56 protein-coding genes (1 of these 56 cut by a window edge) are annotated in these 55,678 nt (G+C 72.2%); 33 read left to right on the top strand and 23 right to left on the bottom strand.

Annotated elements, in window-relative coordinates; all coding sequences use genetic code 11:
* Nucleotides 1–305, top strand: partial view of a helix-turn-helix transcriptional regulator gene (locus SRB5_RS30695; protein ID WP_153456733.1) — the end only. The gene continues 652 nt to the left of window position 1, outside the view; 305 of the gene's 957 nt are visible here — the last part of the coding sequence; its start codon lies beyond the left edge, outside the window; the stop codon is at nt 303–305.
* 8 nt (nt 306–313) lie between these two features.
* Here the strand turns inward: SRB5_RS30695 and SRB5_RS30690 are convergent, their stop codons facing one another.
* From SRB5_RS30690 to SRB5_RS30680, 3 genes are all read right to left on the bottom strand, one after another.
* Nucleotides 314–925: a DUF6058 family natural product biosynthesis protein gene (locus SRB5_RS30690; RefSeq protein ID WP_153456732.1), complete on the bottom strand. Its 612-nt coding sequence runs from the start codon at nt 923–925 to the stop codon at nt 314–316.
* Between the two features lie 93 nt (nt 926–1,018).
* Complete coding sequence (locus SRB5_RS30685; protein WP_153456731.1) at nt 1,019–1,756, bottom strand: hypothetical protein; 738 nt, start codon at nt 1,754–1,756, stop codon at nt 1,019–1,021.
* 39 nt (nt 1,757–1,795) lie between these two features.
* Nucleotides 1,796–3,019 (bottom strand): MFS transporter, encoded by a 1,224-nt coding sequence (locus SRB5_RS30680; protein ID WP_153456730.1) that lies wholly within the window; start codon nt 3,017–3,019, stop codon nt 1,796–1,798.
* 70 nt (nt 3,020–3,089) lie between these two features.
* On the opposite strand from SRB5_RS30680, the gene SRB5_RS30675 reads away from it, so the two are divergent.
* On the top strand, nt 3,090–3,584 hold the full coding sequence (locus SRB5_RS30675) for a MarR family winged helix-turn-helix transcriptional regulator (RefSeq protein ID WP_153456729.1): 495 nt from the start codon (nt 3,090–3,092) through the stop codon (nt 3,582–3,584).
* A 4-nt stretch (nt 3,585–3,588) separates the two neighbouring features.
* On the opposite strand, the gene SRB5_RS30670 is transcribed toward SRB5_RS30675, so the two are convergent.
* Entirely contained in the window at nt 3,589–4,521 is a 933-nt protein-coding gene (locus tag SRB5_RS30670; RefSeq protein WP_153456728.1) for an SMP-30/gluconolactonase/LRE family protein, read from the bottom strand.
* 92 nt (nt 4,522–4,613) lie between these two features.
* On the opposite strand from SRB5_RS30670, the gene SRB5_RS30665 reads away from it, so the two are divergent.
* Together SRB5_RS30665 and SRB5_RS30660 are read left to right on the top strand one after the other, a co-directional pair.
* Nucleotides 4,614–5,057: an Lrp/AsnC family transcriptional regulator gene (locus SRB5_RS30665; RefSeq protein WP_153456727.1), complete on the top strand. Its 444-nt coding sequence runs from the start codon at nt 4,614–4,616 to the stop codon at nt 5,055–5,057.
* Between the two features lie 123 nt (nt 5,058–5,180).
* Nucleotides 5,181–6,104, top strand: a complete 924-nt coding sequence (locus SRB5_RS30660) for a transglutaminase-like domain-containing protein (RefSeq protein WP_153456726.1) — start codon at nt 5,181–5,183, stop codon at nt 6,102–6,104.
* A 1-nt stretch (nt 6,105) separates the two neighbouring features.
* Here SRB5_RS30660 and SRB5_RS30655 read toward each other — a convergent pair whose 3' ends face one another.
* The 6 genes from SRB5_RS30655 to SRB5_RS30630 all read right to left on the bottom strand — a co-directional run bounded on the left by SRB5_RS30655 (nt 6,106) and on the right by SRB5_RS30630 (nt 10,126).
* Nucleotides 6,106–6,870 carry a TetR/AcrR family transcriptional regulator gene (locus SRB5_RS30655; protein WP_153456725.1) on the bottom strand — a complete coding sequence of 255 codons (765 nt, stop codon included), beginning with the start codon at nt 6,868–6,870 and terminating at the stop codon, nt 6,106–6,108.
* Between the two features lie 11 nt (nt 6,871–6,881).
* Nucleotides 6,882–7,391: a thiol-disulfide oxidoreductase DCC family protein gene (locus SRB5_RS30650; protein ID WP_153456747.1), complete on the bottom strand. Its 510-nt coding sequence runs from the start codon at nt 7,389–7,391 to the stop codon at nt 6,882–6,884.
* On the bottom strand, nt 7,388–7,798 hold the full coding sequence (locus SRB5_RS30645) for a hypothetical protein (protein WP_153456724.1): 411 nt from the start codon (nt 7,796–7,798) through the stop codon (nt 7,388–7,390). Before SRB5_RS30645 ends, SRB5_RS30650 begins: the two co-directional genes overlap by 4 nt.
* A gap of 116 nt (nt 7,799–7,914) precedes the next feature.
* A complete protein-coding gene (locus SRB5_RS30640) occupies nt 7,915–8,616 on the bottom strand; it encodes a hypothetical protein (protein WP_153456723.1) in 702 nt (233 codons plus the stop codon).
* Nucleotides 8,616–9,533, bottom strand: coding sequence for a hypothetical protein (locus SRB5_RS30635; protein WP_153456722.1), 918 nt, complete (start codon nt 9,531–9,533; stop codon nt 8,616–8,618). Before SRB5_RS30635 ends, SRB5_RS30640 begins: the two co-directional genes overlap by 1 nt.
* Entirely contained in the window at nt 9,533–10,126 is a 594-nt protein-coding gene (locus SRB5_RS30630; RefSeq protein ID WP_407704004.1) for an RNA polymerase sigma factor, read from the bottom strand. Before SRB5_RS30630 ends, SRB5_RS30635 begins: the two co-directional genes overlap by 1 nt.
* A 472-nt stretch (nt 10,127–10,598) precedes the next feature.
* Between SRB5_RS30630 and SRB5_RS30625 the strand changes: the two genes are divergently transcribed.
* Nucleotides 10,599–13,271 (top strand): FG-GAP-like repeat-containing protein, encoded by a 2,673-nt coding sequence (locus SRB5_RS30625; protein WP_323378754.1) that lies wholly within the window; start codon nt 10,599–10,601, stop codon nt 13,269–13,271.
* 63 nt (nt 13,272–13,334) lie between these two features.
* On the opposite strand, the gene SRB5_RS30620 is transcribed toward SRB5_RS30625, so the two are convergent.
* Entirely contained in the window at nt 13,335–14,939 is a 1,605-nt protein-coding gene (locus SRB5_RS30620; protein ID WP_153456721.1) for a beta-N-acetylhexosaminidase, read from the bottom strand.
* A gap of 274 nt (nt 14,940–15,213) precedes the next feature.
* Between SRB5_RS30620 and SRB5_RS30615 the strand changes: the two genes are divergently transcribed.
* The 5 genes from SRB5_RS30615 to SRB5_RS30595 all read left to right on the top strand — a co-directional run bounded on the left by SRB5_RS30615 (nt 15,214) and on the right by SRB5_RS30595 (nt 19,248).
* The gene (locus SRB5_RS30615) at nt 15,214–15,636 is read left to right on the top strand and encodes a 2-oxo-4-hydroxy-4-carboxy-5-ureidoimidazoline decarboxylase (RefSeq protein ID WP_267132624.1); all 423 of its coding nucleotides are present in this window, start codon (nt 15,214–15,216) and stop codon (nt 15,634–15,636) included.
* 216 nt (nt 15,637–15,852) lie between these two features.
* Nucleotides 15,853–16,233 (top strand): succinate dehydrogenase, cytochrome b556 subunit, encoded by a 381-nt coding sequence (sdhC, locus tag SRB5_RS30610; RefSeq protein ID WP_323378752.1) that lies wholly within the window; start codon nt 15,853–15,855, stop codon nt 16,231–16,233.
* Nucleotides 16,234–16,241: 8 nt separating this feature from the next.
* Complete coding sequence (locus SRB5_RS30605) at nt 16,242–16,709, top strand: succinate dehydrogenase hydrophobic membrane anchor subunit (protein ID WP_153456719.1); 468 nt, start codon at nt 16,242–16,244, stop codon at nt 16,707–16,709.
* A gap of 20 nt (nt 16,710–16,729) precedes the next feature.
* A complete protein-coding gene (sdhA, locus tag SRB5_RS30600) occupies nt 16,730–18,490 on the top strand; it encodes a succinate dehydrogenase flavoprotein subunit (RefSeq protein WP_153456718.1) in 1,761 nt (586 codons plus the stop codon).
* Entirely contained in the window at nt 18,490–19,248 is a 759-nt protein-coding gene (locus SRB5_RS30595) for a succinate dehydrogenase iron-sulfur subunit (protein ID WP_153456717.1), read from the top strand. Before sdhA ends, SRB5_RS30595 begins: the two co-directional genes overlap by 1 nt.
* Nucleotides 19,249–19,374: 126 nt before the next feature.
* Here SRB5_RS30595 and SRB5_RS30590 read toward each other — a convergent pair whose 3' ends face one another.
* The 3 genes from SRB5_RS30590 to SRB5_RS30580 all read right to left on the bottom strand — a co-directional run bounded on the left by SRB5_RS30590 (nt 19,375) and on the right by SRB5_RS30580 (nt 21,828).
* Nucleotides 19,375–19,845 (bottom strand): hypothetical protein, encoded by a 471-nt coding sequence (locus SRB5_RS30590; RefSeq protein WP_323378751.1) that lies wholly within the window; start codon nt 19,843–19,845, stop codon nt 19,375–19,377.
* The gene (locus SRB5_RS36020) at nt 19,842–20,156 is read right to left on the bottom strand and encodes a type II toxin-antitoxin system HicB family antitoxin (protein ID WP_194293076.1); all 315 of its coding nucleotides are present in this window, start codon (nt 20,154–20,156) and stop codon (nt 19,842–19,844) included. The genes SRB5_RS30590 and SRB5_RS36020 overlap by 4 nt, the downstream gene beginning before the upstream one ends.
* Before the next feature lie 85 nt (nt 20,157–20,241).
* Nucleotides 20,242–21,828, bottom strand: coding sequence for an acyl-CoA mutase large subunit family protein (locus tag SRB5_RS30580; protein ID WP_153456716.1), 1,587 nt, complete (start codon nt 21,826–21,828; stop codon nt 20,242–20,244).
* A 424-nt stretch (nt 21,829–22,252) separates the two neighbouring features.
* Between SRB5_RS30580 and SRB5_RS30575 the strand changes: the two genes are divergently transcribed.
* Complete coding sequence (locus SRB5_RS30575) at nt 22,253–22,912, top strand: L,D-transpeptidase family protein (protein WP_323378750.1); 660 nt, start codon at nt 22,253–22,255, stop codon at nt 22,910–22,912.
* A 201-nt stretch (nt 22,913–23,113) separates the two neighbouring features.
* Here SRB5_RS30575 and SRB5_RS30570 read toward each other — a convergent pair whose 3' ends face one another.
* Nucleotides 23,114–23,716, bottom strand: coding sequence for a Uma2 family endonuclease (locus SRB5_RS30570; RefSeq protein ID WP_153456742.1), 603 nt, complete (start codon nt 23,714–23,716; stop codon nt 23,114–23,116).
* Between the two features lie 141 nt (nt 23,717–23,857).
* Complete coding sequence (locus SRB5_RS30565) at nt 23,858–25,114, bottom strand: hypothetical protein (protein WP_153456714.1); 1,257 nt, start codon at nt 25,112–25,114, stop codon at nt 23,858–23,860.
* A gap of 186 nt (nt 25,115–25,300) precedes the next feature.
* Between SRB5_RS30565 and SRB5_RS30560 the strand changes: the two genes are divergently transcribed.
* From SRB5_RS30560 to SRB5_RS30500, 13 genes are all read left to right on the top strand, one after another.
* Complete coding sequence (locus SRB5_RS30560; protein ID WP_323378749.1) at nt 25,301–26,578, top strand: DUF6716 putative glycosyltransferase; 1,278 nt, start codon at nt 25,301–25,303, stop codon at nt 26,576–26,578.
* A 26-nt stretch (nt 26,579–26,604) separates the two neighbouring features.
* Complete coding sequence (locus SRB5_RS30555; protein WP_323378748.1) at nt 26,605–27,852, top strand: acylneuraminate cytidylyltransferase; 1,248 nt, start codon at nt 26,605–26,607, stop codon at nt 27,850–27,852.
* Between the two features lie 36 nt (nt 27,853–27,888).
* A complete protein-coding gene (locus tag SRB5_RS30550; RefSeq protein ID WP_153456713.1) occupies nt 27,889–28,821 on the top strand; it encodes an N-acetylneuraminate synthase family protein in 933 nt (310 codons plus the stop codon).
* Nucleotides 28,818–29,876 (top strand): hypothetical protein, encoded by a 1,059-nt coding sequence (locus tag SRB5_RS30545; protein WP_153456712.1) that lies wholly within the window; start codon nt 28,818–28,820, stop codon nt 29,874–29,876. Before SRB5_RS30550 ends, SRB5_RS30545 begins: the two co-directional genes overlap by 4 nt.
* A 130-nt stretch (nt 29,877–30,006) precedes the next feature.
* Entirely contained in the window at nt 30,007–31,263 is a 1,257-nt protein-coding gene (locus SRB5_RS30540; RefSeq protein ID WP_153456711.1) for an amidohydrolase, read from the top strand.
* A gap of 135 nt (nt 31,264–31,398) precedes the next feature.
* The gene (locus SRB5_RS30535) at nt 31,399–32,469 is read left to right on the top strand and encodes a BMP family lipoprotein (protein WP_323378747.1); all 1,071 of its coding nucleotides are present in this window, start codon (nt 31,399–31,401) and stop codon (nt 32,467–32,469) included.
* A 219-nt stretch (nt 32,470–32,688) separates the two neighbouring features.
* Nucleotides 32,689–33,738, top strand: coding sequence for a BMP family lipoprotein (locus SRB5_RS30530; RefSeq protein WP_153456709.1), 1,050 nt, complete (start codon nt 32,689–32,691; stop codon nt 33,736–33,738).
* A 201-nt stretch (nt 33,739–33,939) separates the two neighbouring features.
* Nucleotides 33,940–35,562 carry an ABC transporter ATP-binding protein gene (locus SRB5_RS30525; RefSeq protein WP_153456708.1) on the top strand — a complete coding sequence of 541 codons (1,623 nt, stop codon included), beginning with the start codon at nt 33,940–33,942 and terminating at the stop codon, nt 35,560–35,562.
* Nucleotides 35,559–36,683, top strand: coding sequence for an ABC transporter permease (locus SRB5_RS30520; protein ID WP_153456707.1), 1,125 nt, complete (start codon nt 35,559–35,561; stop codon nt 36,681–36,683). Before SRB5_RS30525 ends, SRB5_RS30520 begins: the two co-directional genes overlap by 4 nt.
* On the top strand, nt 36,683–37,939 hold the full coding sequence (locus tag SRB5_RS30515) for an ABC transporter permease (protein ID WP_153456706.1): 1,257 nt from the start codon (nt 36,683–36,685) through the stop codon (nt 37,937–37,939). The genes SRB5_RS30520 and SRB5_RS30515 overlap by 1 nt, the downstream gene beginning before the upstream one ends.
* Entirely contained in the window at nt 37,939–38,334 is a 396-nt protein-coding gene (locus SRB5_RS30510) for a cytidine deaminase (protein ID WP_153456705.1), read from the top strand. Before SRB5_RS30515 ends, SRB5_RS30510 begins: the two co-directional genes overlap by 1 nt.
* A gap of 33 nt (nt 38,335–38,367) precedes the next feature.
* Nucleotides 38,368–39,645 (top strand): thymidine phosphorylase, encoded by a 1,278-nt coding sequence (locus SRB5_RS30505; protein ID WP_153456704.1) that lies wholly within the window; start codon nt 38,368–38,370, stop codon nt 39,643–39,645.
* 207 nt (nt 39,646–39,852) lie between these two features.
* Nucleotides 39,853–40,632, top strand: a complete 780-nt coding sequence (locus SRB5_RS30500; protein WP_153456703.1) for a hypothetical protein — start codon at nt 39,853–39,855, stop codon at nt 40,630–40,632.
* Nucleotides 40,633–40,640: 8 nt separating this feature from the next.
* On the opposite strand, the gene SRB5_RS30495 is transcribed toward SRB5_RS30500, so the two are convergent.
* Nucleotides 40,641–41,918: an MFS transporter gene (locus tag SRB5_RS30495; protein WP_153456702.1), complete on the bottom strand. Its 1,278-nt coding sequence runs from the start codon at nt 41,916–41,918 to the stop codon at nt 40,641–40,643.
* A 63-nt stretch (nt 41,919–41,981) separates the two neighbouring features.
* Between SRB5_RS30495 and SRB5_RS30490 the strand changes: the two genes are divergently transcribed.
* Nucleotides 41,982–42,974, top strand: coding sequence for a LysR family transcriptional regulator (locus SRB5_RS30490; RefSeq protein ID WP_153456701.1), 993 nt, complete (start codon nt 41,982–41,984; stop codon nt 42,972–42,974).
* Here SRB5_RS30490 and SRB5_RS30485 read toward each other — a convergent pair.
* Genes SRB5_RS30485 through afsQ1 form a run of 3 tightly spaced genes read right to left on the bottom strand, consistent with a single transcriptional unit; the run spans nt 42,964 to nt 45,697 of the window.
* Nucleotides 42,964–43,551, bottom strand: coding sequence for a hypothetical protein (locus tag SRB5_RS30485; RefSeq protein ID WP_153456700.1), 588 nt, complete (start codon nt 43,549–43,551; stop codon nt 42,964–42,966). The genes SRB5_RS30490 and SRB5_RS30485 overlap by 11 nt on opposite strands.
* Nucleotides 43,548–45,122 carry an ATP-binding protein gene (locus tag SRB5_RS30480; protein ID WP_407704006.1) on the bottom strand — a complete coding sequence of 525 codons (1,575 nt, stop codon included), beginning with the start codon at nt 45,120–45,122 and terminating at the stop codon, nt 43,548–43,550. Before SRB5_RS30480 ends, SRB5_RS30485 begins: the two co-directional genes overlap by 4 nt.
* Nucleotides 45,020–45,697 (bottom strand): two-component system response regulator AfsQ1, encoded by a 678-nt coding sequence (gene afsQ1 / locus SRB5_RS30475; RefSeq protein ID WP_323378745.1) that lies wholly within the window; start codon nt 45,695–45,697, stop codon nt 45,020–45,022. The genes SRB5_RS30480 and afsQ1 overlap by 103 nt, the downstream gene beginning before the upstream one ends.
* A 164-nt stretch (nt 45,698–45,861) precedes the next feature.
* Between afsQ1 and SRB5_RS30470 the strand changes: the two genes are divergently transcribed.
* The gene (locus SRB5_RS30470; RefSeq protein ID WP_153456698.1) at nt 45,862–46,641 is read left to right on the top strand and encodes a SigE family RNA polymerase sigma factor; all 780 of its coding nucleotides are present in this window, start codon (nt 45,862–45,864) and stop codon (nt 46,639–46,641) included.
* Between the two features lie 175 nt (nt 46,642–46,816).
* On the opposite strand, the gene SRB5_RS30465 is transcribed toward SRB5_RS30470, so the two are convergent.
* On the bottom strand, nt 46,817–47,479 hold the full coding sequence (locus SRB5_RS30465; protein WP_153456697.1) for a PH domain-containing protein: 663 nt from the start codon (nt 47,477–47,479) through the stop codon (nt 46,817–46,819).
* Nucleotides 47,480–47,585: 106 nt separating this feature from the next.
* Between SRB5_RS30465 and deoC the strand changes: the two genes are divergently transcribed.
* The 6 genes from deoC (at nt 47,586) to SRB5_RS30435 (ending at nt 52,501) form a co-directional block, all read left to right on the top strand.
* Nucleotides 47,586–48,542, top strand: a complete 957-nt coding sequence (deoC, locus tag SRB5_RS30460) for a deoxyribose-phosphate aldolase (RefSeq protein ID WP_228390568.1) — start codon at nt 47,586–47,588, stop codon at nt 48,540–48,542.
* A gap of 5 nt (nt 48,543–48,547) precedes the next feature.
* Nucleotides 48,548–50,017 (top strand): aldehyde dehydrogenase family protein, encoded by a 1,470-nt coding sequence (locus SRB5_RS30455; RefSeq protein ID WP_153456695.1) that lies wholly within the window; start codon nt 48,548–48,550, stop codon nt 50,015–50,017.
* 1 nt (nt 50,018) lies between these two features.
* On the top strand, nt 50,019–50,918 hold the full coding sequence (locus SRB5_RS30450) for an aldehyde dehydrogenase family protein (protein ID WP_153456694.1): 900 nt from the start codon (nt 50,019–50,021) through the stop codon (nt 50,916–50,918).
* Between the two features lie 50 nt (nt 50,919–50,968).
* The gene (locus SRB5_RS30445; RefSeq protein ID WP_153456693.1) at nt 50,969–51,571 is read left to right on the top strand and encodes a hypothetical protein; all 603 of its coding nucleotides are present in this window, start codon (nt 50,969–50,971) and stop codon (nt 51,569–51,571) included.
* Between the two features lie 96 nt (nt 51,572–51,667).
* On the top strand, nt 51,668–52,207 hold the full coding sequence (locus SRB5_RS30440; protein ID WP_323378744.1) for a VanZ family protein: 540 nt from the start codon (nt 51,668–51,670) through the stop codon (nt 52,205–52,207).
* An 84-nt stretch (nt 52,208–52,291) separates the two neighbouring features.
* The gene (locus SRB5_RS30435) at nt 52,292–52,501 is read left to right on the top strand and encodes a PspC domain-containing protein (protein WP_153456692.1); all 210 of its coding nucleotides are present in this window, start codon (nt 52,292–52,294) and stop codon (nt 52,499–52,501) included.
* Between the two features lie 74 nt (nt 52,502–52,575).
* Here the strand turns inward: SRB5_RS30435 and SRB5_RS30430 are convergent, their stop codons facing one another.
* Both SRB5_RS30430 and SRB5_RS30425 read right to left on the bottom strand, forming a co-directional pair.
* Entirely contained in the window at nt 52,576–52,908 is a 333-nt protein-coding gene (locus SRB5_RS30430; protein ID WP_153456691.1) for an ATP-binding protein, read from the bottom strand.
* A gap of 127 nt (nt 52,909–53,035) precedes the next feature.
* Nucleotides 53,036–54,190 carry an adenosine deaminase gene (locus SRB5_RS30425; RefSeq protein WP_153456690.1) on the bottom strand — a complete coding sequence of 385 codons (1,155 nt, stop codon included), beginning with the start codon at nt 54,188–54,190 and terminating at the stop codon, nt 53,036–53,038.
* A 121-nt stretch (nt 54,191–54,311) separates the two neighbouring features.
* On the opposite strand from SRB5_RS30425, the gene SRB5_RS30420 reads away from it, so the two are divergent.
* Nucleotides 54,312–55,061: an alpha/beta hydrolase gene (locus SRB5_RS30420; protein ID WP_228390567.1), complete on the top strand. Its 750-nt coding sequence runs from the start codon at nt 54,312–54,314 to the stop codon at nt 55,059–55,061.
* The last annotated feature ends 617 nt before the right edge of the window (nt 55,062–55,678 follow it).

Below are 55,678 nucleotides of genomic sequence, written 5' to 3'. Positions count from 1 at the left end.
AGCTCCCGGCGGCGAGCCCCGCGGAGTTCATCGGCGAGCGGATGACGCGGGACCGGCCCGTGTACCGGGTGGAGGCCACGCTGCACGCCCCGTACAAGGAGCTGGCGCCGCGGATGGGGGACGCGGCGAGGCAGCTGGAGGTCGTGGACGAGCACCGCTGCCGGCTGCGGCTGGAGACGGAGGCGCTGGACTGGGCGGCGCTGCGACTGGCGGGGCTGGGCTGCGACTTCGAGGTGCACGAGCCGGCGGAGCTCACGGCGTATCTGCGCGAACTCGGCGAGCGGGTGACCCGCGCGGTGGGCTGAACCAGAACTCAGGCCGCCACGCGCCGCCGCGGATACCGCTCCCGCACGGCCGTTATGCACCGGTCCCGCGACGTCGGCCCACCGAAGCGGAGCCGGTCGTACGCCGTGAACGCCGGCTCCAGCACATGCAGCTCGTCCACCAGCCCGTGCAGCTGCCGCAGCCACTCCGTGGAGTGCGGCGACGGCGCCCGCAGCGCCGCGTCTATCGCCGCGACGAGATGGTCCTTGCGCCGGATCGTCGTCGGCGTGACGGACACCAGGCACACGTACCGCCCGCTGAGATACGCGGCCCACTCGGCCTCCCCCTCGGCGGCGTCCTCCCAGTGCGCGGTGAACCAGCCGTGCAGCCGCTCCACCCCGCCGGCCCGGTCGGTCAGCGCGAACAGGTCGACCGGCACCATCTCCGCGCCGTCCGAGCGCAGATACCCGGGCAGCGGCAGCAGTCCGACGAGCATCTGCCCGCGCACCTCGTCGGGGTCCTGGCCCCGGGTGGCGCACAGCTCCTCGAGCACCGTGAACTGCCCGCTCACATAGGTGTCGTCGGCCGGGGTCATCGGATGGTCCCCGTTGACCTCACGGAAGCGGGCCGCCAGAGCCGTCCTGCGGTCGATCGGCATCATGTCCCCCTCGGGTCGCCGGTGCGATGGATGTCAGCCCCCGACTCTAGGACACGCCACCGACAACTCCGCCCGCGCGTCCCCCCACCAGGGCCTTCAGCCCTCATCCCCGGCCAGTGACTCGGCCAGGTCCGCGGCCAGCTCCCCGTACAGTTCCTCCGGCGTCATCCGCGCCAGCTCGGCCATCTCCTCGTCCCACTCGCCCGCCATTTCCGCCAGCCCCGTCTCGATCCCGCCCCGGATCCGCCGCCGGAAGACCCGCGCCGCGACCGCCACCGGCACCCGGAACACCCCCCGCCCGCGCGGCGCCAGCTCCAGCGTGATCCGCCACCGCTCCGTCCCGTCCGCGGCCGGCGTGACCCGGAACGCGACGGCCCCCACCCGATGGGTGACCCGCCCGGTGAGCGGCGCCCCCCGCCGCCGGTCGGCGGCCTTCCGCAGCGGTCCCGCCGCCGCCCACCACCGCTCCAGATCCAGCTCCAGGGCGAAGTCCACCCGCCCCCACCCGCGGAACCACCGCAGCCCGGTGAACATCACCCCGCCCGACACCCGCAGCACCCGGGGCCGCCCGACACTGCTGAGCGACGCCGAGCCCTCCGCGACGAAGTCCAATCCGTCGTCGAACTCCAGCCGCGCCGCATGCTCCACGTCCGGATCCCAGGCGGTGACCCGCACCAGCGTCAGCTCGTCCGGGCTCAGATACTCCACCCCCGGCCCCGGCTTCTCCCGCCCCGCGTCCGGCAGCCCCTCCTCGAGCACCCGCACCCCGATCCGTACGGCCTGCTCGAACCGGTCGCGGGGAAGCCCCAGGACCGACACCCGAAAGCGATTCATACGCCCAGGGTGCCGGACCCCCGGCAGAACCAACCACCCTCACTTCACCGCGAGTTCCACCGACCGCCGCCCGAAGTCCCGCACTCCCGGCACCGCCGCCGTCCCCGCGCAGGCCACGGCCACCAGCACCGCCGCCGCCACCAGCGGCACCCCCGGCCCCCACGCGCCGGCCGCCAGCGGGCCCAGCACGTAGCCGACCGGCATCGCGGCGAGCGACAGCAGCCAGTCGTACGACACCACCCGCGCCAGCACCGGCCCCGGGATGGCGTCCTGCACGGCCGTCTCCCACACGGGGTTGAGGAAGCCCAGCGCCGCCTGCGCCACCCCGTACGCCCCGACGATCACCCACAGCGGCGCGGGCACCGCCAGCAGGGCGAGCGGCGCGGCGTAGACCGTCAGCCCCAGGTTCCCCGTCAGCACCGGATTGCGCGGCCGCGCACGGTCGGCGACGAGCGAGCCCACCAGCAGCCCCGCCCCGCCGGCCGTGGTCAGCGCCACCCACGCGCCCTCCCCGCCCAGCTCCTCCAGCGCGACGGCCGGCCCCAGCGTGGCCAGCACCGCCGCCGCGCCGTTCCACACGGAGTGCGCGACGAGCGACGTCCAGTACCAGTCCCGCGACCGCACCTCCGCCCACCCCTGCCGCAGATCCGCGAAGAACGGCCGCCGCTTTGGCGCCACATGCCTGACCCGCACCAGCGCCAGCAGCCCCGCGCTCACCAGATAGCCCACGCCCACCACGACGAACGCCCAGCCCGCCTCCGCGAGCAGCAGCACCCCCGCCAGCGGCGGCCCGGCGAGCCGGCTGGCGGAGGTCGCGGCGCCGATCGCCGCGTTCGCCCGCTGCCGCGCGGCCGGCTCCGTGACGGTGCCGATGACCAGCGGCGAGAACGCCGGCTGCCCGAACGCCGTCGCCACACCCCCGCACGCCTCGGCGACCGCGAGCTGCCACAGCTCCGGCGCCCCGCCGAGCAACTGCACGCCCACGAAGACCTGCGCCACGGCCCGGACGAGCGCGGTGGCCATCCCGATCGTCCGGGCGTCGAACCGGTCCCCGGCCACCCCGCCGACCGGCAGCAACAGCAGCCGCGGCACCATCGCGCAGCCCAGCAGCAGCGCCAGGTCACTCGTCGAACCGGTGACCTGCAGTACGGCCAGGGCCAGCGCGACGGGCGTCACGGCGTCCCCGAGCAGGGCCAACGCCCGGCTGGTGAACAGGAGTCGGAAACGTCTCGTCCGCAGCGGATGCGGGGCAGCGGTCAGCATGGCCGCGACAGTACTTCGACGCCGAATTATTCGTCAACGAAATATATGGAGCCGGAGCTACGATGCCGCCATGCCCGCCCCCCGCGACTGGACCGACACCCACCTCGACGACTGGCTCGCCGTGCTGCCCCACCTCGACCGGGACATCGAGGGGATCGTCACCCGCGCCAAGCGGCTCACGGACCATCTGCGCCGGGTGAAGGAGCGCTCCCTGACCGAGACCGGCCTGGAGCGCCACGAGTACGAGACCCTCCACAAGCTCTCCGGCCGCGGCGGCCGCGCCACCCCCTCCGAACTCGCCGCCGACCTGGACCTCGCCCCCGCCTCCGTCACCGGCCGGCTCGACGGTCTGGAGCACCGCGGGTTCCTCGTCCGCACGCCGTCCGCCACCGACCGCCGCCGCGTCGACGTGGCGATCACCGAGGCCGGTACGACGGCGTGGCGGGCGGCGCTGGACCGGCTCGGCGACGAGGAGGACCGGGTGCTGGGCGTGCTCTCCGCGCCCGAACGCGCCCGGCTCTCCGCCCTCCTGCGCCGGGTGATGGCCGAGGTCGAGCGGTCCTGACGGCTCACCGCCAGGGCTGCCGCCCCGGCCCCGTCGGGTGCACCCCCGTCACCCCGCTGACCAGCGAGTACAGCGAGGTCGTCGCCGTGAGGAAGAGCCGGTTGCGCTTGGCCCCGCCCCACGAGATGTTCGACACCGCCTCCGGTACGTTGATCCGCCCGATGAGCGTCCCGTCCGGGTCGTAGCAGTGCACGCCGTCGTTCATCGCCGCCGCCCACAGCCTGCCGCCGTCGTCGAAGCGGAGGTTGTCGAACCGGGCCTCGGGGCGGGCGGACGCCTCGGCGAAGATCCGCCCCTCGGACAGCGAGCCGTCCTCGCGGACGTCGAAGACCCGGATGTACCCGGCGCGGGTGTCCGAGACGTACAGCTGCCGCTCGTCCGCCGAGAAGACCAGCCCGTTCGGCGCCGCGAAGCCGTCCGCCGCCAGCCGCACCTCGCCCGTCGCCGGGTCGGTCCGGTAGACGTTGTTCGCGCCGATCTCGCTGTCCGCGCGATAGCCCTCGTAGTCGCTGGTGATGCCGAAGTCCGGGTCGGAGAAGTACACCGTCCCGTCGGACCGCACCGCCGCGTCGTTCGGGCTGTTCAGCCGCTTGCCCTGCCAGCGGTCGGCCAGCACCGTCACCGTCCCGTTGTGCTCGGTGCGCGTCACCCGGCGGTTGCCCTGCTCGCAGGTGACGATCCGGCCCTGTCCGTCGAGGGTGTTGCCGTTGGTGTGCCCGGCCGCGCGGCGGAAGACCGAGACGGCGCCCGTCTCCTCGTCCCAGCGCAGCATCCGGTCGTTGGGGATGTCGCTCCAGACCAGCTGCCGCCACGCCGGCAGATACAGCGGCCCCTCCGCCCAGCGGCACCCGGTGTACAGCACGTCGAGCGTGTCGTCGCCGTTCATACAGCGGCCGGTGCGGAACCGGTCGTCCAGGCACTCGTACAGCGTATCCATGGAACACCCCACCTATCCGAATGAATTCCTGCCGTAAGCGAGTATTGCAGGATGGGATATTGTCGCGGCAAGCACATTCCGAACGGAGACCCATGGACGCCATCGACCGGGCCCTGCTGACCCGCCTCCAGCAGGACGCCACCGAGTCCTACGCCGCCCTCGGCGCCGCCGTCGGACTCTCCGCGGGCGCCGCCCACGAGCGCGTGCGCAAGCTCCGCGAGCGCGGCGTCATCCGCCGCACCACGGTCGACGTCGACCCGGCGGCCGTCGGCGGGGGAGTGCTGGCGTACGTGATGGTCGAGTCGACGTCCTGGATGGGGGAGTCGGCGGACCTCTTCGCCGCCCTGCCGGAGATCCAGGAGGCGCACGTCATCGCAGGTCAGGCGTCGGTGCTGGTGAAGGTCCGCACCGCGACGACCGAGCAGCTGCAGGACGTCCTGCGCCGGCTGTACGCGATCGGGGGCGTGAGCGGCACCCGGGCGACGGTGGTCCTGGAGACGTTCTTCGAACGCCCGGTGCCGGTCCGCGGGGAGTGACCGAGGGCAGACCTGCTGACAGACCGTACAGCATGGTCAAGAGGCCCGACGGCTCCTTGCGTTCGCGGCGAAAAACCTGTCAGCCTGATCGCGTAGCAACCGCTCGCGCTTGGGAGTCCGCCGATGCTCACCGACGACGAACGGGCCTTCTACCTGCGTCCGAGCCGCGCGTCCGACCTCGGGGCCGGGGGCCCGCCCGATGAACTGCCCGCCGATCCGGGCGAGTTGGCGCTGCTGGTCCGTGGCCTGATGATGCACCCCGTCGAGACCGAGTGGCGCTTCGCCGAGGAGATCCCGGCCGGCCGGCTCGCCTCCGACCCCGACACCCGCTACGCCGCCGACATCCTCCGCCTCGTCCTCGCCCGCGACCCCGCCCCCCTCACCCGGCCGCGCCGTCTCGCCGACCGGTTCGTCGGGACGTGCCGCGACTTCGCCCTGCTGCACAGCGCGCTGTTGCGGCACACGGGCACGCCCGCGCGGATCCGCTGCGGCTACGCGACGTACCTGGTCCGGGACTTCCACGAGGACCACTGGGTCACCGAGTACTGGGACGAGACCCGCGGCTGGACCCTCGCCGACGCGCAGGTGCTCGGCGATCCGGTCGCGGCCCTCGCCGAGAAGGAGCGGTACGAGATCCCCTTCGACCCGCTGCGCGTCCCCCGCGACCGCTTCCTCGTCGCCGGCGACGCCTGGCGCGCCTGCCGTACGGGCCGCCGCGACCCGCTGACCTTCGGCGTCAGCGTCCTGCAGGCGCTGCGCGGGCTGCCGGAGGTCCAGGGCAACCTGGTGAAGGACGTCGCCGCCCTGAACCGCGTCGAGGTGCTGCCCTGGGACGGCTGGGGCCTCGCGGAGGCCGTGCCGGAGCTACTGGGGGGCGCCGACTACGCGGTGCTGGACGCCGCCGCCGAGGCGTCCTCGTCGGCCGGGTTCGACCGGCTGCGGGAGCTCTACCGTACGTACGAGGGCCTGCGCGCGCCCCGCATGATCGTCTCCCACTCGGCGTACGCGGGCGAGCACCAGGTCCTGCTGCCCGCCGAGGCCGCCTGACCTACGTGCCCCTGGCCTCGGCCCCGGCCCGGACCTTGGGGATCACGAACTCCTCCATCAGCCCCACCGCCTCGCGCACCAGCGGCCGGAACGCCCGGTAGCGGGTGAGGCGGACGACCTTCGACACCATGGGGGTCAGCCGGTGCACGAAGGCGCGGGTGCGCTCGGTGTCCTCCGTACGGTCGAAGACCCAGTACAGGACGACGCCCATCAGATGCAGCCACAGCAGGTCCGGCAGCAGCTGGCGCAGCTCGGCGTCGATCTTCGGCCCGAGCTGCGAGCCGTCCAGCACGTCCCGGAAGATGGCCACCGCCTCCGCCCGCGCCGGATGCGAGTCGTCGGAGAACGGGCTCAGCGGGCTCTCCGGATCGGCGGCCGTGGAGAAGAACTGGGCGGCGAACTCGTGGTACGGCGCCGCGCAGTCCACCCAGGCCATGACGGCGATGTCCATCCGCTCGCCGAAGTCCGTGACCCCGGCCATCCGCTCCCGGGCCACCAGCGCGTGCTCGCGGGACATCCGGTCGTAGAAGCCGGTGATCAGGGCGGCCTTGGAGTCGAAGTAGTAGTAGGCGTTGCCGACCGAGACCCCGGCCTCGGCGGCGATCGCCCGCATCGTCGTCTTGTGGTACCCGCGTTCCTGGAAGAGCCGCATCGCCGTCTCGAGGATCAGCGTGCGGGTCTCCTCGCCCTTGGTCTTCGCGGGCGCGGACGGGCCGGCCCCCGTGGACTGCTCGGGGGCCGGTTCGGTGGCGGGTTCGGGCTTCATGTCGTCGAAGACTATCCGGGCGGGGCGGCGCATCCGTCGTCGGTGCAATTCCGGCTCCAGCCCTGGGCCGGGTGGTAGCGCCAGCCGTCCCGGGCCGGGTAGGCCCCACCGCCCCAGGAGCTTGCCGAACGCGCCCCCCGGTACTTGGCCGCCGCCAGCACCGCCGCCCGGGCCAGACCCATCCCCGCCCCCGACGACAGCCGGTGCGCGGTGGCCCGGTGCGCGTGCAGCGCCCACAGCACCACGATCCACGCCCGCGCCCCCCGGTAGACCTGCCCCGCGTCGCCGACGACGGTGATCTCCTCGCGGGTGGCCGGATGGTCGAGCCCGGGGAAGCGGCGCCGCGCCTCGGCCGAGCCGCAGGGGACCAGATCCAGCGGTACGAGCTGACGCTGGCGGGTGAGCCAGTTCCGCAGGAAGACGCAGAGCGAGCAGCCGGCGTCGTACAGCACCGTCAGCCGGCGCAGCGGCGGCCGGGCGGCGGTGCGCGCCGCGTTCTGGGTGAGCCGCACGGTACTCAGGCCCCGGCCGGCGCGGCGTCGGCCCAGGCGTCGGGCTCGACGGGGGGCTGCTGCTCGCGCTCCAGCAGGCTGCGGCGGCGGTAGCGGCCGAGGACGAAGACGTTGGTCAGATGCATGCCGCCGAGGACGAGCAGCACGATGCCGAGCTTGCCGGCCAGGGTCTCGACGACCTCCTGCTGGCTGTCGACGTCGGTGCCGGTCTTCAGGAACAGGGCCACGAAGCCCAGGTTGACCAGGTAGAAGCCGACGACGAGCAGATGGTTCACGGCGTCCGCGAGCTGTTCGTTGCCGCGCATCGCGTCGGCCAGGAAGACCTTGCCGTTGCGGCTCAGCGTACGGGCCACCCAGACGGTGAGGCCGATGCTGACGGCGATGTAGAGCACGTACGTGAGCACGGTGAGATCCATGGTTCCGCCTTCCTTGAACGTGTTCAATTCTCCTTACGGACAGGAAGGTAGCGGGAATCTTGAACGTGTTCAACTGATGGGTACGAAGAGACCCGTATGCCGTGCGTCACACGGGGTTACGCGGTGAGAGGGGCGGGCAGGTCCGGCTCCGACGCTGTGAAACGCTCGCCTGTCGCCACGTCCTCGACGGTGAGGCGCAGCGACGGGTAGTCCTCGATCTGGTTGCTGCCGGACGGGTGGCCCGCCGACAGATCGGGGAAGTCGAGCCCCGGACAGAGGGCCTCGCGCGGCAGCACGATGGTGAGGACCGTGTAGTCGTCGGGGACCGGGGGCGCGTCGGCGCCCATCCGCTTGGCCGCCGCCCGGTCGTAGATCTCCGGGGACAGGTCCTTCGCCCGGGCCAGCAGCCCGAGTCCGTGCGGGCCCCAGAACTCCACGTCGGCGCGGTAGCCGCGGGTGCCTTCGCCGGCCGTGCGTGTGCGCTCGACGCCCAGGTCGATGGTGAACTCCAGCTTGCCGATCAGGCCGTCGCTGTCGGTCGGCGGCCGGTGCGGCCCTCCTACGCTGCTCGACCCGTAGGAGTGCAGCACGAGCCCCTTGCTCTCCAGCGCCCCCGGTTCGCCCTTCCCGCAGTCCGCGAGCCGCGCGGTGCCCCCGCCCGGCAGCGCCACGGGGGTCTTCGGCGGGGGCGGGGGAGGGAAGAGGCGGTCCGTCACGGGGCCGCCCCACCGGTCGTACAGCAGCGCCACGAGCAGGACCGTGACCGGCAGCGCCAGCCACAGACGGCTGCGCCGGCCGACGGACCAGGCGTCCGCCATCAGTCCGTCGCGGCCGTGGGAGCGGTGGTCTCACCGGTGCCGGCCGCGGGCTCGGCGTCCTGCGGGGCGCTGTCCACCGCCTTGTCCGGCGAGGTCGGTGAGCCGGCGTCCGGCACCGGCCCGTCGTTCGGGTCGGACAGCGTGGAGTCGGGGCTCGCGGTGGCCGGGCCGTCCGGCGACTCGTCCGCGGTGGAGCCGCCCGGGGAGCCGAGGAGCCCGTCGCAGTACGGGCCGATCTTCGACGTCCCGCCGGCCGCCTTGTTCAGCCGGTTCATCGTCTCCCGGTCCGGGCGCTCGCCCCGGGTCTGCTCGGTGACGAAGGCGCGGCAGTCGTCCTCGAGCTGCGCGGCGCTCGGCGGGGGCGTGGCGTCCTTGCCGCTGTTCTCCTTGGCGTCGGGCCCCGGACCGCTGTTGTCCGGGTCGCCGGACCTGTGTCCGTCCGGGTCCGCGGACGGCGAAGAATCGTTTCCCGGGGTGGCGCTGCCGCCGGCCGCGGGCATGGAGGTCCCCGGCAGCGGCGAGACGGTCGCCGGCGGCTTCGCCGGCGTGTCGGTGAACGGCGACAGACCGGCCGTGGAGGCCACCGCCATCCCGCCCGCCGTGCACGCCAGCAGCGTCACCGCGGCGGCCGCCCGCAGCGGACGGATCCGGCGGACCAGGGCGAACAGGGCTGTTCCGAAGCCGTGCGAGGTCTCCCGGCGGGCGGCGCGGAACGCGGCCACGGCCGCCTCCTGGCCGGGCGCGTACGCGTCGTCCGGGTACCGCCGGCCGGTGTCGGCGAGCGTCGCGAGGAACGCGGCGAGCCGCTCGGCCTCCGCCACGTCCCGGGCCGTACCCGGGGAGGGCAGGACGGATTCGCCGCGCAGCAAATGCTCCGCGGCATCCTCGTCCAGCCATCCGAGGGGCTTCTCGGCCATCACATTCCCTTAAGCGTCCGTGCCGCCGTTTCCGTCACACCGCTGTCGCTTTCCAGCCACTCCGCGATCTGCTTCAGACCCCGCTGCGCGGCCGTGCGGACGGCCCCCGGCCGCTTGCCGAGGATCTCCGCCGTACGTTTCACGTCAAGGCCCATGACCACCCGCAGGGTGACCACCTCCGCCTGGCCGCGCGGCAGTCGGGAGATGAGCGAGAGCGTGCGGCGCGTGGCCTGCGCCGTCATCGCCTCGGCCGCCGTGTCCGACGCGGCGGCGCGGTCCGTGAGTTCCGTCTCGTCCCCGCCGATCGCCGGCCGGCGCGAGCGCGCGCGGATGTGGTCGAGCGAGCGGTTGCGGGCGATGCGGGCGCTCCAGCCGCGGAACTGGTCGGCGTCGCCCTTGAACCCCGCGAGATCACGGGTGATCTGCAGCCACGCCTCCGAGGCCACGTCCTCGGCGTCGCCCTCACCGACGAGGGTGCGCACATAGCCGAGCAACCGGGGGTTGACCGCCCGGTAGACGGCGCGGAAGGCGGCCTCGTCCCCTTTCTGCGCCGAGCGCACCGCAGCGGTGAGCGCCACGTCGTCCTTGTGCACTGCGGTCAGTTCTGTAACCCCCGGACGTCCGGCCGCGTTTGGGCCGGGTCTGCATGTCTGTGGCCCGCAGGTAAATGCGGGCTTCAGAACGCTACGTGGCCGGGACACCCCACGTCCAGGGGAGTGGGACAGAGCGATGGTACGGACCGGTGGGAGGGCGTCCGGGGGGCGGGTGTGACAATTCCGGGGCGTCCGGCGCTGAACGGTATACGGACTGGCTCGAACGCCGGTCCGATCCCTGAGCGACGGCCGGGGTCTCTCCTGTGGGGGGTAGCGGCCCCGGTCGTCACATTTCAGGCGTTTACGGGCGCGTCAGCTCTCCCCGTACAACCAATCCGGAACCCGGTTGGTCGGAGACGGGGCCACATGTGACGGATGAGACCGGAGAGGTAGCTTCGTGTTCAAGAGGAAAGCGCATGCCTACAGGCCGCTGAGTCTGAAACGGAGGGCCTGGATCACGCTCGGCGCGGTCGTGCTCGGTGGCGCGGGGGCCGTCACCATCGCGGTCGCGGGCGAGGACGGTCCGGGCGGGCCCAAGCCGGTCGAGGCGCGTAAGTCCAGTGTGCGTGCGCTCGACCTGACGGGCACCAAGGGCAAGAAGCAGCTCGGGAAGACCGAGACCCAGCAGTTCTCGCTGGTCGGTCTGAGCTGGGACAAGGCCACGCAGCAGCTGGACGGCAGCGTCCAGGTGCGCACCCGGTCGCTGGAGACCGGCGAGTGGACCGAGTGGCTGCCGCTCGAGGAGCAGACGGACCTGCCGGACGACGCGACCTCGGAGATACGCGGCGGTTCCGCCACGCGCTGGGTCGGTCCGTCCGACGCCGCCGAGGCGAAGGTCGTCGCCGAGGACGCCACGGAGAGCCCGCTGCCGGCCGGCATGGAGCTGGTCCTGGTGGACCCGGGCGTGACGCCCGCGGAGGCCAAGGCGGCGGAGCCGGGGTCGGACGACTTCGAGACGGCGGCGTACTCCGTACAGGACACGCCGACCGCCGACCCGTCGGTGACCACGGATCCGACGGCGACGACGGACCCGACGACGGATCCCACGGCGACCACCGAGCCCACGGCGACCACGGAGCCGACGCAGACCACGGAGCCGACGGCGACCGCCGAGCCCACGCAGACCGAGGAGCCGCCCGGCGAGGAGCCCCCGCCCGCGCCGCCGGCCCCGCGGCCGTCCACCGTGGTCAAGCCCCCGATCAAGCCGCGCTCCAGCTGGGCGACGGCCGCCGACGAGGCGCGCGTCGCGGCGAACATCGCCGACGACAACCCGATCGAGTACCTCGACAAGATCGACGTCGCGTTCGTCCACCACACGACCGACGCGACCAACTACACCTGCGCCCAGTCCCCGCAGCTGATCCGCGCGGACTTCCTCTTCCACGTCGACCACAACGGCTGGAAGGACATCGGCTACAACTTCCTGGTCGACAAGTGCGGCCAGGTCTTCGAGGGCATGAGCGGCGGCATGGACCTGCCGGTCAAGGGCGCGCACACCGAGGGCTACAACAGCTACTCGACGGGCATCGCCGTCCTCGGCACGTACACCACCGACATCCCCACCCGCGCGGCGATGGACTCCGTCGCCCGGGTCGCGGCATGGAAGCTCGGCCAGTACGGCGTGAAGGCCAACAGCCAGGTCACGCTGGCCCAGATGACGGTGGACGAAAAAACGGATGAGCCGGTGCCCACCGGTCTCAAGCAGACCTTCTACCGGATAGCCGGTCACAAGGACGGTTACAACACCGCCTGCCCCGGCACCAAGCTGTACGAGCGCCTCGGCAAGATCCGTAACGCCGCCGTCGCCCCCGGTATCTCGCACGCGCTGGCGACCACCGACCTGCGCTCCGCCTCCGGCAAGGCGGCCAAGGACGGCATCGGCGACATGTTCGCCGGAGTGCCGAAGGCCAGCTCCTCGGCCGGTCTGGTGAGCATCCTCCCCGGCGGCGACGACGGCCCCGTGACCGGCGGCCGGCTCAACCTCACGCAGAACAGCGCCGGTGTCCCCGGCTCCAGCGAGTCCGGCGACGCCTTCGGCAGCGCCGTCTCCGCCGGTGACCTGAACGGCGACGGCGTCGCCGACCTCGTCGCCGGCGCCCCGGGCGAGGACGGTACGGCGACCCAGACGGACGTCGGCAACGTCACCTTCCTGTACGGTCCCGGCCTCACCACCGGCGGCTCCTTCGCCGGCACCAAGGCCGGTGCCAAGGCCGGCTCCACCACCGCCGTCGGTGACTTCAACGGCGACGGCAAGGCGGACATCTTCTCCGCCGGCACCGGCACCGGCGGCGCCTGGTGGGTGCGCGACAGCGCCACCGCCAAGGTCACCACCGGTACGGTCACCACCGCCACCGGCGCGATCGCCTACACCGCCGCGACCAGCGGCGACTTCAACCGCGACGGCTACGCCGACGTGGTGCTGAACTACCGCGACACGGCCGGCAAGGGCAAGCTGCTGAGCTTCAAGGGCTCCGCCACCGGCCTGGTCAAGGGCAGCGTCCTGGCCACCCCGGGCGGCCGTTCCGTCGCCGCCGGCGACATCAACGGCGACATGATCGACGACCTCGTCGTCGGCCAGGCGTACAGCGCCGAGTCGGCCGGGAACACCGGCGGCCAGATCACCACGCTGCTGGGCGCCACCGGCGGCTGGACCTCGACCACGGTGAAGAAGACGATCCACCAGAACACCACCGGCGTCGAGGGCAGCTCCGAGAGCAACGACGCGATGGGCTTCTCCGTCGCGGTCGGCGACTACAACGGCGACGGCTACGGCGACGTCCTGACCGGCGCCCCCGGCGAAGACGTCGGCACCAAGGCCGACGCCGGTATGGCCTGGCTGTTCAAGGGCTCCTCCAGCGGTCTGAACCCGTCCGGCGGGCTGGCCTGGACCGCGGACACCTCGGGCATCGCGGGCAGCGCGGAGGCGGGCGACCGCCTCGGCGCCGAGGTCCAGCTGGCCGACCTGTCGGGCTACGGCCGGGCCGACCTCGCGATCGGCGCGGACGGCGAGGACACCAACGACGGCACGATCCTCCAGCTGGACGCGGGCTCGGCGGGCATCAGCAACGCCGGCGGCGTCTACTACGGCAAGGGTTCGCTGGGCGTCGCCGCCGATCTGCGGATCGGCGCGGTGCTCGCCCCGTAACCCTCCGGGCAGCACACCGGCCGGCCCCTCCACCGCAGCCGCGGGGGAGGGGCCGGCCCCGTTTCACGACCCCCGCACCTCCACCGCCAGCGCCCGGAACCGCGCCCACGGCAGCGCCGGCCGCCGGGGGTCCCAGGTCTTCTGCGCCAGCGCCGCCAGCGGCAGCCGGATCCCCGCCGCCACCTGGTCCGCCGTCTGCGCCCCCGGTACGTCGCCCCACACCGCGAGCCGCGCGCCGAGGACCCGGTCCGGGCCGGCCAGCGCGGCGGGCACCGGCGTGGTGCCGCGCAGGACCGCGGGGGTCCACTCCTCGTAGATCCGCCGGCCGGTGGGGTAGACGAATTCGTTCGGCTGACCGAGGACGTAGTACAGGTACTCGTCGTTGACATTCACCAGCCGCCGCCCCTCCTCGAGGTACGGCGACGGCGGGCGGGCCCCGTACTCCTTGCCCGTCCAGTACTCGACCTCGCGGTCCCTGGGCGTCCGGGCCACCCCGGCCGGATAGATCCCGTCGTTCCACGCCTTGAGCCGCTTGCCGTGGTCGAGCAGCAGCTCGCCCCGGTCGTTCAGCCACCCCACCGCGAGGTCCTGGATCCGCCCCTTCGGCCCGTACTCCTTGCGCGCGGCAGCTGCCAGGGCCGGGTAGCGCGCCTCGGGGTCGGCGCTCAGCAGCGGGGCGTACTCGTCGCCGCCCAGATGCCAGTAGCGGCCGGGGAACAGGGGCACGTACTCCGTCAGCAGCTCGTCGAAGAACTTCCGCGCCGCGGGCTTCGTCACGTCGATCGCCCCGAGCACGGCCTCGCCGGCCCCGTCGCGCAGCTGCAGCGACGGATGCGCGGCCAGGACGGCGCCCAGATGACCGGGGGAGTCGATCTCCGGGATGACCTCGATGTGCAGCGCGCCCGCGGTCCGCACGATGCGGCGGACGTCGGCCTTCGTCAGATGCGGGTCGGAGACGATCTCGGGGTGCTTGTCGCTCTGTACGCGAAAGGCCTGGTCGTCGGAGAAGTGCAGGCCGAACTGGTTGTACTTCAGCTCCGCGAGCTCGCGCAGCCGGGCCTCGATCCACGCCCGCGGGTAGTGCTTGCGCGCGACGTCCAGCATGAACCCCCGCTGCGCCCGGTCCGGCCGGTCCTCGATCACCCCCGGCGGCAGCCCGCCGCCGGTGCGCACGGCCTGGCGCAGGGTGCGGGTGCCGTAGAAGACGCCGGCGTCGGAGGGGGCGGTGATCTCGGCGGGGCCGTCGGCGGGGACGCGGATCCGGTACGCCTCGCGGCCACCCGGCACGTCGGCGTCCAGGGCGAGCCGGACGTCGCCGGTACGGGCCGGGCCGGTGCTCTGCCGGACGTCCAGCTCACCGGCGAGGCGGCGCGCCTCGTCCGCCAGGACGCCCCCGGCCGGCGCGACGACCCGGGTCACGGGGGAGGGGCGCCAGCCGGGGCCGGTGCCGGGGGTGTACGCGCGGACGGCGGGCACCGTCCGGGGGGCCTCGGCGGGGACGGCCGGCAGCCGGCGTATCGCCCCCCACACCGCCGCGCTGTCCTGGGGGGCGCCGCCGCCGGGGAGCAGGAGGACGCCGGCGAGGAGCACCACGAGGGCGCTCACGCCGAGGGCCGCCGGGCGGGACGGCGCAGGGACGCGGCGTATCGCGCGCCACACGGACTTCATCGGTACCTCCAGCGGCTTACGGCCCCTCCCCCGACGCTAGACGCCTCGCCCCGCCCCCGCTCACCCAAGCCTCCGAGCAGCCGTGATGTGCCCAAACCTCCCCGTCCGGGTGAAGTTCACGGTTCGGACGGCGGATCGTTCGGTTCCTCCGTTACCGTGACGCATCGTCGTTCGACTGAGTAGCCCCACCTCCCGTGCCACCGAACAGGAGCGAGCCCTGCCCGGCCTCGACGCCCTCAACACAGCCGCACCGGCGGACGCCGAGGCCGCGCTCATGCTCTGCTGCGCCAGCCACCGCTGGGCCCGCCGGCTCACGGCCCACCGCCCCTACCCGGACCTCGGCGCCCTGCTCGCCGCCGCGGACGAGGCGGCGTACGACCTCACCCCCGCCGACCTGGGCGAGGCCCTGGCCCTGGAGCGCGCGGCCCGCCCGCCGGCCCTCCCCAGCCTCGCCGCGCACACCGCGTGGCAGGCGGCGAACGCCGCGTACGAGAGCCGCTTCGGACACGTGTTCGTCGTCTGTCTCGACGCCTACGAGCCGTCCGAGCACCTCGACCAGGTCCTCGCCGGCATCCGCACCCGGCTCTCCCACGGCCGCGACGAGGAGCTCGTCGTCACCGCCGAGGAGCTGCGCAAGCTTGCCCGCGGCCGGCTCACCCGGCTCAGCAGGCGGACCCTCAGCACCGCACAGCGCTGACCGGGGTCCGGATATCGGCCGTTGGAGTGGGTCATATGCCGAACTATCCGACATCCGAGTGACGTCCGTGCCTGATCGATCACACTGGCGCCCCCCGGGCGGGGTAATGGGCGGCGCGTCGCTACGATGGCCACGGCCGGAGGACCGTACCCGGCCGGGTATTGACCGACACACAAGGCCGGCTGTACCCCCTTCAACGCACCGGAGGGTTTTTCCGTGCCGGCTGGAACGCTGTACCGCGGCCGGGAAGGCATGTGGTCCTGGGTGGCTCATCGAGTCACCGGCGTCCTCATCTTCTTCTTCCTGTTCGTGCATGTCCTGGACACCGCACTCGTCCGCGTCTCCCCCGAGGCCTACGACGAGGTCGTGGGCACCTACAAGACGCCGCTCGTGGCCGTGCTGGAGTACGGCCTCGTCGCCGCCGTCCTCTTCCACGCCCTGAACGGCCTGCGCGTCATCGCCGTCGACTTCTGGTCCCGTGGCCCGCGTCTGCAGAAGCAGATGCTCTGGATCGTCGTCGGCATCTGGGTGGTGCTGATGGCCGGGGCGATCTACCCCGTCCTCGGCCACGCCGCACGTGAGCTGTTCGGGAGCTGAGGCAGGACATGAGCACTTCTGAGATCCAGATGACGGACTCCTCGGCGGCGGTGAGTGTCGACAACCCCGCCCCCGTGATCGAGCCCCCGCGCAAGCGGACCGGCCGCACGCCCAAGTCGACCCGCGGCAACTTCGAGATGTACGGCTGGCTGTTCATGCGCCTGTCGGGCATCGTGCTCGTCGTCCTGGTGCTGGGCCATCTGCTGATCCAGCTGGTCCTGGACGGCGGTGTGTCGAAGGTCAGCTTCGCCTTCGTGGCGGGCCGCTGGGCCTCGCCGTTCTGGCAGATCTGGGACCTGGCCATGCTCTGGCTGGCCATGCTGCACGGCTCCAACGGCCTGCGCACGGTGATCAACGACTACGCGGAGAAGGACGGCACGCGCTTCTGGCTGAAGATGCTGCTGTACACGGCGACCGTCTTCACCGTCCTGCTGGGCACGCTGGTGATCTTCACCTTCGACCCGAACATCCGCTGAGGGCTGAGGTAACGAACGCAATGAAGATCCACAAGTACGACACCGTCATCGTCGGCGCGGGCGGCGCCGGCATGCGCGCCGCCATCGAGGCGACGAAGCGCAGCCGCACCGCCGTGCTCACCAAGCTCTACCCGACCCGCTCCCACACCGGCGCCGCCCAGGGCGGCATGGCCGCCGCCCTCGCGAACGTCGAGGAGGACAACTGGGAGTGGCACACCTTCGACACGATCAAGGGCGGTGACTACCTGGTCGACCAGGACGCCGCCGAGATCCTGGCGAAGGAGGCCATCGACTCGGTCCTCGACCTGGAGAAGATGGGCCTGCCGTTCAACCGGACCCCGGACGGCACCATCGACCAGCGCCGCTTCGGCGGCCACAGCCGCAACCACGGCGAGGCCCCGGTCCGCCGGGCGTGCTACGCCGCGGACCGTACCGGCCACATGATCCTGCAGACGCTCTACCAGAACTGCGTCAAGGAGGGTGTGGAGTTCTTCAACGAGTTCTACGTCCTCGACCAGCTGCTGGCGGAGGACCCGGAGACGGGCGTCAAGAAGTCCGTGGGCGTCGTCGCGTACGAGCTGGCCACCGGTGAGATCCACGTCTTCCAGGCCAAGGCGGTGATCTACGCCTCCGGCGGGACCGGCAAGTTCTTCAAGGTGACGTCCAACGCGCACACCCTCACCGGCGACGGCCAGGCGGCCGTGTTCCGGCGCGGGCTGCCGCTGGAGGACATGGAGTTCTTCCAGTTCCACCCGACCGGCATCTGGCGCATGGGCATCCTCCTCACCGAGGGCGCCCGCGGCGAGGGCGGCATCCTGCGCAACAAGGACGGCGAGCGCTTCATGGAGAAGTACGCGCCCGTCATGAAGGACCTCGCCTCCCGCGACGTCGTGTCCCGCTCCATCTACACGGAGATCCGGGAGGGCCGCGGCTGCGGTCCCGAGGGCGACCACGTCTACCTCGACCTCACGCACCTGCCGCCGGAGCAGCTGGACGCCAAGCTGCCGGACATCACCGAGTTCGCGCGGACGTACCTGGGCATCGAGCCGTACACGGACCCGATCCCGATCCAGCCGACCGCGCACTACGCCATGGGCGGCATCCCGACCAACGTCGAGGGCGAGGTGCTCTCCGACAACACCACCGTCGTGCCGGGCCTGTACGCCGCCGGCGAGGTCGCCTGCGTGTCCGTGCACGGCGCCAACCGCCTCGGCACCAACTCGCTGCTGGACATCAACGTCTTCGGCCGCCGCGCGGGCATCGCCGCCGCGGAGTACTCGGCGAAGGCCGACTTCGTCGAACTCCCCGAGAACCCCGCCGAGCGCGTGCTCGCGCAGATCGAGGGCCTGCGGGAGTCCACCGGTTCCGAGCGGGTCGCGGACCTGCGGCGCGAGCTGCAGGAGTGCATGGACGCCAACGTGATGGTGTTCCGTACGGAGCAGACCATCAAGACGGCCGTCGACACGATCGCGGAGCTGCGCGCGCGGTACAAGAACGTGTCCGTGCAGGACAAGGGCAAGCGGTTCAACACCGATCTGCTGGAGGCCGTCGAGCTGGGCAACCTGCTGGACCTCGCCGAGGTCATGGCGATCTCCGCACTCGCCCGCAAGGAGTCCCGCGGCGGTCACTACCGCGAGGACTACCCCACCCGCGACGACGTCAACTTCATGCGGCACACGATGGCGTACCGGGAGGTCGACGCGGACGGCAACGACTCCGTCCGGCTCGACTACAAGCCGGTCGTCGTGACCCGCTACCAGCCGATGGAGCGTAAGTACTGATGAGCACTCCCGTTCTGGACAAGGTCGAGGCCGAGTCGGCGGCGTCCCCCTACATCACCGTCACCATGCGGATCCGCCGGTTCAACCCGGAGATCTCCGCCGAGTCCGTCTGGCAGGACTTCCTGGTCGAGATGGACCCGAAGGAGCGCGTCCTGGACGCCCTCCACAAGATCAAGTGGGAGCAGGACGGGACGCTCACGTTCCGCCGGTCCTGCGCGCACGGCATCTGCGGGTCCGACGCGATGCGGATCAACGGCAAGAACCGTCTCGCCTGCAAGACCCTCATCAAGGACCTCAACCCCGAGAAGCCGATCCTGGTCGAGGCCATCAAGGGCCTGACGGTCCTGAAGGACCTGGTCGTCGACATGGAGCCGTTCTTCCAGGCGTACCGGGACGTCATGCCGTTCCTGGTCACCAAGGGGAACGAGCCGACGCGCGAGCGCCTCCAGTCCGACGTCGACCGCGCCCGCTTCGACGACACGACCAAGTGCATCCTGTGCGCGGCGTGCACCTCGTCCTGCCCGGTGTTCTGGAACGACGGCCAGTACTTCGGCCCGGCGGCGATCGTCAACGCCCACCGCTTCATCTTCGACTCGCGCGACGAGGCGGGGGAGCAGCGGCTGGAGATCCTGAACGACCGCGACGGCGTCTGGCGCTGCCGTACGACGTTCAACTGCACGGACGCGTGCCCCCGCGGCATCGAGGTCACGAAGGCGATCCAGGAGGTGAAGCGGGCGCTGATCACGCGCCGCTTCTGACCTTCCGGTCCGGTCACCGAGCCCCGCTTCCTGCCGCGGCAGGGGGCGGGGTTCGTGCGTCCGGTGTCGGCCGCCGCTCGGGCGCCCGGAGGCCCGCAAGTCCCTGGACGCCCTGCGGGCGGTCGGTCAGACCGACGTGACGACGATCTCGCAGCCCTCCACGGTCGCCGCGTATGCCTCGATGTCGTCGGCGTCGGAGGTCATGACCGTACCCCCGCCGTGCTTGGCGGCGATGAGGACGGACAGGGCACCCACCGGGTCCGGCCGCTTCTTCGGCGGCAGCGTCGCCTTGCCCAGGATGTCGCCGACGGTCTTCCAGTCCTCCACGCCGAGCCCGGCGGTGCACGGCAGGAACCCCGGCTGGGCCTCGTCCGGCCGGCATGCCCGCCCGGCCGGCAGCACGAAGGTCTCGGCCAGCAGCCGCTTCCACGCGTAGGCGGTCTTGGGGCTGGTCCGCCACGCCTGCGAGAGCGCGGGGCCGGGTACGACCGCCGGGTGTCCGCCCGCCGCGACGAAGCCCGCGTGCCGGGCTCGAGCCCGGCGGTCCTGGTTCACCAGGGCGATCAGCATGCCGGTGTCGTAGACGATGACGCTCACGCGGCCGTCGCACCGCCGCCGTCCGCGGGGGGACGGCCGAGAATCCGGTTGACCTCGGCCTGCTCCTCGGCGGTGAGGACCATCCCGTCCGTCCAGCTGTCGGCGGCGGCGTCAGCCGCGGCGGCCTCGGCCTCGGCCCGGGCCTCCTCGAACGGAGCCAGTATCCGCCCCACCCGATCCTGTGCGTCCATCTGCGCCACTGCCGCGACGGCCAGAAACGCCGACACGTCGAGGTTGGCCGCGGCCGCGTGCGCCTTGATCCTGTCGCGCACCTCGGACGGCATGCTCACCGAAAACCGGACGATCGCCATGCGGCCACGGTAACGCGGCGTGTTACCGCTGAGGGGCGCCGCCGCCGGGCCGTGGCTGGAGCGCCAGGCCCGGGCGGCGGGGTCCTCAGAACACCTCCGACGGAACGTACGTCCCCCACACCTCGCGCAGCGCGTTGGAGACCTCGCCCACCGTGGCGCGGGCGCGCAGGGCCTCCTTCATCGGGTACAGGACGTTCTCCGTGCCCGAGGCCGCCCGCTGCAGGGCCGCCAGCGCCGCGTCCACCGCCGCGTTGTCGCGGTCCGCGCGCAGCGCGGCGAGGCGGGCCGCCTGCTGGGCCTCGATCGCCGGGTCGACGCGCAGCGGCTCGTACGGGTCCTCCGTGTCGAGCTGGAAGCGGTTGACGCCGACGACGACCCGCTCGCCGCTGTCCGTCTCCTGCGCGATCCGGTACGCCGAGCGCTCGATCTCGCCCTTCTGGAAGCCCCGCTCGATGGCCGCGACCGCCCCGCCCATCTCCTCGACCTTCGCCATCAGCTCCAGCGCCGCCGCCTCGACGTCGTCGGTCATCGACTCCACGACGTACGACCCGGCGAACGGGTCCACCGTCGCCGTCACGTCCGTCTCGTACGCCAGCACCTGCTGCGTCCGCAGCGCGAGCCGCGCCGACTTGTCCGTGGGCAGCGCGATGGCCTCGTCGAAGGAGTTGGTGTGCAGCGACTGCGTCCCGCCCAGGACAGCCGCCAGCCCCTGTACGGCGACCCGCACCAGGTTGACCTCCGGCTGCTGCGCGGTGAGCTGCACGCCCGCGGTCTGGGTGTGGAACCGCAGCATCAGCGACTTCGGGTTCTTCGCCCCGAACTCCTCCTTCATCACCCGCGCCCAGATCCGCCGGGCCGCCCGGAACTTCGCGACCTCCTCGAGGATCGTCGTACGGGAGACGAAGAAGAACGACAGCCGCGGCGCGAAGTCGTCCACGTCCATCCCGGCGGCCACCGCGGTACGGACGTACTCGATGCCGTCGGCCAGGGTGAACGCGATCTCCTGCGCGGGCGAGGCGCCAGCCTCGGCCATGTGGTAGCCGGAGATCGAGATCGTGTTCCACTTGGGGATCTCGGCCCTGCAGTAGCGGAAGATGTCCGCGATCAGCCGCAGCGAGGGCTTCGGCGGGAAGATGTACGTGCCGCGGGCGATGTACTCCTTCAGCACGTCGTTCTGGATGGTGCCCGTCAGCTGCCCGGCCTCGACGCCCTGCTCCTCGGCGACGAGCTGGTACATGAGCAGCAGCAGCGCCGCGGGCGCGTTGATCGTCATCGACGTGGACACCTTGTCCAGCGGGATCCCGCCGAACAGCACCCGCATGTCGTCGACGGAGTCGATCGCCACGCCCACCTTGCCGACCTCACCGTGCGCGAGCGGCGCGTCGGAGTCGTGGCCCATCTGGGTGGGCAGGTCGAACGCCACGGACAGGCCCATCGTGCCGTTGGCGATCAGCTGCTTGTACCGCGCGTTGGATTCCACGGCGGTGCCGAAGCCCGCGTACTGGCGCATCGTCCAGGGCCGGCCGGTGTACATGGAGGGGTAGACACCCCGGGTGAAGGGGTACGAGCCGGGCTCGCCGAGCTTCTCCGCCGCGTCCCATCCGGCCTCGGCCAGGCTCTTCGGCCCGTACACCGGCTCGATGGGCAGCCCCGACTCCGATTGCCGCGCCATAGGTTGTGCCGCCTCCCGCTCGTCTGGTCGTCCGCCACCACGGACTGTAGCCAGCACCGTGCGGCGGGTGGAGTCCTCCACGCTGGGACCTTGCTCACAGCGCCCCGGCAGGGGGACGCGGGGGTGGTCACGCGGCGTAAAGCAGCAGGTCGATGCCACTTTGTAATGCAACCCAGGGGTGGGGTCGAAGCGTCTATGGGGTGTGACGAGACACACCATGCGCAGAGCGGCCGCCGCCGTCGCGGCTGCTCTCATAACTGTGGGAGCGGCCGCAGGCTGCTCCGCGACGGCGGGGGCGTCCGAGGACCCCTCGCCACCGGCCGGGTCGACAGCGCCTGCCACGCAGTCGCCGTCGCCGTCGGCCAGCCCCTCGGCGTCCCATTCGCCGTCCGCCTCCACGTCTCCCTCGGCCGCGGTGACGCCGTTGCCGAGCGCGACGAAGAAGAAACCGCCGAAGATCCTCATGCGGCCCGGCGACAAGAGCGGCCAGGTGCGTGAGCTCCAGGCTCGGCTGCGGCAGATCGCGTGGTTCAACGCGGCGCCGACGGGCCAGTACGGGTCGGTCACCACGTCGGCCGTCAAGGGCTTCCAGGGCAAGCGGGGGCTGCCGAAGACGGGCACCGTGGACGAGGTGACCTGGCAGCGGCTGCTGAACATGACCACGGAGCCGACGCACGCGCAGCTGTACGCCCCGGCGCCGGGCGCGCTGGACGCCCCCGATCCGCGGTGCATGACCGGCAGGGTGCTGTGCATCTCCAAGACCAGCAACTCGCTGCGCTGGATGAGCGACGGCAAGGTGCTGTCGTCGATGGACGTCCGCTTCGGCGCGGCGGCCACGCCGACGCGGGAGGGCACGCACTACATCTACAACAAGGTCCGGGACGACTGGTCGCGGCTGTACAACTCGCCGATGCCGTTCGCGATGTACTTCGACGGCGGCCAGGCGGTGCACTACTCGGCGGACTTCGCGGCCCGCGGCTACAACGGCGCCTCGCACGGCTGCGTGAACGTCCGGGACCGGGCGAAGATCGCCGCGCTCTTCGACGCGGTGGCGATCGGTACGAAGGTGGTCATCTACCGCTGAGGCGGTGGGGCCGGGAGGCCGGAACGAAGAGCGGCGCGGGCGGAGTTGGGGGAACGCACTCCGCCCGCGCCTTCACTTCGCGAAGCCGTAGGTACGGGGGGAACCCCGGCTCCGCTCGGGCCGATGACCAGTCGGCACACTCCATTCAGCGCCGGAGCCCTCAAAAACGTCACACTCGCAGGTCAACGGTCTCTTGAGGGGTCACTCGCCGAGGGTGGCGGCGTCCAGCAGGGCCGTCACGTCCAGGGTCACCTTGGCACCAATCGAGTCGGGGAGAGCGACGAGCTGGCCTCGGGGATGAATCTCGTGGCTGGCGTAGTCCGAACCCTCGGGCTCGGTCAGTACGTGCAGGCGGTCATGCTTACGGTCCACGATGACGTACACCGGGACCTGCGCGTCGGCGTAGGCGGCAACCTTCGTGCGCAGGTCGGTTCGATAGTTGCTGGACGTGACCTCGAGTACCAGTCGGAAGACGACGGGGTCGTAGCAATTCTTCCCGACGCGATGCTCGTAGAAGTCTGCGTCCACGATCGCCAGGTCGGGAATCGCGTAGTCCTCGGCGCCGGTCGGCAGCCACAGGCCGACGGCCTGGAGCACCTCAAATCCCTCGCCGATCGGACCCGCTGTCAGGAATGGAGCCATGAGGCGCGTCAGCGCACGCGCGTGCAGGCCGTCTGCGGGCGGGGACACGAGGATCTGGCCTCCGATGATCTCGACGCGAAACCCCGGGTGTGCCTCCGACAGCAGGTCGGCCGCCGCGGCCAGCGAAAGCGCGGACTCGGGGCGCTCATCGGCTGCGGACATCCCATGCCTCTCAACAGCGGTCGCCATCACGTGCCTCCCCGGGTAGTGCCGAGAACATCATCGTAGGGCCGCCCGACCCACTACGTCTCGTAAGGCCGTATTCACCCGTTAGGGGAGGTCGCGCGTCGATGTGGCGCAGCCCTACAGCCCCTTCACCCGCCGCGCCACCTTCCGCGCCGCCCCGCTGCTCGCCAGCAGCCGCTTCGCCGAGCGGCGGACCGTCCGGTTGCGCAGGACCGCGCGGGCCGCGCGGGGGACCGTCGAGGTGCGCAGGAGGGGGCGGAGGGGCGCGGGGGCGCCGCCGGGGAGGCCGAGGGCTATGAGGCGGCGGCGGGGGAGGGACGGGACGCGGGTGGTGCGGAGGTACGCCGTGGCCTGGGCGCGCAGGGCCGGGTAGACGCGGGGCTGGTGGACGTACGCCAGCGTGCCCGCCAGGGCCGCCAGCGCCGGCGGGTCGGGCGGGGCGGAGGCCGCCGCCGCTGCCAGGGGCTCGGCGGAGGTGTGCGCGGGGTGCAGCACCGGCGTGACGCCGTACAGCGCCCGCGCCCGCAGCAGCAGCGTCGCGTCCGGGGTGAACAGCGCCGCCGGGCGCAGCGCCGCGCACACCGACTCGACGAGGTACGGCGGCTCGAGCACCGTCAGCGGCGCGCTCTGCTCACGCGCCGCCCGCTCCAGCGCCCGCAGCCGCCCCGTACCCAGAGCGACCACGGGGCCGTACCCCGCCGCCCGGGCAAGCAGCAGCAGCTCGCACAGCTCCTCCTCCGTCGGCGCGACCAGCAGCGCGCTGTCGCCGGAGGGCACGCCGCCCGGCAGCGGCACCGACGGCATCACGTCCCGTACGGCCGACGCGGGCAGCGCCGAGGCGGGCACCCCGAACTCGCTCAGGTACAGCGGCGAAGTCCCCGGCAGCAGCCCGAGGTGCAGCAGCCGCCGCACCCGCAGCCCCACCGTCCGCGCCACCTTCGCCGGCGTCGCGCCGTACGCCTCCGCGCCGCCCGCGCAGACCGTGAGCTGCGCCGAGGCGAAGATCCGGGCCAGGGCCAGGGACTGGCCGGTGAGCCCGTCGAGCACCAGGCCCGCGGGCTCCTCCCCGAGCTCCCACCACCGCCGCAGCTGACGCTCCCAGACCGGCACGTCCTCCCCGCGCACCCGCCAGTGGGCCGGGGACAGCGGCGCGACGACGTCGTCCCAGGTGACGACCGCGTCGAAGCGCGTACCGAGTTCGTCGAACCCCGGCATTCCGGAAAGCGGGGCCGGGGATTTCGTCACCACCAGAATCCGCCGGCCGCCGCGCGGGAATTGCCCCGCGTCGACGGCCGCCGCGAACATCGCGACCGCGAAAGGCGACGCGGCGGAGAAGATCTGAAGCCCGGGAAAATCGGAGCGGGTACCTGCCACAGCAGCACGATAGAGCGCCCGCACAAGGGCTTTCGGGCCCCCGGCGGTCATCTCGGTGAACTACCGGCCGCCCCACGGTGAACAGCGGGTGCCGCCGTCCGGATTCGCCATTCGGCGATGTGTTGTTAACCGGCTGTACCGACGGCGTTGGGCCATCAACTGGAATGCGTGCCTAGCGTCTGCGTCGTGCTCGACAACTCCCCCACGCCCCTTCGAACAGCGGTCATCGCGGATTCCGACACCCGCTGGAAATGGGGTGTGCTCGCCGCCCGCCGCATGGCTCCCGCCGCGTCGGCCGACGGCTTCCTGCTGCGCGGCCGGGCCACTCCCACCCCGCGCCAGCTCGCGGAGACGGGCGTCGGGGTGGAGGTCGCGGGAGAGGTGACGGGCCCCGAGTTCACCGAGCGTGCGCGGGAGTACGACGTCGTCGTCCTCGCCTGCGTCGGCCGCGGCGTGCAGGCGCTGCTGCACGGCCTCGCCCGCCTCGAGCGCCGCCCGGTCGTCGTGACGGGCTATGTGGGCGTCGTCTACGAGAAGCTGCCCGACGGTCTGCTGCTGCGCCACGGCGCCGACGTGGTCCTGGCCAACAGCCGGCACGACGCGGAGCGCTTCCGCGAGGTGTACGCGGGCATCGGCGCCGACGCCGCGAGCGTGGTGGAGGCCGGGCTGCCGTTCCTCGGCGGGAAGCCGTACGAGCCGGACGCGACCCGCCCGTACACCGTCGTCTTCGCCGTCCAGCCCTCCGTGCCCGACAGCCGCCCCGAGCGCGCCTACCTGCTGCGCCGCGCCGTCGGGCACGCCCGCGCCCACCCGGAGCGCGAGGTGCTGGTCAAGCTCCGCAGCCGCCCCGGCGAGCACACCACGCACGTCGAGGAGGCCCCGTACCAGCGGCTCGCGGAGAAGCTGCCCGGCGGGCTGCCCGCCAACTGCCGTCTGGTGTACGGGCACATGGGCGAGCTGCTCGACCGCACCGACCTGCTGGTCACCGTGAGCTCCACGGCCGCCCTGGAGTCCCTGCACCGCAGCATCCCCACGGCCGTGCTCACCGACCTGGGCATCCGCGAGCCGCTGGGCAACCACTACTTCCTCGGCTCCGGCTGCTACGCCTCCTGGGACCAGCTGGACGCCGGCGAGCTCCCCGAGCCCGACCCCGCCTGGGTCGCCCGGCACGGCGCCGCCGACCCCGCGTACACCGCGGTACGGGCCCGGATCGCCGCCCTGACCGCGACCGAACGCCCCCCGCTCACCCCCTGGCTCACCCCCCGCACCGCCCCCGGCTTCCTGCCGCCGCTGCTGGCCCGCTACGGCTTCGCCCCGGACGGCAGCGCGCTGCGCGCCGACGCCGTGAAGGAGAGCGCCGCGCGCCGCGCCGCCCGCACCGTGGTGCGCCGCGCCGCCCGCGGGGCGTACCGCTCCGGCGTGCAGCGCGTGGCCCCGCTGATCCGGCGGATGGGGGCCCTGTGAACAGCCGAGCAACCGAAGGAGCACCTGTGCCACCCACCGTGCTGGCCGTCATCCCCGCCCGCGGCGGATCCAAAGGGGTCCCCGGCAAGAACCTCGCCACGGTCGGCGGCGCCTCCCTCGTCGCCCGCGCGGTCCGCCGCTGCGCCGGGGCGTCGGCGGTGACGGACGTGGTCGTCTCCACGGACGACGCCGGGATCGCCGCCGCCGCCCGCGCGGCCGGCGCGGAGGTCGTCGAGCGCCCGGCGGACATCGCCGGGGACACGGCGACCAGCGAGGCGGCCGTGCTGCATGCCGTGGACGCCTTCGAGTCCCGGACCGGACGCACCGTCGACACCATCGTGTTCGCCCAGTGCACCAGCCCCTTCCTCACCGCCGGGGACGTCGACGCGGTGGCCCGCGCGGTGCTCGAGGAGGGCGCCGACACGGCCCTGACCGTCGCCCCCTTCCACGGCTTCCTCTGGCGCGACGAGGCGGACGAGCCCCCGGCGTCCGGGACCGAGGAACGCGAGCGGACCCACGGCGACACCGAGGTCATCGCCCGCCTGGGCGCCACCGGCTACGGGGTGAACCACGACAAGTCGTACCGCCCCCGCCGCCAGGACCGCCCGCAGGACCTCCTCGAGACGGGCGCCGCCTACGCGATGCGCGCCGACGGCTTCCGCGAGCACCGCCACCGCTTCTTCGGCCGCACCGCCCCGGTCCGCACGGACCCGGCCCGCGTGCTGGAGATCGACGACCCGCACGACCTGGCCCGCGCCCGCGCCCTCGTACCCCTGCTGGACGCGACCGCCGCGGACCTTCCCACGCGCGCCGACATCGACGCCGTGGTCCTCGACTTCGACGGCACCCAGACCGACGACCGGGTGCTGATCGACGCGGACGGACGCGAGTTCGTGTCCGTCCACCGCGGCGACGGCCTGGGCATCGCCGCCCTGCGCGACACCGGCCTGCCGCTGCTTGTCCTGTCGACCGAGCAGAACCCGGTCGTCGCCGCGCGGGCCCGCAAGCTGCGGATCCCCGTGCTGCACGGGATCGACAAGAAGGCCGAGGCCCTTCGCGCCTGGTGCGACGAGCACGGCCTCGACCCCGCGCGGGTCCTCTACGCCGGCAACGACGTGAACGACCTGCCCTGTTTCGCCCTGGTGGGCTGGCCCGTCGCGGTCGGCAGCGCGCACGACGTGGTGCGCGACGCGGCCCGTGCCGTGACCACCGCCTCGGGGGGCGACGGAGCGATCAGAGAGATCGCCTCGTGGATCCTCGGCCCCTCCCTCTGACCCCCGCAGACACAAAACCGTAAGGAAGCATCCCTCATGAGCCCCACCCCTCGATTCCGCACACTCGGCGACCGCCCCGTGGGCCCGGGTCACCCGGTCTACGTCACCGGTGAGATCGGCATCAACCACAACGGTGAGCTGGACAACGCCCTGAAGCTGATCGATGTCGCGGCCGAGGCCGGCTGCGACGCGGTGAAGTTCCAGAAGCGCACCCCGGAGATCTGCACCCCGCGCGACCAGTGGGACATCGAGCGGGACACGCCGTGGGGCCGGATGACGTACATCGACTACCGCCACCGGGTGGAGTTCGGCGAGGACGAGTACCAGAAGATCGACGAGCACTGCAAGGAGCGCGGCATCGCCTGGTTCGCCTCCCCGTGGGACACCGAGGCCGTCGCCTTCCTGGAGAAGTTCGACGTCCCCGCCCACAAGGTGGCCTCGGCCTCCCTGACGGACGACGAGCTGCTGCGCGCCCTGCGCGCCACCGGCCGCACCGTCATCCTCTCCACGGGCATGTCCACCCCGAAGCAGATCCGGCACGCGGTCGAGGTGCTGGGCAGCGACAACATCCTGCTCTGCCACGCCACCTCCACGTACCCGGCGAAGGCGGAGGAGCTCAACCTCCGCATGATCCACACCCTGCACAACGAGTTCCCGAACGTCCCGATCGGCTACTCCGGCCACGAGACGGGCCTGCAGACCAGCCTCGCCGCCGTCGCGCTCGGCGCCGTCTTCGTCGAGCGGCACATCACCCTCGACCGCGCCATGTGGGGCTCCGACCAGGCCGCTTCCGTCGAGCCGCAGGGCCTGACCCGGCTGGTGCGCGACATCCGCACCATCGAGGCGTCCCTCGGCGACGGCGTGAAGAAGGTGTACGAGAGCGAGCTCGGCCCGATGAAGAAGCTGCGCCGCGTCACCGGCGTCGTCGCCGAGACCGAGGGTACGGAGAAGGAGCCGGTCGCGGTATGAACCCGGCGGCGGGAGAGACTCTGGCACTGGTCGAGAGCCCGGTGCAGCTGCTCAACGTCCTGGAGTGGGCGTATCTGGGAGGCACCGTCACCCCGTGCACGGTGGTCGTCCTCCCGCCCCGTGACCCCATGTCCCGCGGCCAGCTGCGCCGGATGGCGGAGCTGGCCGCGGACGAGGGGCTGACCGTGCGCTGGGAGGAGGCGCGCAGCGACGGTCCCGGCGCGCTGAAGCGGCTGCTGGGCCCCCTGCGGGCCGCCCGCCGGCTCGTCCTCGGCGACCCCTTCTCCCGCTGGATCCAGCTCCTCCTCGCCCTCGCCCGGCCGCCGGAGGTCGTGGTCGTCGACGACGGCACGGCCACCATGGAGTTCGTCGGCCAGCTGGCCCGGGGGGAGCGGTTCGTCCGCTGGCACCGCAGCGGACGCGGCGGCGGCGTGCGCGCACTGGCCTACGCTCCCGTGTCGGGCGCCGCCCGCCGCCGCCTCACCCCGCGGGCCGGCCGGCGTGTCGAGGTGTTCAGCTCGATGCCGGTCGAGGCCCCGGACGGCGTCCACGTCACCCGGTGCGAATTCGCCTGGGCGCGCGCCAGATTCGGCCCGCCGCGGATCGCCAAGGACACGGATCTGGTGGGAACGTCCCTGGTCGAGACGGGTGTCGTCGATCCGGACCGGTATCTGGACGCGGTCGGTCAGCTGGCCCGCGCGCACGGTGTCGGACGCTATTTCGCGCACCGCCGTGAGAGCGCGGAGAAGCTGCACGCGATCCATCTGGCGACGGGCCTGGAGATCGTACGGCCGGACCTGCCGCTCGAGTTGATCGCGCGGCGCGGGCCCATCGGGCACACGATCGTCAGCTTCCCGTCCACCGTGGTGCACACCCTGCCCCTCGCCCTCGCGGGCACCGGGGTGAAGGTCGCGGTGGTGGAGATCGACGAGAAGTGGCTCACCGCGCAGGCCTCCCCGCGGGCGCAGGGCTTTCTCGCGACGGTCGCGGGGGCCGCACAGCATGAGAAAGGCGCCAGATCGGTGCAGTTGCCCCCAGCTGCGTCCGCAGCATGACAAGTACACGCGGAGGAGGGCGGAGGATACCCAGCGGGGTAGAGCGTTAACCCCCATCGGACTGAAATTTTGCTGATCGAGTCTCAGTTGGGGCCCCTGGCGCTCTACGCTGTCAAAGGTGAACCAACTGATGTCGCCGTCATCGGCCGGCGAGGCGCCCGCCGACCCATCCTCCGGCTCCGACTCCGACGGAGGACTGCCCGGCGCGCTGCCGCCGGAGCTGAGCGCCGAACTGATCGAGTTCCGCCGTGACTTGCACATGCACCCGGAGCTCGGCAACCAGGAGTTCCGCACCACGGCCCTCCTCGTCCACCGGCTGGAGCAGGCGGGCCTCAAGCCCCGCGTGCTCCCGCCCGGCACGGGGCTGATCTGCGACATCGGGGCCGACGCCTGGGACGGCGCCCGGCCCCTGCTGGCCCTGCGCGCCGACATCGACGCGCTGCCCATCCCGGACACCAAGACCACGCCGTACCGCTCCACCTTCCCCGACCGCGCGCACGCCTGCGGCCACGACGTGCACACCGCCGTCGTCCTGGGCGCCGGCCTGGTGCTGGCGGAGATGGCCCGCGACGGGCGGCTGCCCCAGCCCGTACGGCTGCTCTTCCAGCCCGCCGAGGAGGTGCTGCCGGGCGGTGCCACCGACGCCATCGGGCACGGGGTGCTGGACGGCGTCGGCCGCATCCTCGCCGTGCACTGCGACCCGCGGGTGGAGGCCGGCCGGATCGGGCTGCGCACCGGCGCCATCACCTCCGCCTGCGACCGGCTGGAGGTCAGCCTGGACGGCGCCGGCGGGCACACCGCGCGCCCGCATCTGACGACCGACCTGGTCACCGCCGCCGCCCGCGTCGCCCTCGACGTCCCGGCGGTCCTCGCCCGCCGCGTCGACACCCGCGCCGGGATGGCCGTCACGTGGGGGCGGCTGGAGACGGGCCACGCCTGCAACGTCATCCCGCAGCACGCGGAGCTGTCCGGGACCTGCCGGATGCTCGACATCGAGACCTGGCGCCGGGCCCCCGACCTGGTGCACGCGGCGATCGAGGAGGTCGCGGCGCTGCACGGGGCGAAGGCGTCCATCTCCTACGTCCAGGGCGTGCCGCCGGTGGTCAACGAGGCGTCCACCGCCCGGCTGCTGGCCGACGCGATGACCGCGCGGCGCGGCACGGACGCGGTGGAGGGCACGGAGCAGTCGCTGGGCGGCGAGGACTTCTCCTGGTACCTGGAGCACGTCCCGGGCGCCATGGCCCGCCTGGGCGTCCGCCCGCCGGGCGACACGGGCGCGGCGCGCGATCTGCACGCCGGCGACTTCGACGTGGACGAGGAGGCGATCCGGGTGGGCGTCGAGCTGTTCACCGCGGCGGCGCTCCTGGACGCGGACCGGCGCCTGTAGTCCCGTACTCCTCCGACGCACTCCGGACGGCTCAACCTAACGGGCGAAACGGGCAAATGCCGCGTTACGCTGCGGGCGAGATCGGCGCCGTCCCTGGAGAAGAGGCGCTTTCGCAGAGAGAAAGAAGGAAGCCTCGTGCGTCGCGTACCCCATCTCGCCGTCGCGGTCCTCACGGCAGCCGCGCTGGCCTTCACGGCCACCGCCTGCGGCGACGACGACAGCGGCTCCGGTTCCGGCGGCGGCTCGGGCTCCGGGTCCGGCTCCGACAACCTGGGCATGGCGCTCGCCTACGACATCGGCGGCCGCGGCGACCAGTCGTTCAACGACGCGGCCGCGGCCGGCTTCGACAAGGCCAAGGAGGAGTTCGGCTGGCAGGGCCAGGAGGCCGAGCCGTCGGCCGGCGAGTCCGACGCCGACAAGGCCCAGCGCCTCACCGACCTGGCCAAGAAGGGCTACGACCCGATCGTGGCCGTCGGCTTCGTCTACGCGCCGGCCGTCAAGCAGGTCGCCGCGAAGTTCCCCGACACGACCTTCGGCATCATCGACGACTCCTCGGTGCAGGGGAAGAACATCGCCAACCTCGTCTTCGCCGAGGAGCAGGGCTCGTATCTGGCGGGCGTCGTGGCGGCGAAGGTCAGCAAGACCAAGACCGTCGGTTTCGTCGGCGGGGTGGAGACGGCGCTGATCAGGAAGTTCGAGGCCGGCTACAAACAGGGCGTCGCCGACACCGACGACTCGGTGAAGGTGCTGACGAAGTATCTGAGCCAGCCGCCGGACTTCTCGGGTTTCGAAAAGCCCGACCTCGGCAAGGAGGCCGCCCAGGGCCAGCTCGACCAGAACGCGGACGTGATCTACCAGGCCGCCGGCGGCGCCGGCCGGGGCGTCATCGAGGCGACGGCCGGGGCGGACAAGTGGGCGATCGGCGTCGACTCCGACCAGTACCAGCAGAAGGGGCTGGCCGCCTACAAGGACCAGATCCTCACCTCGGTGATGAAGAACGTCTCGGGCGCGGTGTTCGACCTGGGCAAATCCGTCCACGACGGCAAGCCCGAAACGGGCGTGATCACGTACACGCTCAAGAACGACGGCGTCTCCCTCTCCCAGTCCAATCCGGCGTTCCAGGACATGGCGGACGTGCAGACCGCGGTGAAGGACGCCACCGACAAGATCATCAACGGCGACATCAAAGTCAGGACCACGCCATAGAACAGCTGTCCGCACACCCTCGGTGTCCGTCGGTTCACCCGGCGGGCACCGGTTCGTGTCACGCGCTCCGACCGGTTTTAACGACGATCCGATAACGGCGGGTCAAGGCTCTCCGCGCGCGCATCTACGCGCGTTACGATGCGGCGCAACCTGCGTCATGGGACCCCTCCGGGGGAGGATCCCGGAGCGCGCCCCTTCACCCTCGAGGAGAGCCCTCTCTTGCGTCGGCTAACCCAGATGGCGGTCGCGAGCATCGCGACCGCGGCACTTGCATTCACAGTCACCGGCTGCGGCGACGACAGCGGCGACGGCGACTCCGGAAAGGGCGGTGCCGACAAGGGCGCCGCGCTCGCGTACGACATCGGCGGCCGCGGCGACCTGTCGTTCAACGACGCCGCCGCGGCGGGCTTCGACCAGGCGAAGAAGGAGTTCGGCTGGGAGGGCATGGAGGTCGAGCCCAACGAGGGTGAGACCGACGCGGACAAGATCCAGCGGCTGACCGACCTGGCGAAGAAGGGCTACAACCCGGTCATCGCGGTCGGCTTCGTCTACTCCAAGGCCGTCGGCGAGGTTTCCAAGAAGTTCCCGAAGACCAACTTCGGCATCATCGACGACCCGGTCGAGGGCAAGAACATCGCCAACCTCGTCTTCAACGAGGAGCAGGCGTCCTACCTCGCGGGTGTGGCTGCGGCGAAGGTCACCAAGTCCAAGACGGTCGGCTTCATCGGCGGTGTCGAGACCCCGCTGATCAAGAAGTTCGAGGCGGGCTACGTCCAGGGCGTGAAGGACACCGACTCGTCCGTCAAGGTCGAGGTCAAGTACCTGACCCAGCCGCCGGACTTCAGCGGCTTCGCCGACCCGGCGAAGGGCAAGTCGGCCGCCGAGGGCCAGCTGGACGCCGGCGCCGACGTGATCTACCACGCCGCGGGCGGCGCCGGCAACGGCGCCATCGAGGCCGCCGCCACCGCCGGCAAGTGGGCGATCGGTGTCGACTCCGACCAGTACAACGCGCCGACCCTGGCGAAGTTCAAGGACAAGATCCTGGCCTCCGCCACCAAGAACGCCACGGGCGCGGTCTACAACCTGATCAAGTCCGTGCACGACAAGAAGCCGCAGTCCGGCGAGCAGCGCTACGGCCTCAAGGGCGACGGCGTCGGCCTCACCGAGTCCAACCCGGCCTACACCGCGATGACGGACGTCGTCGAGGCGGTCAACGCCGCCAAGGCGAAGATCGTGTCCGGCGAGATCACGGTCAAGACCGAGCCGTAAACCTCTCGGCATCAGGCGGGCAGGGGCCTCCGGAACCGTCCGGAAGGTCCCTGCCTGTCCGTCGGGGTTCGATCACGGGCGCTACGCGCGTAGCATGCCCGTGTGGGCACTACCGTTCCCCTGTGAGCCCCCGCCCGTACCAGACCACCGTCCCCCGGAGAGTGCGCCATCAACGCGTCCAGCCCTCCCCCCGCCGTTGAGCTGACGGGGATCACCAAACGCTTCCCCGGTGTTGTCGCCAACCACGACATCCACATCACGGTCCGCAAGGGCACCGTGCACGCGATCGTCGGTGAGAACGGCGCGGGCAAGTCCACCCTGATGAAGACCCTCTACGGCATGCACAAGCCGGACGAGGGCACGATCGCCGTCGACGGCGAGACCGTGGACATCGCCGGCCCCGCCGACGCGATCGCCCGCGGCATCGGCATGGTGCACCAGCACTTCATGCTCGCCGACAACCTCACGGTCCTGGAGAACGTCACCCTCGGCGCCGAGAAGCTGTACGGCATCGGAGGGAGGGCCCGTAAGAAGATCATGGAGATCTCCGCCGCCTACAGCCTCGGCGTCCGCCCCGACGTCCTCGTCGAGGACCTGGGCGTGGCCGACCGCCAGCGCGTGGAGATCCTCAAGGTCCTCTACCGCGGTGCCCGCACCCTGATCCTCGACGAGCCGACCGCGGTCCTCGTCCCGCAGGAGGTGGACGCCCTCTTCCACAACCTGCGCGAGCTCAAGTCCGAGGGCCTGACCGTCATCTTCATCTCGCACAAGCTGGGCGAGGTGCTCTCCGTGGCCGACGACATCACCGTCATCCGCCGCGGCACGACGGTCGCCTCCGTCACCCCCGGCGAGGTCACCCGCAAGCAGCTCGCCGAGCTGATGGTCGGCAGCGAGCTGCCCACCCCGGAGACCCGCGAGTCCACGGTCACCGACCAGCCGATGCTCCAGCTCGAGCACCTCACCCTCGCCGAGGGCGGCGTCAGCGCCCCGCTGGCGCACACCGGCGCGGGCGGCACGACGCTCCCGGAGAGCGCCACCACCGAGACCGTCGCGGCCGGCCGCAAGCTGCTGGACGACATCAGCTTCACCATCCACAAGGGCGAGGTCCTGGGCATCGCCGGCGTCGAGGGCAACGGCCAGACCGAGCTGATCGACGCCATCATCGGCATGCACACCCCCGACTCGGGCACCATCCGGCTCGACGGCACCGACGTCTCGTCCTGGCCGGTGCGCAGGCGCCGCGAGGCGGGCCTGGGCTACATCCCCGAGGACCGCCACCGGCACGGCATCCTGCTGGACTCCCCGCTGTGGGAGAACCGCATCCTCGGCCATGTCACCGAGCCGCCCAACTCCCGGGGCTTCCGCCTCGACATCAAGGCGGCCCGCGCCGACACCGAGCGGATCGTCGAGGAGTACGACGTCCGCACCCCCGGTATCGACGTCACCGCGGCCTCCCTGTCCGGCGGCAACCAGCAGAAGCTGATCGTCGGCCGGGAGATGAGCCACCACCCCAAGCTGCTGATCGCCGCGCATCCCACGCGCGGTGTCGACGTCGGCGCCCAGGCCCAGATCTGGGACCAGATCCGCGAGGCCCGCCGTGAGGGCATGGCCGTCCTGCTGATCTCCGCCGACCTCGACGAACTGATCGGCCTGTCCGACACCCTGCGCGTGATCTTCGGCGGCAAGCTCGTCGCCGACGCCGATCCCGCGACCGTCACCCCGGAGGAGCTGGGCACCGCGATGACCGGCGCGGCCAGTGGCCACCTCGAGACACCCGACGACGCCCCCGGCGCCGGCGCGGACACCGAGGACGGCCGGCGATGAAGAACGCATTCAAGTTCGACAGGGAACGACTGCTCCTGGGCATCGCCGGACCGGTGCTCGCACTGGCCGTCGCGTTCGCGCTGAGCGTCCTGGTCCTGGTGGCCTCGGGGCTCGACCCGATCGAGCCGTTCCAGATCATGTTCTCCTCCCTGCAGGAGCAGGACGTCCAGGTCCTGATCGTCAACCAGTGGGCCACGTACTATCTGGCGGCCCTCGCGGTGGCGGTCGGCTTCCGGATGAACCTCTTCAACATCGGCGTCGACGGCCAGTACCGGCTCGCCGCCGTGCTGGCCGCGATCGTCGGCGTGAAGGTCTCCGCGCCCGGCCCGCTGCACATCCTGATCATCATCCTCACCGCGATCGTCGTGGGCTCGATCTGGGCGGGCGTCGCCGGTGTGCTGAAGACCGCCCGGGGCGTCAGCGAGGTCGTCTCGACGATCATGCTCAACGCCATCGCCGGCAATCTGATCGCCTGGATGGTGCTGAAGGACCAGTTCGGCGAGCAGGCCGAGGGCTCCAACGACCTGACGACCGGCCTCATCGACGAGTCCGGCTGGTTCCCCGGGATCAAGGTCAGCGACTTCGCCGGCGAGATCTACGGCTTCGTCTTCATCGCCGCCGCCGTCGGCGTCGTCTACTGGTACGTCCTGTCCCGCACCCGCTTCGGCTTCGACCTGCGCGCCTCCGGCGCCTCCGAGTCGGCCGCCGCCGCCAGCGGCGTGGACGCCAAGCGGATGGTGCTGGTCAGCATGCTGATCTCGGGCGCCGTCGCGGGTCTGGCCGGGATGCCGGAGCTGCTCGGCGGCACCCATACGTACAGCTCGAACTTCCCCGTCGGCGTCGGCTTCACGGGCATCACCATCGCCCTGCTCGGCCGCAACAACCCGATCGGCGTGGCCTTCGCGGCGCTGCTGATCGCCTTCCTCGACAAGGCCTCCTCGCAGCTGAACCTCGAGGGTTACCCCGCGGAGATCGCCAAGATCATGCAGGGCCTGATCGTGCTCTCCGTGGTCATCTCGTACGAGCAGGTCCGCCGTTACGGGCAGCGGCGCCAGCAGCACCGGGTCGGCGAGGAACTCGCGGCCCAGGCCAAGAAGAACCGTAAGGAGGTGTCGGCGTGATGGCCACCGTGACCGACGCGACGCTGAAGCAGCCGGCCGGCAGGCCCGCCAAGCGGTTCAGGCTCACCTGGCCGTGGATGCTGATCATCCTCGCCGGCGCCCTGTGCCTGGTCTCCCTGGTCCGGCTGATCACCGGCGCCGACGACATCACCTCCGTCGGCCAGGTCTCCGCCGCCCTGCGGCTCGCCGTGCCGATCGGCCTCGCGGGCCTGGGCGGACTGTGGTCCGAGCGGGCCGGCGTGGTCAACATCGGCCTCGAGGGCATGATGATCCTCGGCACCTGGTTCGGCGCCTGGGCCGGCTACCAGTGGGGCCCGTGGACCGGGGTGGCGTTCGGGATCATCGGCGGCATCCTCGGCGGGCTGCTGCACGCCGTCGCCACCGTGACGTTCGGCGTCAACCACATCGTCTCCGGTGTGGCGATCAACATCCTGGCGCTCGGTGCCACCAAATACCTGTCGAAGTTCACCTTCCAGGAGTCCGGCGGCAGCGCCAAGCAGTCCCCGTCGATCGAGCGCATCGACACCGTCACCCTGCCGGGGCTCTCCGACTGGATGAAGACCCTCAACGGCAAACACTGGTTCCTGGTCTCCGACATCGCCGGCTTCGCCGGTGGCGTGGTCACCGGCATCTCGCTGCTGACGATCCTGGCGATCGCCCTGATCCCGGCGACCTGGTACCTGCTGTGGCGCACCCCGTTCGGGCTGCGGCTGCGCTCCTGCGGCGAGAACCCGCACGCGGCGGAGTCGCTGGGCGTCAACGTGTACAAGTACAAGTACGTCGCCGTGATCGTCTCCGGCGCCCTGGCCGGGCTCGGCGGCTACTTCCTCGCCGACGCGGCCGGGATCTACCAGGAGGGCCAGACCGGCAACCGCGGTTACATCGGTCTCGCCACGATGATCTTCGGCAACTGGCTGCCCGGCGGCACGGCGCTCGGCGCGCTGCTCTTCGGCTACACCGACAGCCTCAACGTCCGCTCCGGCGGCGACAACGTGCACGCGCTGCTGCTGCTCCTGGTCATCCTGCTGGCGCTGGCGGTCGTCTGGCAGCTGTACAAGCGCAAGCCCGTCCCGGCCGTGTTCACCGCGGTCGTCGCCGCGCTGCTGCTGTGGTGGTACCTGGCCACCGACCAGGTGCCGAGCCAGTTCGTGGCCATGGCCCCGTACGTGACGACGATCGTCGTGCTGGCGCTGTTCTCCAAGCGGCTGCGGATGCCGAAGGCCGACGGACTGCCGTACCGCAAGGGCGAGGGCTGATGGCCGCGCCCGTCGACTGGTCCGCGCTGCGGGACGCGGCCCGGGACGTGATGTCCCGGGCCTACGCCCCCTACTCGGGCTACCCCGTCGGCGCCGCCGCCCTCGTCGACGACGGCCGGATCGTAGCCGGCTGCAATGTGGAGAACGCGGCCTACGGGGTGGCCCTGTGCGCCGAGTGCGGGCTGATCTCCGAGCTCTTCCGCACCGGCGGGGGCCGGCTCGTCGCGTTCTCCTGCTGCGACGGCGACGGGCGGGTCCTGATGCCGTGCGGGCGCTGCCGCCAGCTGCTCTGGGAGCACGGCGGGCCGGAGCTGCTCGTGGACACCGTGAGCGGCGTACGGCCGATGACCGAGGTTCTGCCGGACGCCTTCGGGCCGGCGCAGCTGGGTCGCTGACCCGCGTTCTTCCGTTTGTGAAAGGGGTGTCCGATGGACGCCGTCTCCGTCATCCGTACCAAGCGTGACCGGGGCCGTCTCGACGACGCGCAGATCGACTGGGTCCTGGCCGCGTACACCCGCGGCGAGGTCGCCGACGAGCAGATGTCCGCGCTCGCCATGGCGATCCTCCTCAACGGCATGGACCGCGCCGAGATCGCCCGCTGGACCGCCGCGATGATCGCCTCCGGCGAGCGGATGGACTTCTCCGCGCTGCCCCGGCCCACCGCCGACAAGCACTCCACCGGCGGCGTCGGCGACAAGATCACCCTGCCGCTGGCCCCGCTCGTCGCCGCCTGCGGCGCCGCCGTCCCGCAGCTCTCCGGCCGGGGCCTCGGCCACACCGGGGGCACCCTCGACAAGCTGGAGTCCATTCCCGGCTGGCGGGCGCTGCTGTCCAACGACGAGATGCTGGGCGTGCTCCGCGACGCGGGCGCGGTGATCTGCGCGGCGGGCGACGGGCTGGCGCCGGCCGACAAGAAGCTCTACGCGCTGCGGGACGTCACCGGCACCGTCGAGTCGATCCCGCTGATCGCCTCGTCGATCATGTCGAAGAAGATCGCGGAGGGGACGGGGTCGCTCGTCCTGGACGTGAAGGTCGGCTCGGGCGCGTTCATGAAGAACCTCGCGGACGCCCGCGAGCTGGCCTCGACGATGGTCGGTCTCGGTACGGACCACGGGGTACGGACGGTGGCGCTGCTCACCGACATGTCCACCCCCCTCGGCCTGACCGCGGGCAACGCCCTCGAGGTCCGCGAGTCCGTCGAGGTGCTGGCCGGCGGCGGCCCGTCCGACGTGGTGGAGCTGACCCTCGCGCTGGCCCGCGAGATGCTCGACGCGGCGGGGCTGGAGCACGCCGACCCGGCGAAGGCCCTCGCGGACGGCTCCGCGATGGACGTCTGGCGCCGGATGATCACCGCCCAGGGCGGCGACCCCGACGCGACGCTGCCGACGGCCCGCGAGACGGAGACCGTCACCGCCCCCGCCTCGGGCGTCCTGACGCGCCTGGACGCGTACGCGGTGGGCGTCGCCGCCTGGCGCCTGGGCGCGGGCCGGGCGCGCAAGGAGGATCCCGTGCAGGCGGGCGCGGGCGTGGAGCTGCACGCGAAGCCGGGGGACACGGTGACGGCGGGGCAGCCGCTGCTGACGCTGCACACGGACACGCCGGAGAAGTTCGCGTACGCCCGCCAGGCCCTGGAGGGGGCGGTGGACGTGGCGGGGGAGGGGACGGGGTTCGAGCCCGTGCCGTTGATCCTGGGGCGGATCGGCTGAGGGCGGGCTGTCGCCGGGAGAGCGCGTCGCCCGACGTCACGAACCCTCCCCGTTCGTGCGGGGGTTCGGTAACAGGGCCGAGGCGGTGTTGCGCCTTCCGCTTGCCCGGGGAAGGATCGGAGGCCGCCCGAGGGGCCCCTCTTCCGGGCCGCGGTTGCCGACACGTACGGTGTGGGCCGGGCCGGCCGGGCGACGAGAAGGGCTGCCGTGCGCGGACGTGACGAGCGGGACGGGCTGGACGAGGTGACCGTGGAGCGGTTGCTGTCCGGCGAGGACGTACGGGACGGGGGAGCGGACGTACGCCGGCTGAGCGGCCTCCTGGCCGCCGCCCGCGAGCCGCTGCCCCCCGACCCCGCCCGCGCCGCCGCCGACGAGGACGCCGTCCTGGCGGCCTTCCGCGCCCAGCACGCCCGCCCCGAGCCGGTCCGCGCCCCCCGCCGCCGCATCCTCGCCGGCGCCCTCACCGGCATCGCCGCGCTGCTCGCCCTCGGCGGCGTCGCCGTCGCGTCGGGCGGCGTCCCGGTCCCCGGCTTCGGCGGCGACGACCACCCCCGCCCGGTGACCTCCCGCCCGGTGGCCCCCGGCGCGGCGACCCCCACCCCGAACCCCGAGCCGGCGACGACCGGCACCCCCACGCCGCTGACCCCGGCCGTCCCCGCGGAGACGACCGCCCCCGCCCGGGAGAGCGCCGCCCTGTGCCGGGCCCGGGAGCACGCCCTGGCCAAGGACCACACCCTGCCCCCCGGCCAGGAACGCCGGCTGGCCGACGCCGCCCACGGACAGCCCCTGGGCCCGTACTGCGCCCGCGTCCTGCGCGAGGACGCCACGCACCGCGCGAAGACCGACGAGGGCCCCCAGGGCGGCACGACGGGCCCCGTGAACTCCCGCGCCGGGAAGGACAAGGGCGCCCCCGGAAACCCGGGGGCGCCCGGTCGTACGAAGAAGTCGGACCTCCGCCCGCACGCCCTGCGGACGACGAGGATCTGACCGCGGGACTACCGCCCCGCGACCGCCACCGTCCGCCGCTCGGTGACCGCCTTGCGGGTCGCGTACAGCGTGATCCCGCCGATGGCCACCAGCGCGACCAGCCCCAGCACGACCACCCCGTCCCACGCCGCCGCGTGGAAGGCGATCGCGCCCAGCGTGGCCCCGACGCTGGAGCCGGCGTAGTACGCCACCTGGTACAGCGCCGTCGCCTGGGCCCGCCCTTCGGTCGCCGCCCGGCTGACCGACGCGGAGGCCACCGCGTGCCCGGCGAAGAACCCGGCCGTGAGCAGCACCAGGCCCAGCAGCACCACGTACAGCGTGCCGGACGACGTCAGCAGCAGCCCGGCCGCGGTCGTCAGCGCCGCCGCGTACAGCGTGCCGCGCCGCCCCAGCAGCCCGACGAACCGGCCGGCCGCGGCGGAGGAGACCGTACCGACCAGATAGATCACGAACACCGAGCCGATCAGCCCCTGCGACAGCCCGAACGGCTCCCCGGCCAGCCGCAGCCCGATCACGGTGTACACCGACCCGAACACCGTCATGAACAGCGCGCCGATCGCGTACAGCCGCACCATCAGCCCGTCCGTCAGATGCCCCCGTACGGTCGCGAGCATCGCCCGCGTCCCGGCCGGCCCCGGCGTGAAGTGCCGCGCCCGCGGCAGGGTGGCCCTGAACAGCGCCGCGCACAGCACGGACAGCACCGCCACGGCCGCCAGCGCCGCCCGCCAGCCCCACGCGTCGGCGACCCAGCCGGTGAGGATGCGCCCCGTCATACCGCCGACGCTGTTGCCGGCGACGAACAGCCCGATCGCGCCGATCACGTACTTCTGCTCGACCTCGTCCGCGATGAACGCGATGCCCGAGGCCGGGATCCCGGCGATGGCCACGCCCTGCAGCGCGCGCAGCACGATCAGGGTGTCGACGCCGGGCGCGAAGGGGATCACCAGCGCCAGCGCGACGGCGGCCGTCAGCCCGTACGAGAGCATCGCCCGCCGGCCGACGCGCTCGGACACCAGGCTCAGCGGGACGACCGCCAGGGCCAGCGCGAGGGTCGTGGCGGACACCGTCCAGCTGGCGGTGCTCGCCGAGACGTGGAGCTCACCGGTGAGCGCGGGCAGCAGCGCCTGGGTGGAGAAGAGCAGGGCGAAGGTGGCCGTGCCCGCCGCGAAGAGCGCGAGGATCATGCGACGGTAACCGGCGTCGCCCGGCGTGAGCTTGGTGAGGGAGGAGGGGACGGGGGCGTCCGCGGGCCGCTCGGCGGCCACCCGGACTGGTTCGGCTGGCATGCCATCGAAAGTACGCAATGCAAAATAATGCGTCCAATGCATGAGGATGGCAGAATCCATACGATGATGCATGAGCACAGGTCAGCGCGGCCGATGTCACCATCTGGACATCTGCAAGATACATCTGTTACAGAGGCCGCTCCCGAGTCCGCCGCCGGCTGGGCGGCCCTCCTCGCCCCCCGCCTCGCCCAGTTCGCCGCCGTCGCCCGGCACGAGCACGTCACCCGCGCCGCCCTCGAACTCGGCGTCCCCCAGCCCACGCTGAGCCGCGCCGTCGCACGCCTGGAGGCCGACCTGGGCGTCGCCCTCTTCACCCGCCACGGCCGCACGCTCACGCTCACCAAGGCCGGCCACGACCTCCGCACCGCCGCCGACCGGGCGCTCGGCGAGGTGGGCCGGGCGGCCGAGGCGGTACGGGCCGACGCCGACCCCTCGGCCGGCAAGGTGGCGTTCGGCTTCCTGCACACCATGGGCCCGGAGACGGTCCCGGAGCTGCTGCGGGAGTTCCGCGTCGACCACCCGGGAGTGCGGTTCCAGCTGGTCCAGTCGTACGGGGAGTGGATGCTCGACCGCCTCCGCGAGGGCGAGCTGGACCTGTGCCTGACCTCACCGGTCCCCGACGACCCCGACCTCGTCGGGCGGCGGCTGGACGAACAGCGGCTGCGTCTGGTCGTACCGGACGACCACCGGCTCGCCGGGCGCAAGCGGGTGCGGCTGGCGGAGGCGGCGGAGGAGGCGTTCGTGACCCTGGAGCCGGGCTACGGGCTGCGGCGGATGACGGACGCCCTGTGCGCGCAGGCCGGGTTCACGCCGCGGGTCGCGTTCGAGGGGGAGGAGGCGGAGACCCTGCGCGGGCTGGTCGCCGCGGGCCTGGGCGTCGCCCTGCTGCCCCCGCCCGCCGTGCCCCGCCCGGGGGTGGTCGAGCTGACGCTCACCGGGCAGCGGGCGGTACGGGAGATCGGGCTGGCGTGGCAGGCGGGGGCGGTGGACACGCCGCCGGTGGCCGCGTTCAAGAAGTTCCTCCTGGGCCGCCGGGGCCGCCTCCTCAATGGCTGACCCGGTACTCCCGCGACCCCTCCAGCACCCGCAGCGGATCGTCCTGCACGGCCCGCGTGCAGTCGTACTCCCGCAGCTGCGCGCGCGTCCCCAGCACCGCCCGCGTCCCGTCGTCCAGCGCCGCGAACGTGCACACCAGCTGGGCCAGCCCCTGCTTGGACAGCTCCTCCGGGTCCCGGTCGAAGCGCACCGCCCGCGGCGGGTCACCCGCGCGCGGCGCCGACAGCGCGATGCGGGCCACGTCCGTGTCGTACCCGTCCGTCGACTCCCGCGGCCCCGGCTCGCGCAGCAGCTGGGCGAGCAGCTCCCGCTCCAGATACGCCCGTACGGTCGCCGCCGACCCCGCCGGCGGCCGTACGCCGCGCCGCACCGGCGACACCTTCGGCCCGCACACCAGGAACACGTCCACCTGCGCCGACCCGTCCTTGCGCGGCGCCGCCGGCGGGTCCTCGCTGCCGCAGCGCGCCCGGGTGGGCGCCGAACCGGCGTCCACCGGGACGCTGGTGGGCCTGATCCCGCAGCCGGCCAGCGCGACGGCGCACAGGGCCACGGCCACGGACCGGGTCAGTGCCCTCATCGCTCCTCCTCGTCCGGCGCCGGCGCGTACCGCGGCAGCCGCAGCGTGAACACCGCCCCGCCCTCGGGCCGGTTGGCGGCGCTGATCGCCCCGCCGTGGATCCGCGCGTTCTCCACCGCGATGGACAGCCCGAGGCCACTGCCCTCGGAACGGGCCCGCGAGGCGTCCGCCTTGTAGAACCGGTCGAACACGTGCGGCAGCACGTCCTCGGGGATACCGGGCCCGTTGTCGGCGACCTCCACCACCAGATCGTCGTCCTCCGTACGGGCCGTCACCCGCACCGGCGATCCGCCGTGCTTGAGCGCGTTGCCGATCAGGTTCGCCAGGATCACGTCCAGCCGGCGCGGGTCCAGCCGCGCCGTCAGCCCGCGCGGCGCGTCCAGGTCCACCGCGTCCAGCCAGGCCCGCGCGTCGATGCACGCGGTGATCTGGTCGGCCACGTCGACCTCGTCCGCGACCAGCCGGGCCGTACCGGCGTCGAAGCGGGTGACCTCCATCAGATTCTCGACCAGGTCGTTCAGCCGACGCGTCTCGCTCACCACCAGCCGCACCGCCGGCGCGATCATCGGGTCGAGGGAGTCCTGCTCCTCCTCCAGCACCTCCGTCACCGCGGTGATCGCGGTCAGCGGGGTGCGCAGCTCGTGCGACATGTCGGCGACGAACCGCCGGCTGGCCTTGTCCCGCTCGCTCAGCGCCTCCACCTGCTGCTCCAGCCGCTCCGCGGTCTGGTTGAACGTACGGGACAGATCGGCCAGTTCATCGGTCCCGGTGATCCGCAGCCGGGTGTCCAGCTTCCCCTCGCCCAGCGCCCGCGCCGCCTCGCCGAGCCGCTGCACGGGCCGCAGCACCGTCGTCGCGGCGGCCTGCGCCAGCAGCGCGGAGCCGATCAGCGACAGCGCGGTGGCGATGCCCAGCGACCAGGCCAGGGAGTTCAGGTCGTCGCGCTCGGGGTTCAGCGACTTCAGCATGTAGCCGGTCCAGTCGCTGCCCTCCACCCGCGCCCCGCCCACCAGATACGGGTCGCCGTCCATGGTGATCCGTATCCAGTACAGGTGGTACGCGCCGGCGTCGTCCGCCCGCGGCTTGTCCACCGCCCTCCGCAGCGTGTCCGGCACCGCGAACTCCCGGCCGGACGCGGCCGTACAGCCGGGCATCGCGTCGCTGAGCAGCAGCACCTGGTACCCCTGCTCGGTGTCCGCGACCTGCCCGGCGGCCTTGCGCACCGCCGCGCAGTCGGCGTCCAGCGGCAGCGAGTCCGTGTGCGCCTTCAGCCCCTCGCGGAAGCTGCGCAGCGAGGAGTCCTGGGCGCGCTTGAGCACCGAGTCCCGGTTCAGCCAGTACGCGATGCCGGCCACGGACACCGCCGAGACCAGCGCCACCAGGGCGAACACGATGACCAGCCGCAGGCGCAGACTTATCCACCGGAGCATCGACGCGGCCCAGCCACGGAACAGACCGGGCTCCTTCGTCACGACGGCGAGTCCAGCCGGTAACCCACGCCGCGCACCGTCTTGATCAGCCGCGGCGAGGACGGCACGTCCTCCACCTTGGCCCGCAGCCGCTGCACACAGGCGTCGACCAGCCGGGAGTCACCCAGGTAGTCGTGCTCCCACACCAGCCGCAGCAGCTGCTGGCGCGACAGCGCCTGGCCGGGCCGGCGGCTCAGCTCCAGCAGCAGCCGCAGCTCGGTCGGCGTGAGCTGCAGATCCTCGCCGTTCTTGGTCACGGTCATCGCGGACCGGTCGATGACGAGGTTCCCGAACGTCGCGGAGTCCGTCGTCTCCCGTTCCCCGCGCCGCAGCACGGCCCGGATCCGGGCGTCCAGCACCCGGCCCTGGACGGGCTTGACGACGTAGTCGTCGGCACCGGACTCCAGACCCACGACGATGTCGATGTCGTCGCTGCGGGCGGTGAGCAGAATGATCGGCAGCTGGTCGGTGCGGCGGATCCGGCGGCACACCTCGAAGCCGTCGATCCCGGGCAGCATCACGTCCAGCACGATCAGATCGGGCCGCTGCTCCTTCAGGAGCTTCAGGCCGTCCTCGCCCGACGCGGCGGTCATCACCCGATGGCCCTGGCGGGAGAGGGACAGCTCCAGGGCGGTTCGGATCGCGTCGTCGTCCTCGATGAGCAACAGTGAAGGCACGCGCGTCATTGTGGCCTACCGGAGCCCAGGGATCGACCCGGTCAGCGGGTTCGATCCCTGTTGCAAGCCTGTGACAGTCGACGGACAGCGCCATGAAAGTCCCCGGGCAGTCTCTGTGGAGTCAGCACAGAACCAGGCTCCACACGATCCGGGGGGCGGACGTCATGAACGCACTGCACGACAGCACGAACGGCAAGGCCAGCGTTCACACGCGTCTGCACACCAACGGCAGGGGCCTGGAGCTGCACCTGAACTCCGGTGCTGTGGGCGGACGGGGGTGCGTCCGCGGCACCGGGAGGCGATCGCCGTACATCGTCGCGATCGAGTCGGCTCCACAGCCGGCCCGCGCGAACGGCACGGAGGACCGCGGGGGGAACGGGGGAACGGCGTACGGGGAGGACACGGGGGAGCGGATCTCGGCGAGCGAGGCGGAGTTCACCGCCTACGTCGCGGAGCGCCGCGCCTCCCTGTACGCCACCGCCTACCACCTGACCGGTGACCGGTACGAGGCCGAGGACCTGCTCCAGTCGGCGCTCTTCTCGACGTACCGGGCGTGGGACCGGATCAGCGACAAGGCGGCGGTCGGCGGCTATCTGCGCCGGACGATGACCAATCTGCACATCAGCGCCTGGCGGCGGCGCAAGCTCGCGGAGTACCCGACCGAGGAACTCCCCGAGACCGCCGCCGAGACGGACGCCATGCGCGGCACGGAGCTGCGCGCGGTGCTCTGGCAGGCGCTGGCCCGGCTGCCCGAACTGCAGCGCACGATGCTGGTGCTGCGGTACTACGAGGGCCGTACGGACCCGGAGATCGCCGATGTGCTCAACATCAGCGTCGGCACGGTGAAGTCCAGCATCTGGCGCTCGCTGCGGCGGCTGCGGGACGACGAGGCGCTGAGCTTCGGCCGCGACGAGGAGGAGTGCTTCGGGGAACTCGTCGCCTGACCGGTGTCCGGGGGCGCCGGCCGTGGTGCGGCTGTGGGGGTCTGCACCAGCCTGAGGAAGGGGCCGGCGGGACATCACGGGGGACGGGGAAACGGGGAACGGGGGTTCCCCGGGGGAACAGAAAGAGGGGCCGGTCCACTGGACCGGCCCCTCTTTCCCTGTCCGTACGTCCCGGTCAGCCGACCGCGACGACGATCACGAACGCCACCAGGCCCACCGCGAACGGGGCGATGAGCTCCCACGCCCACGTGACCGTCACCGGGCCCTGCGCGGCGGGGCGGCCGCCGTTCGTCTCCATCAGGTCGCGCAGCTCGTTCATCGACTTGTCGCCCGCCGAGCGGTGGTCCTCCGCGACCGCCAGCGCCGGCTCGTGCGTGGCGGAGCCCGGCCCGCCGCCCAGCGGACCCGTGGCCCGGGCCCGCTCGTGCTTGCGCATCGCCTTCTTGCGGCCGCGCAGGGACACCGGGATGGCCCACAGCTGGTACTTCGCGTCACCGGCGAGCAACTCGTTGCTCATCCCGGCCCGCAGCCCGTCCACCGCGCCCCACGGCGCGGTCACCGTACGCAGCGGATTGCGCACCCGCAGCTTCTCCCGGCCGGCGAACACGGCCGGACGTACCGCGTAGCCGAACACCAGCGGCACCACCCACAGCAGCGCGCTCGCGGCCAGCAGCCGGACCCGGCTGTCGCCGCGGACCAGGGCGTCGATGCCCAGCCACAGGGCGAGGGCCAGCAGCAGCACGCCGCCGGCCACACCACCCGCGGAGCGGTAGACGCGATCGGCGTAGACGGGTTCCCCGTCGGCGGGTGGCTGGGGCGTGGGTGTGTCCGAGCTCATGAGTGCGATTGTGCACCACGGTCCGGTATGCGGACGTTGCGGTACGGCATCGATCGCCCACGGGATGACGAGCTGCTACGCGTGTAGATATGCTCGTCTGGTGAGCATGCCCCCGAATAAGACCGCCGAGCGCCTCGCAGCCGACGTCACGTCCTCCGACAGCGCGTTCCGCCGCTTCCTGCACGGGCTCCCCGGAGTGGACCCCGTAGGCCTCGAGGCGCGGGCGGCGTCTCTGGGCACCCGTTCCATCAAGACGACGGCCAAGGCGTACGCCATTGACCTGGCCATCTCGATGATCGACCTGACCACGCTGGAGGGCTCGGACACCCCCGGCAAGGTCCGCTCCCTGTGCGCCAAGGGCATCAACCCCGATCCCCTGGACCGGACGACCCCGCGCGTCGCCGCGATCTGCGTCTACCCCGACATGGCCGGGGTCGCCGCCGGGGCACTGAAGGGGTCCGGGATCAAGGTCGCGTCCGTGGCCACGGGCTTTCCCGCCGGGCGGGTCTCCCGTGAGGTCAAGATCGCGGACACGAGGGACGCCCTTGCTGCCGGTGCCGACGAGATCGACATGGTCATCGACCGCGGCGCCTTCCTCGCGGGCCGCTTCCTCGACGTGTACGAGGAGATCCGCGCCGTGAAGGAGGCCGCGGGCTCCGCCCGGCTGAAGGTGATCTTCGAGACCGGCGAGCTGTCCACGTACGACAACATCCGCCGGGCCTCGTGGATCGGGATGCTGGCCGGCGCGGACTTCATCAAGACCTCCACGGGCAAGGTCGCCGTCAACGCCACCCCGGCGAACACGCTGCTGATGCTGGAGGCCGTCCGCGACTTCCGGGAGCAGACCGGCGTGCAGGTCGGGGTGAAGCCGGCCGGCGGGATCCGGACCAGCAAGGACGCGATCAAGTTCCTGGTGCTGGTGAACGAGACGGCGGGGGAGGACTGGCTGTCGAACCACTGGTTCCGCTTCGGCGCCTCGTCCCTCCTCAACGACCTGCTGATGCAGCGGCAGAAGCTGAGCACCGGCCGCTACTCCGGCCCCGATTACGTGACGGTGGACTGATCGAGATGGCAAGCAAGAAGTCACCGGCGTTCGACTACGCCCCCGCGCCCGAGTCCCGCTCGGTCGTCGACATCGCGCCGAGCTACGGGCTGTACATCGACGGCGCCTTCACCGAGGCCGCCGACGGGAAGGTCTTCAAGACGATCTCGCCGGCCTCCGAGGAGGTCCTCTCCGAGGTCGCGCAGGCCGGCGAGGCGGACGTCGACCGGGCGGTCAAGGCCGCCCGAAAGGCGTTCGAGAAGTGGTCCGCGCTGCCCGGCAGGGAGCGCGGCAAGTACCTCTTCCGGATCGCCCGCATCATCCAGGAGCGCTCCCGCGAGCTGGCCGTCCTGGAGACCCTGGACAACGGCAAGCCCATCCGCGAGACGCGCGACGCCGACCTGCCGCTGGTCGCCGCGCACTTCTTCTACTACGCGGGCTGGGCCGACAAGCTCGACCACGCCGGCTTCGGCCCCGAGCCGAAGCCGCTGGGCGTGGCCGGCCAGGTCATCCCGTGGAACTTCCCGCTCCTGATGCTCGCCTGGAAGATCGCCCCGGCGCTCGCCACCGGCAACACCGTGGTCCTCAAGCCCGCCGAGACGACCCCGCTGTCCGCGCTGTTCTTCGCCGACATCTGCCGTCAGGCGGGGCTGCCGAAGGGCGTCGTCAACATCCTCACCGGCGACGGCTCCACGGGCGCCGCGCTGGTCGCGCACCCGGATGTGAACAAGGTCGCCTTCACCGGCTCCACGGCCGTAGGCAAGGCCATCGCCCGCGCCGTCGCCGGTACGGACAAGAAGGTCACCCTCGAGCTCGGCGGCAAGGGCGCGAACATCGTGTTCGACGACGCCCCCATCGACCAGACCGTCGAGGGCATCGTGAACGGCATCTTCTTCAACCAGGGCCAGGTCTGCTGCGCCGGCTCGCGGCTGCTGGTCCAGGAGTCGGTGCGCGACGAGGTCCTGGACTCCCTCAAGCGCCGGCTGTCCACCCTGCGCCTGGGCGACCCGCTCGACAAGAACACCGACATCGGCGCCATCAACTCCGCCGAGCAGCTGGCCCGTATCACCGCGCTGTCCGAGGCCGGCGAGGCGGAGGGCGCGGAGCGCTGGACGGCGCCGTGCGAGCTGCCGGGCGAGGGCTTCTGGTTCGCGCCGACGCTCTTCACGGGCGTCACGCAGGCGCACCGGATCGCGCGCGAGGAGATCTTCGGCCCGGTGCTGTCGGTGCTGACGTTCCGTACGCCCGCGGAGGCCGTCGCGAAGGCCAACAACAGCCAGTACGGGCTGTCGGCCGGCATCTGGACGGAGAAGGGGTCGCGGATCCTGTCCGTGGCGAACAGTCTGCGGGCCGGGGTGATCTGGGCCAACACGTTCAACAAGTTCGACCCGACCTCGCCGTTCGGCGGCTACAAGGAGTCGGGTTTCGGCCGCGAGGGCGGCCGGCATGGTCTGGAGGCGTACCTCGCCCCGTCGACCCCGAAGGGGGCGCGCTGAAATGAATGCAGTTGATGTTGCTGTGCGGCTGAGTGTCTTCAAGACCTACAAGAACTTCGTCGGGGGCAAGTTCCCCCGTTCCGAGAGCGGACGGGTGTACGAGGTGAGTTCCGCCAAGGGCCAGTGGCTGGCCAACGCCCCCCGGTCCTCGCGCAAGGACGCCCGGGACGCCGTCGTGGCCGCCCGGAAGGCGTTCGGCGGCTGGTCGGGAGCCACCGCGTACAACAGGGGCCAGATCCTCTACCGCGTCGCGGAGATGCTGGAGGGGCGGCGCGAGCAGTACGCGCTGGAGGTCGCCGAGGCCGAGGGGCTGTCCAGGGGCAAGGCCGCGGCGCAGGTGGACGCGGCGATCGACCGGTGGGTCTGGTACGCCGGCTGGACCGACAAGATCGCGCAGGTCGCGGGCGGGGCCAACCCGGTCGCCGGGCCGTACTTCAACCTCTCCACCCCCGAGCCGACGGGCGTGGTGGCCGTGCTGGCGCCGCAGAAGTCGTCGCTGCTGGGCCTGGTGTCCGTCCTCGCCCCCGTGATCGCCACCGGCAACACCGCCGTCGTCGTCACCTCCGAGGACCGCCCGCTGCCCGCCCTCTCCCTGGGCGAGGTGCTGGCGACCTCCGACGTCCCCGGCGGCACGGTGAACGTGCTCTCCGGCCGTACGGCGGAGATCGCGCCCACCCTGGCCGCGCACATGGACGTCAACGCCATCGACCTCACCGGCGCCCCCGCGGACCTCGCGGCGGAGCTGGAGGCGGCCGCGGCGGACAACCTCAAGCGCGTCCTGCGGCCCGGCGCCGACGACTGGAGCGCGGACCCGGGGACGGCCCGGCTGACGGCGTTCCTGGAGACGAAGACGGTCTGGCACCCGACCGGCCCGCTGGGCGCCGGGGGCTCCTCGTACTGATGACGGCCTCACGTTCCGGGCCTGCGGGCGCGGACCTCATACTGGGCGGTATGCCCGCTCGCGTCATCCTGCTCACCGGCCCGTCCGGTTCCGGGAAGTCCCGCCTCGCCGCCGAGGCGGGACTTCCCGTACTGCGCCTCGACGACTTCTACAAGGAGGCCGGCGACCCCACGCTGCCCGTCCTGGCGGGGGGTCACGGCGTCGACTGGGACTCCCCGGACGCCTGGAACGCGGAGGCGGCGGTGGCGGCCATCGCCGGGCTCTGCGCCGCGGGACGCACGGACACCCCGGTGTACGACATCTCCCGCAGCGCGGTCACCGGCCACCGGGTGCTGGACCTGGCGGGCGCGCCGCTGTTCGTCGCGGAGGGCATCTTCGCGGCGGAGATCACCGCCGTGTGCGCCGAGCGCGGGCTGCTGGCCGACGCGCTGTGCCTCAGCCGGGGCGCCGGGCGTACGTTCCGCCGCCGGCTGCTGCGTGACCTGCGGGAAGGCCGTAAGGCGCCGCACGTCCTGCTGCTGCGGGGCTGGCGGCTGCTGCAGGCGGAGCCGTCGATCGTGGCCCGCGCGGTGGGCCGCGGGGCGCACGCCTGCGGCAAACGGGAGGCGCTGGTGCGGATAGCGGCGGCGGCGCGGGCGTCGGTCGCGGGCTGACCGGTGCCGTCCGGGCCCGCGGAACGCGGCCGTGGCCTGCCCCACAAGGGCAACTCGTACGGAACCGGACCCCGTCCCACCCGCGTCTTCGGTGACGTGCAGCGTCTTACGCCCGCGGGGCGGGCACCCCTGTGGATCCGGGCGGCCGGGTTCGTGCTCCTGCTGGTCCACCTGACCGCGATCTGGTGGTTCACGCTGCGCCCCGCGTCCGTCCCCTGGGTCGACGGTACGAATCTCGAGCCGCTCCAGACCATCCGCGCCAAGGTGTCCGAGGGCGGCTGGGCGGCGGTACGGGGCATCGGCGGCCCCTTCGCCCTCCTCGCCCCCGCCGGCGTCGTCCTGCCCATGCTGGGCGGGCGGCTGCACGTGGCCCCGGTGGGCTCCTTCGTCCGGACCGTCTTCGCCGGCAGCATGCTGGGGCTCGTGGTCGAGCTGCTGCGCACGGGGGTGCCGGGGCAGGTGGGGAACGTGGACGCGGTGCTGCTGGGCACGGCGGGGGTCGCCGTGCTGCATCTGGCCGTGGTGCCGACGGTACGGGCGGTGCTGAGGCGGCGGGAAAGCGGGGCCCCGAATCCCGTCCGTACGGAATCTCAGGGTGAGACCCCGAGATTCTCCGGGGTCGGAGTCGCTCCGTAGCCCGATGCCGGGAAATCGATGTCCGCCTACCGTGGAATTACCGTCGGAAGGACGGGACGACATCGATCCGAGGAGACACCGACCATGGCCGTACCGACCCGCCCCAGCGAGGGAAGGATGATTGCCGGCGTTTGCGCGGGACTGGCCCGGCGCTTCGGCATCTCCGCCACCACCATGCGGATCATCTTCCTCGCGTCATGCCTTCTCCCGGGCCCGCAGTTCCTGCTCTATATCGTCCTCTGGGTGGTCATGCCGTCCGAGGACAAGGCGGTGAAACAGGCCGGCGCCTGGTAATCCGTTCCCGGAACACGGAAGGGCCGCGCGTCCCGGATCCGGGAATGCGCGGCCTTTCCGTCGGCGTGCGTTGCTCAGCCGCCCAGACCGCCGACGACCGGCAGGCCGCCGAGGGTCTTCTGCAGACCGCCGACGCCACCGCCCGGCAGGTTGTCGGTGATACCGGCGACGGCGAGCTTGGGCTTGCCGACGGAGCCGATCTTGGGGCCGGTCTGCTGGCCCACGGCCGTGAAGCTGTCCACCGGGGTCTGGTCGGGGGCGGTCACACCGCCCGAGCCCAGACCGGCGAGGCCGGACAGGCCGGGGAGGTTGCCCGGGACACCGTCGGCGGCGCACGCGGCACCGGCGGAAGCGGCGGCGAAAGCGGCGCCGAGCAGCGTGGCACCCAGAATCTTGCGGGGGTTCATGGAATTCGAGTCCTCGTCCTCGTCGGCTGGATCGGCAGCCAACGCTAGCCACGGCCCCGAAACCCGGACAAGCGCGACGGGGCCGCCGGGAAGATGACCCGTACGGCCCCGTCTCCTGTTCATCGGATCAGCTGTGCGCCGCCGAAGATTCGCTGGTCACCGCCGTCTGACGGAACAGCCACTCGGCTTTCAGCTCCGCGTAACCCGGTTTGACGACGTCATTGATCATCGCGAGACGTTCGTCGAAAGGAATGAACGCGGATTTCATCGCATTGACGGTGAACCACTGCATGTCGTCGAGCGTGTAATGGAACGTGTCCACCAGGTGTTCGAACTCGCGGCTCATGCTCGTACCGCTCATCAGCCGGTTGTCCGTATTCACCGTGGCGCGGAAATGCAGCCGGCGCAGCAGCCCGATGGGGTGCTCGGCGTACGAGGCGGCCGCCCCCGTCTGCAGGTTCGACGAGGGGCACAGCTCCAGCGGGATCCGCTTGTCGCGGACGTACGCGGCCAGCCGGCCCAGGGTCACCGTGCCGTCGTCGGCGACGTCGATGTCGTCGATGATGCGCACGCCGTGGCCCAGCCGGTCGGCGCCGCACCACTGCAGGGCCTGCCAGATGGACGGCAGCCCGAAGGCCTCGCCGGCGTGGATGGTGAAGTGGTTGTTCTCCCGCTTCAGATACTCGAACGCGTCCAGATGCCGGGTCGGCGGGTGGCCCGCCTCGGCGCCGGCGATGTCGAAGCCGACGACGCCGTTGTCCCGGTAGCGGTTGGCGAGTTCGGCGATCTCCAGGGCGCGGGCGGCGTGCCGCATCGCGGTCAGCAGGGCGCCGACCCGGATCCGGTCGCCGGCCGCCAGCGCGCGGCGTTCGCCCTCGCGGAAGCCCTCGTTGACGGCCTCGACGACCTCCTCGAGGGTGAGGCCGGCGGTGAGGTGCTGCTCGGGGGCGTACCGGACCTCCGCGTACACGACGCCGTCGGCCGCCAGATCCTCCGCGCACTCGGCGGCGACGCGGAAGAGGGCGTCGCGGGTCTGCATCACGGCGCAGGTGTGGTCGAAGGTCTCGAGATACCGCTCCAGCGAACCGGAGTCGGCGGCGTCGCGGAACCAGAGACCGAGCTTCTCCGGGTCGGACTCGGGGAGCTGCCCGTACCCGCACTCACGGGCCAGCTCGACGATCGTGGCGGGGCGCAGGCCACCGTCGAGGTGGTCGTGCAGGAGGACCTTCGGCGCCCGCTTGATCTGGTCGGGGGTGGGCACCCCCGGGGTCTCGCTCTTCATCCTCGCACCATACCCCGCTGTCGGCTACGCGCGTAGAGAGCGGGGGCGAACCTTTTGCGCGGCGCGATGACCTGTGGATGAACGCTTCCCCGGCCCGGTCCCGTCTGGGAAAATCGGCGGCATGCTGATGCGCTCGGCCGGGGACGGCCGCTCCCGGGAAGCGACCCTCGGCAGACCCTACGGTACGGCGGGTACGCCGCAGGGCGTCGCGCTGGTGCTGCCGTCCGGCGCGGCGCGGGGGGCCGGCCGGCCGACCCGGCGGTCCGTGGCGGCCGTCGCCGCGCTGGCCCGCTGCCTGGCCCGACGCGGGCGGTCCGACGCGCTGGGCGTGCATGTGGTGCGGTACCGGGTGCGGGGGTGGAACGACTCCGCGGCGGATCCGGTGCGGGACGCTTCCTGGGCGCTGGACGAGGTGGTGCGGCGGCACGGGGACGTGCCGGTCAGCCTGATCGGGGTCGACATGGGCGCCCGGGCGGCGCTGCGGGCCTCGGGGCATCCGGCGGTCGTTTCGGTGGTCGCGCTGGAGCCGTGGCTGCCGGGGGAGGCGGTCGCGACGGAGCCGGTGAAGCAGCTGTCGGGGCGGCGGGTGCTGCTCGTCCACGGGACGGACGACGAGCGGACGGATCCGGAGCTGTCGTACCGGCTCGCGGAGCGGGTGAAGAAGGCGAACCGTGAGGTGTGCCGGTTCGAGGTCCACTCCGACGCGCACGGGCTGGGTGGGCATCGGGCGGAGGTCATGGCGCTGACGGCGGACTTCGTCCTGGGGTCGCTGTTCGAGCGGGACTTCGCGCGGCCGGTCGCCGACGCGCTTGCGGCTCCGCCGCCGTTGGGGCTCCGCATGCCTCTTGCCGTGGGCTTCGGGGGGCGTTGAGGGTCACCGTCCGGTGGGGGCTGGCCTCCGTCGCGCGGCGGTGTGTGTCGGTCTTCGGCCTCCGGCCGGTGGCCGTTCGGGGGGTCTTCGGCTGCCGTTTGCGTCGGCTGTCGCGCATCCGGCCTTCGGCCGGAGGCCTCAAGCGCCGGCCGGGCTTGTCGGCGCTGCGCGCCTCGCCCTCAAACGCCGGGCGGGCTGGATAGGGGGTCTCTCTCCGCTGTCGGCTCGCCGCCGGGCGGGGGTGCACCTCGCCTCCGGATGTGGTGCGCCGCAGTCCCGCCGGGGGTCGGGGCCGCCCGACACACCTACGCGCGTACTGCCGCGTCGTGCTCGCGTTGGGAGCGTTTCCCGTACGCGCGCAGGCGTGTCGAACGTCCCCTTGCCCGCGTCGGCGGCCACCGGATTGTCCCTGGTCACCGCCCCCTCCAGCCCGCCAACCGCGGGGAACTCCACCGGAGCACAGGCCCTCGAACGGTCGCCCCCGCAGTCGCCGGCCCGGCGGCGCGAAGCGCCGACGCCTCACTCCACATCCGAAGCCGCGCCAGCGGCTTCCCTCACTCCGCATCACGAGGCGCGCAGCGCCGAGCCTCCCCCAAGGCGCGCAGCGCCGCCCCTCA

Source organism: Streptomyces smaragdinus (assembly GCF_009604385.1).
Taxonomy (GTDB): Bacteria; Actinomycetota; Actinomycetes; order Streptomycetales; family Streptomycetaceae; genus Streptomyces; species Streptomyces smaragdinus.
This window is presented reverse-complemented; position numbering and strand designations above follow the sequence as displayed.

Bases quoted from the DNA above. Each gene is read 5' to 3' on its own strand.
- SRB5_RS30690 (WP_153456732.1), bottom strand. From the start codon at position 925: ATGATGCCGATCGACCGCAGGACGGCTCTGGCGGCCCGCTTCCGTGAG.
- SRB5_RS30685 (WP_153456731.1), bottom strand. From the start codon at position 1,756: ATGAATCGCTTTCGGGTGTCGGTCCTGGGGCTTCCCCGCGACCGGTTC.
- SRB5_RS30680 (WP_153456730.1), bottom strand. From the start codon at position 3,019: ATGCTGACCGCTGCCCCGCATCCGCTGCGGACGAGACGTTTCCGACTC.
- SRB5_RS30675 (WP_153456729.1), top strand. From the start codon at position 3,090: ATGCCCGCCCCCCGCGACTGGACCGACACCCACCTCGACGACTGGCTC.
- SRB5_RS30670 (WP_153456728.1), bottom strand. From the start codon at position 4,521: ATGGATACGCTGTACGAGTGCCTGGACGACCGGTTCCGCACCGGCCGC.
- SRB5_RS30665 (WP_153456727.1), top strand. From the start codon at position 4,614: ATGGACGCCATCGACCGGGCCCTGCTGACCCGCCTCCAGCAGGACGCC.
- SRB5_RS30660 (WP_153456726.1), top strand. From the start codon at position 5,181: ATGCTCACCGACGACGAACGGGCCTTCTACCTGCGTCCGAGCCGCGCG.
- SRB5_RS30655 (WP_153456725.1), bottom strand. From the start codon at position 6,870: ATGAAGCCCGAACCCGCCACCGAACCGGCCCCCGAGCAGTCCACGGGG.
- SRB5_RS30645 (WP_153456724.1), bottom strand. From the start codon at position 7,798: ATGGATCTCACCGTGCTCACGTACGTGCTCTACATCGCCGTCAGCATC.
- SRB5_RS30640 (WP_153456723.1), bottom strand. From the start codon at position 8,616: ATGGCGGACGCCTGGTCCGTCGGCCGGCGCAGCCGTCTGTGGCTGGCG.
- SRB5_RS30635 (WP_153456722.1), bottom strand. From the start codon at position 9,533: ATGGCCGAGAAGCCCCTCGGATGGCTGGACGAGGATGCCGCGGAGCAT.
- SRB5_RS30620 (WP_153456721.1), bottom strand. From the start codon at position 14,939: ATGAAGTCCGTGTGGCGCGCGATACGCCGCGTCCCTGCGCCGTCCCGC.
- SRB5_RS30615 (WP_267132624.1), top strand. From the start codon at position 15,214: ATGCTCTGCTGCGCCAGCCACCGCTGGGCCCGCCGGCTCACGGCCCAC.
- SRB5_RS30605 (WP_153456719.1), top strand. From the start codon at position 16,242: ATGAGCACTTCTGAGATCCAGATGACGGACTCCTCGGCGGCGGTGAGT.
- sdhA (WP_153456718.1), top strand. From the start codon at position 16,730: ATGAAGATCCACAAGTACGACACCGTCATCGTCGGCGCGGGCGGCGCC.
- SRB5_RS30595 (WP_153456717.1), top strand. From the start codon at position 18,490: ATGAGCACTCCCGTTCTGGACAAGGTCGAGGCCGAGTCGGCGGCGTCC.
- SRB5_RS36020 (WP_194293076.1), bottom strand. From the start codon at position 20,156: ATGGCGATCGTCCGGTTTTCGGTGAGCATGCCGTCCGAGGTGCGCGAC.
- SRB5_RS30580 (WP_153456716.1), bottom strand. From the start codon at position 21,828: ATGGCGCGGCAATCGGAGTCGGGGCTGCCCATCGAGCCGGTGTACGGG.
- SRB5_RS30570 (WP_153456742.1), bottom strand. From the start codon at position 23,716: ATGTCCGCAGCCGATGAGCGCCCCGAGTCCGCGCTTTCGCTGGCCGCG.
- SRB5_RS30550 (WP_153456713.1), top strand. From the start codon at position 27,889: ATGAGCCCCACCCCTCGATTCCGCACACTCGGCGACCGCCCCGTGGGC.
- SRB5_RS30545 (WP_153456712.1), top strand. From the start codon at position 28,818: ATGAACCCGGCGGCGGGAGAGACTCTGGCACTGGTCGAGAGCCCGGTG.
- SRB5_RS30540 (WP_153456711.1), top strand. From the start codon at position 30,007: ATGTCGCCGTCATCGGCCGGCGAGGCGCCCGCCGACCCATCCTCCGGC.
- SRB5_RS30520 (WP_153456707.1), top strand. From the start codon at position 35,559: ATGAAGAACGCATTCAAGTTCGACAGGGAACGACTGCTCCTGGGCATC.
- SRB5_RS30515 (WP_153456706.1), top strand. From the start codon at position 36,683: ATGGCCACCGTGACCGACGCGACGCTGAAGCAGCCGGCCGGCAGGCCC.
- SRB5_RS30510 (WP_153456705.1), top strand. From the start codon at position 37,939: ATGGCCGCGCCCGTCGACTGGTCCGCGCTGCGGGACGCGGCCCGGGAC.
- SRB5_RS30505 (WP_153456704.1), top strand. From the start codon at position 38,368: ATGGACGCCGTCTCCGTCATCCGTACCAAGCGTGACCGGGGCCGTCTC.
- SRB5_RS30495 (WP_153456702.1), bottom strand. From the start codon at position 41,918: ATGCCAGCCGAACCAGTCCGGGTGGCCGCCGAGCGGCCCGCGGACGCC.
- SRB5_RS30490 (WP_153456701.1), top strand. From the start codon at position 41,982: ATGATGCATGAGCACAGGTCAGCGCGGCCGATGTCACCATCTGGACAT.
- SRB5_RS30485 (WP_153456700.1), bottom strand. From the start codon at position 43,551: ATGAGGGCACTGACCCGGTCCGTGGCCGTGGCCCTGTGCGCCGTCGCG.
- SRB5_RS30470 (WP_153456698.1), top strand. From the start codon at position 45,862: ATGAACGCACTGCACGACAGCACGAACGGCAAGGCCAGCGTTCACACG.
- SRB5_RS30465 (WP_153456697.1), bottom strand. From the start codon at position 47,479: ATGAGCTCGGACACACCCACGCCCCAGCCACCCGCCGACGGGGAACCC.
- deoC (WP_228390568.1), top strand. From the start codon at position 47,586: ATGCCCCCGAATAAGACCGCCGAGCGCCTCGCAGCCGACGTCACGTCC.
- SRB5_RS30455 (WP_153456695.1), top strand. From the start codon at position 48,548: ATGGCAAGCAAGAAGTCACCGGCGTTCGACTACGCCCCCGCGCCCGAG.
- SRB5_RS30450 (WP_153456694.1), top strand. From the start codon at position 50,019: ATGAATGCAGTTGATGTTGCTGTGCGGCTGAGTGTCTTCAAGACCTAC.
- SRB5_RS30445 (WP_153456693.1), top strand. From the start codon at position 50,969: ATGCCCGCTCGCGTCATCCTGCTCACCGGCCCGTCCGGTTCCGGGAAG.
- SRB5_RS30435 (WP_153456692.1), top strand. From the start codon at position 52,292: ATGGCCGTACCGACCCGCCCCAGCGAGGGAAGGATGATTGCCGGCGTT.
- SRB5_RS30430 (WP_153456691.1), bottom strand. From the start codon at position 52,908: ATGAACCCCCGCAAGATTCTGGGTGCCACGCTGCTCGGCGCCGCTTTC.
- SRB5_RS30425 (WP_153456690.1), bottom strand. From the start codon at position 54,190: ATGAAGAGCGAGACCCCGGGGGTGCCCACCCCCGACCAGATCAAGCGG.
- SRB5_RS30420 (WP_228390567.1), top strand. From the start codon at position 54,312: ATGCTGATGCGCTCGGCCGGGGACGGCCGCTCCCGGGAAGCGACCCTC.